General features: G+C 37.1%; 53 protein-coding genes and 1 pseudogene. 31 read left to right on the top strand and 23 right to left on the bottom strand.

The annotated features are described in order from the left end of the window. Nucleotides 1-162 precede the first annotated feature (162 nt). A complete protein-coding gene (locus V7164_RS21025; protein WP_335345573.1) occupies nt 163-1,551 on the top strand; it encodes an L-cystine transporter in 1,389 nt (462 codons plus the stop codon). A 17-nt stretch (nt 1,552-1,568) separates the two neighbouring features. Here the strand turns inward: V7164_RS21025 and V7164_RS21020 are convergent, their stop codons facing one another. Next, the gene (locus tag V7164_RS21020) at nt 1,569-3,458 is read right to left on the bottom strand and encodes a dihydroorotate dehydrogenase (RefSeq protein ID WP_335355145.1); all 1,890 of its coding nucleotides are present in this window, start codon (nt 3,456-3,458) and stop codon (nt 1,569-1,571) included. A gap of 192 nt (nt 3,459-3,650) precedes the next feature. Between V7164_RS21020 and V7164_RS21015 the strand changes: the two genes are divergently transcribed. The 3 genes from V7164_RS21015 to V7164_RS21005 all read left to right on the top strand — a co-directional run bounded on the left by V7164_RS21015 (nt 3,651) and on the right by V7164_RS21005 (nt 7,537). After that, entirely contained in the window at nt 3,651-4,361 is a 711-nt protein-coding gene (locus V7164_RS21015; protein WP_335345571.1) for a response regulator transcription factor, read from the top strand. Beyond that, nucleotides 4,358-5,737 (top strand): sensor histidine kinase, encoded by a 1,380-nt coding sequence (locus V7164_RS21010; RefSeq protein ID WP_335355144.1) that lies wholly within the window; start codon nt 4,358-4,360, stop codon nt 5,735-5,737. The genes V7164_RS21015 and V7164_RS21010 overlap by 4 nt, the downstream gene beginning before the upstream one ends. Nucleotides 5,738-5,845: 108 nt before the next feature. Beyond that, on the top strand, nt 5,846-7,537 hold the full coding sequence (locus V7164_RS21005) for a DL-endopeptidase inhibitor IseA family protein (protein ID WP_335355143.1): 1,692 nt from the start codon (nt 5,846-5,848) through the stop codon (nt 7,535-7,537). Nucleotides 7,538-7,654: 117 nt separating this feature from the next. On the opposite strand, the gene V7164_RS21000 is transcribed toward V7164_RS21005, so the two are convergent. Beyond that, nucleotides 7,655-8,653 (bottom strand): inorganic phosphate transporter, encoded by a 999-nt coding sequence (locus tag V7164_RS21000; RefSeq protein ID WP_335345568.1) that lies wholly within the window; start codon nt 8,651-8,653, stop codon nt 7,655-7,657. Nucleotides 8,654-8,666: 13 nt separating this feature from the next. Continuing rightward, nucleotides 8,667-9,284, bottom strand: coding sequence for a DUF47 domain-containing protein (locus V7164_RS20995; protein WP_315668054.1), 618 nt, complete (start codon nt 9,282-9,284; stop codon nt 8,667-8,669). Nucleotides 9,285-9,699: 415 nt separating this feature from the next. Here V7164_RS20995 and V7164_RS20990 point away from each other — a divergent pair, with 415 nt between their 5' ends. Beyond that, on the top strand, nt 9,700-9,960 hold the full coding sequence (locus V7164_RS20990; protein ID WP_335345567.1) for a GlsB/YeaQ/YmgE family stress response membrane protein: 261 nt from the start codon (nt 9,700-9,702) through the stop codon (nt 9,958-9,960). 99 nt (nt 9,961-10,059) lie between these two features. Here the strand turns inward: V7164_RS20990 and V7164_RS20985 are convergent, their stop codons facing one another. Next, entirely contained in the window at nt 10,060-11,004 is a 945-nt protein-coding gene (locus V7164_RS20985; RefSeq protein ID WP_335355142.1) for an RluA family pseudouridine synthase, read from the bottom strand. A 132-nt stretch (nt 11,005-11,136) separates the two neighbouring features. On the opposite strand from V7164_RS20985, the gene V7164_RS20980 reads away from it, so the two are divergent. Continuing rightward, nucleotides 11,137-11,535, top strand: a complete 399-nt coding sequence (locus V7164_RS20980) for a YhcU family protein (protein WP_335355141.1) — start codon at nt 11,137-11,139, stop codon at nt 11,533-11,535. A 51-nt stretch (nt 11,536-11,586) separates the two neighbouring features. Here the strand turns inward: V7164_RS20980 and V7164_RS20975 are convergent, their stop codons facing one another. Next, nucleotides 11,587-12,057: a thioredoxin family protein gene (locus tag V7164_RS20975; protein WP_335355140.1), complete on the bottom strand. Its 471-nt coding sequence runs from the start codon at nt 12,055-12,057 to the stop codon at nt 11,587-11,589. A 1-nt stretch (nt 12,058) separates the two neighbouring features. Then, nucleotides 12,059-12,493 carry a disulfide formation protein C gene (locus tag V7164_RS20970; RefSeq protein ID WP_335355139.1) on the bottom strand — a complete coding sequence of 145 codons (435 nt, stop codon included), beginning with the start codon at nt 12,491-12,493 and terminating at the stop codon, nt 12,059-12,061. A 476-nt stretch (nt 12,494-12,969) separates the two neighbouring features. Between V7164_RS20970 and V7164_RS20965 the strand changes: the two genes are divergently transcribed. The 4 genes from V7164_RS20965 (at nt 12,970) to V7164_RS20950 (ending at nt 17,328) form a co-directional block, all read left to right on the top strand. Beyond that, nucleotides 12,970-14,706, top strand: coding sequence for a phospho-sugar mutase (locus V7164_RS20965; RefSeq protein ID WP_335355138.1), 1,737 nt, complete (start codon nt 12,970-12,972; stop codon nt 14,704-14,706). Nucleotides 14,707-14,876: 170 nt separating this feature from the next. Next, nucleotides 14,877-15,992: a GAF domain-containing sensor histidine kinase gene (locus tag V7164_RS20960; RefSeq protein WP_438824734.1), complete on the top strand. Its 1,116-nt coding sequence runs from the start codon at nt 14,877-14,879 to the stop codon at nt 15,990-15,992. A gap of 11 nt (nt 15,993-16,003) precedes the next feature. Beyond that, nucleotides 16,004-16,645, top strand: a complete 642-nt coding sequence (locus tag V7164_RS20955) for a response regulator transcription factor (RefSeq protein ID WP_335355136.1) — start codon at nt 16,004-16,006, stop codon at nt 16,643-16,645. Between the two features lie 155 nt (nt 16,646-16,800). Next, nucleotides 16,801-17,328, top strand: coding sequence for an NADPH-dependent FMN reductase (locus V7164_RS20950; RefSeq protein WP_335355149.1), 528 nt, complete (start codon nt 16,801-16,803; stop codon nt 17,326-17,328). An 81-nt stretch (nt 17,329-17,409) separates the two neighbouring features. On the opposite strand, the gene V7164_RS20945 is transcribed toward V7164_RS20950, so the two are convergent. Beyond that, on the bottom strand, nt 17,410-17,661 hold the full coding sequence (locus V7164_RS20945) for a YhdB family protein (RefSeq protein WP_335345829.1): 252 nt from the start codon (nt 17,659-17,661) through the stop codon (nt 17,410-17,412). A gap of 231 nt (nt 17,662-17,892) precedes the next feature. On the opposite strand from V7164_RS20945, the gene V7164_RS20940 reads away from it, so the two are divergent. The 6 genes from V7164_RS20940 (at nt 17,893) to V7164_RS20915 (ending at nt 23,384) form a co-directional block, all read left to right on the top strand. After that, the gene (locus V7164_RS20940) at nt 17,893-18,195 is read left to right on the top strand and encodes a DUF3889 domain-containing protein (RefSeq protein ID WP_335355135.1); all 303 of its coding nucleotides are present in this window, start codon (nt 17,893-17,895) and stop codon (nt 18,193-18,195) included. A 128-nt stretch (nt 18,196-18,323) separates the two neighbouring features. Then, complete coding sequence (locus V7164_RS20935; RefSeq protein ID WP_335355134.1) at nt 18,324-19,016, top strand: response regulator transcription factor; 693 nt, start codon at nt 18,324-18,326, stop codon at nt 19,014-19,016. Beyond that, nucleotides 19,013-20,365, top strand: coding sequence for a sensor histidine kinase (locus V7164_RS20930; protein WP_335355133.1), 1,353 nt, complete (start codon nt 19,013-19,015; stop codon nt 20,363-20,365). The genes V7164_RS20935 and V7164_RS20930 overlap by 4 nt, the downstream gene beginning before the upstream one ends. A 76-nt stretch (nt 20,366-20,441) precedes the next feature. Next, a complete protein-coding gene (locus V7164_RS20925) occupies nt 20,442-21,167 on the top strand; it encodes a PepSY domain-containing protein (RefSeq protein WP_335355132.1) in 726 nt (241 codons plus the stop codon). Between the two features lie 103 nt (nt 21,168-21,270). Then, nucleotides 21,271-21,858, top strand: a complete 588-nt coding sequence (locus V7164_RS20920; protein ID WP_335355131.1) for a PepSY domain-containing protein — start codon at nt 21,271-21,273, stop codon at nt 21,856-21,858. A 110-nt stretch (nt 21,859-21,968) separates the two neighbouring features. Then, on the top strand, nt 21,969-23,384 hold the full coding sequence (locus V7164_RS20915; protein ID WP_335355130.1) for a SpoVR family protein: 1,416 nt from the start codon (nt 21,969-21,971) through the stop codon (nt 23,382-23,384). A gap of 212 nt (nt 23,385-23,596) precedes the next feature. On the opposite strand, the pseudogene V7164_RS20910 reads toward V7164_RS20915, so the two are convergent. Together V7164_RS20910 and V7164_RS20905 are read right to left on the bottom strand one after the other, a co-directional pair. Continuing rightward, nucleotides 23,597-23,843 (bottom strand): annotated as a pseudogene (locus tag V7164_RS20910) (GMC family oxidoreductase); the annotation flags it as partial. Nucleotides 23,844-24,044: 201 nt separating this feature from the next. After that, a complete protein-coding gene (locus V7164_RS20905) occupies nt 24,045-24,353 on the bottom strand; it encodes a hypothetical protein (RefSeq protein WP_335355129.1) in 309 nt (102 codons plus the stop codon). Nucleotides 24,354-25,205: 852 nt separating this feature from the next. On the opposite strand from V7164_RS20905, the gene V7164_RS20900 reads away from it, so the two are divergent. Beyond that, nucleotides 25,206-25,421: a hypothetical protein gene (locus V7164_RS20900; RefSeq protein WP_335355128.1), complete on the top strand. Its 216-nt coding sequence runs from the start codon at nt 25,206-25,208 to the stop codon at nt 25,419-25,421. 234 nt (nt 25,422-25,655) lie between these two features. Here the strand turns inward: V7164_RS20900 and V7164_RS20895 are convergent, their stop codons facing one another. Beyond that, on the bottom strand, nt 25,656-26,549 hold the full coding sequence (locus tag V7164_RS20895) for a YitT family protein (RefSeq protein ID WP_335345836.1): 894 nt from the start codon (nt 26,547-26,549) through the stop codon (nt 25,656-25,658). Nucleotides 26,550-26,777: 228 nt separating this feature from the next. Between V7164_RS20895 and V7164_RS20890 the strand changes: the two genes are divergently transcribed. Then, on the top strand, nt 26,778-27,173 hold the full coding sequence (locus tag V7164_RS20890; protein ID WP_335345837.1) for a response regulator transcription factor: 396 nt from the start codon (nt 26,778-26,780) through the stop codon (nt 27,171-27,173). Continuing rightward, entirely contained in the window at nt 27,166-28,098 is a 933-nt protein-coding gene (locus tag V7164_RS20885; RefSeq protein WP_335345838.1) for a hypothetical protein, read from the top strand. Before V7164_RS20890 ends, V7164_RS20885 begins: the two co-directional genes overlap by 8 nt. A gap of 128 nt (nt 28,099-28,226) precedes the next feature. On the opposite strand, the gene V7164_RS20880 is transcribed toward V7164_RS20885, so the two are convergent. Further along, complete coding sequence (locus V7164_RS20880) at nt 28,227-28,865, bottom strand: hypothetical protein (RefSeq protein ID WP_335345839.1); 639 nt, start codon at nt 28,863-28,865, stop codon at nt 28,227-28,229. 180 nt (nt 28,866-29,045) lie between these two features. Here V7164_RS20880 and V7164_RS20875 point away from each other — a divergent pair, with 180 nt between their 5' ends. Both V7164_RS20875 and V7164_RS20870 read left to right on the top strand, forming a co-directional pair. Beyond that, nucleotides 29,046-29,747 (top strand): response regulator transcription factor, encoded by a 702-nt coding sequence (locus V7164_RS20875; RefSeq protein WP_335355127.1) that lies wholly within the window; start codon nt 29,046-29,048, stop codon nt 29,745-29,747. Beyond that, nucleotides 29,737-31,143, top strand: coding sequence for a HAMP domain-containing sensor histidine kinase (locus V7164_RS20870; protein WP_335355126.1), 1,407 nt, complete (start codon nt 29,737-29,739; stop codon nt 31,141-31,143). Before V7164_RS20875 ends, V7164_RS20870 begins: the two co-directional genes overlap by 11 nt. 115 nt (nt 31,144-31,258) lie before the next feature. Here V7164_RS20870 and V7164_RS20865 read toward each other — a convergent pair whose 3' ends face one another. The 5 genes from V7164_RS20865 to V7164_RS20845 all read right to left on the bottom strand — a co-directional run bounded on the left by V7164_RS20865 (nt 31,259) and on the right by V7164_RS20845 (nt 37,150). Then, the gene (locus tag V7164_RS20865; protein WP_335345842.1) at nt 31,259-32,602 is read right to left on the bottom strand and encodes a hemolysin family protein; all 1,344 of its coding nucleotides are present in this window, start codon (nt 32,600-32,602) and stop codon (nt 31,259-31,261) included. Nucleotides 32,603-32,665: 63 nt separating this feature from the next. Further along, the gene (locus V7164_RS20860; RefSeq protein ID WP_335345847.1) at nt 32,666-33,067 is read right to left on the bottom strand and encodes a MerR family transcriptional regulator; all 402 of its coding nucleotides are present in this window, start codon (nt 33,065-33,067) and stop codon (nt 32,666-32,668) included. A 261-nt stretch (nt 33,068-33,328) separates the two neighbouring features. Continuing rightward, nucleotides 33,329-34,630: a hemolysin family protein gene (locus tag V7164_RS20855; protein WP_335345843.1), complete on the bottom strand. Its 1,302-nt coding sequence runs from the start codon at nt 34,628-34,630 to the stop codon at nt 33,329-33,331. 708 nt (nt 34,631-35,338) lie between these two features. Further along, nucleotides 35,339-35,878 carry a GNAT family N-acetyltransferase gene (locus tag V7164_RS20850; RefSeq protein ID WP_335355125.1) on the bottom strand — a complete coding sequence of 180 codons (540 nt, stop codon included), beginning with the start codon at nt 35,876-35,878 and terminating at the stop codon, nt 35,339-35,341. Nucleotides 35,879-36,016: 138 nt separating this feature from the next. Further along, nucleotides 36,017-37,150: a histidine kinase N-terminal domain-containing protein gene (locus tag V7164_RS20845; RefSeq protein WP_335355124.1), complete on the bottom strand. Its 1,134-nt coding sequence runs from the start codon at nt 37,148-37,150 to the stop codon at nt 36,017-36,019. A 265-nt stretch (nt 37,151-37,415) separates the two neighbouring features. Here V7164_RS20845 and V7164_RS20840 point away from each other — a divergent pair, with 265 nt between their 5' ends. The 8 genes from V7164_RS20840 to fumC all read left to right on the top strand — a co-directional run bounded on the left by V7164_RS20840 (nt 37,416) and on the right by fumC (nt 43,517). After that, entirely contained in the window at nt 37,416-37,880 is a 465-nt protein-coding gene (locus tag V7164_RS20840) for a helix-turn-helix transcriptional regulator (protein ID WP_335355123.1), read from the top strand. A gap of 83 nt (nt 37,881-37,963) precedes the next feature. Then, complete coding sequence (locus V7164_RS20835; protein WP_335355122.1) at nt 37,964-40,009, top strand: transglycosylase domain-containing protein; 2,046 nt, start codon at nt 37,964-37,966, stop codon at nt 40,007-40,009. 173 nt (nt 40,010-40,182) lie between these two features. Continuing rightward, a complete protein-coding gene (gene sigY / locus V7164_RS20830; protein ID WP_335355121.1) occupies nt 40,183-40,743 on the top strand; it encodes an RNA polymerase sigma factor SigY in 561 nt (186 codons plus the stop codon). Continuing rightward, on the top strand, nt 40,718-41,047 hold the full coding sequence (locus V7164_RS20825; protein ID WP_335355120.1) for a YxlC family protein: 330 nt from the start codon (nt 40,718-40,720) through the stop codon (nt 41,045-41,047). Before sigY ends, V7164_RS20825 begins: the two co-directional genes overlap by 26 nt. Continuing rightward, a complete protein-coding gene (locus V7164_RS20820; RefSeq protein WP_335355119.1) occupies nt 41,044-41,259 on the top strand; it encodes a sigma-Y antisigma factor component in 216 nt (71 codons plus the stop codon). Before V7164_RS20825 ends, V7164_RS20820 begins: the two co-directional genes overlap by 4 nt. A 6-nt stretch (nt 41,260-41,265) precedes the next feature. Further along, a complete protein-coding gene (locus V7164_RS20815) occupies nt 41,266-41,469 on the top strand; it encodes a hypothetical protein (RefSeq protein ID WP_335345332.1) in 204 nt (67 codons plus the stop codon). Then, complete coding sequence (locus V7164_RS20810; protein WP_335345331.1) at nt 41,450-41,764, top strand: YbjQ family protein; 315 nt, start codon at nt 41,450-41,452, stop codon at nt 41,762-41,764. Before V7164_RS20815 ends, V7164_RS20810 begins: the two co-directional genes overlap by 20 nt. Before the next feature lie 370 nt (nt 41,765-42,134). Next, nucleotides 42,135-43,517: a class II fumarate hydratase gene (gene fumC / locus V7164_RS20805; protein ID WP_335355118.1), complete on the top strand. Its 1,383-nt coding sequence runs from the start codon at nt 42,135-42,137 to the stop codon at nt 43,515-43,517. A gap of 73 nt (nt 43,518-43,590) precedes the next feature. On the opposite strand, the gene V7164_RS20800 is transcribed toward fumC, so the two are convergent. After that, complete coding sequence (locus tag V7164_RS20800; RefSeq protein ID WP_335345329.1) at nt 43,591-43,803, bottom strand: alpha/beta-type small acid-soluble spore protein; 213 nt, start codon at nt 43,801-43,803, stop codon at nt 43,591-43,593. 285 nt (nt 43,804-44,088) lie between these two features. Here V7164_RS20800 and V7164_RS20795 point away from each other — a divergent pair, with 285 nt between their 5' ends. Then, nucleotides 44,089-44,331, top strand: coding sequence for a hypothetical protein (locus tag V7164_RS20795; protein WP_335345328.1), 243 nt, complete (start codon nt 44,089-44,091; stop codon nt 44,329-44,331). Nucleotides 44,332-44,389: 58 nt separating this feature from the next. On the opposite strand, the gene V7164_RS20790 is transcribed toward V7164_RS20795, so the two are convergent. Then, nucleotides 44,390-44,575 (bottom strand): hypothetical protein, encoded by a 186-nt coding sequence (locus V7164_RS20790; RefSeq protein WP_335345327.1) that lies wholly within the window; start codon nt 44,573-44,575, stop codon nt 44,390-44,392. Nucleotides 44,576-44,640: 65 nt separating this feature from the next. Then, the gene (locus V7164_RS20785) at nt 44,641-44,853 is read right to left on the bottom strand and encodes a YheE family protein (RefSeq protein ID WP_335355117.1); all 213 of its coding nucleotides are present in this window, start codon (nt 44,851-44,853) and stop codon (nt 44,641-44,643) included. Nucleotides 44,854-45,000: 147 nt separating this feature from the next. Here V7164_RS20785 and V7164_RS20780 point away from each other — a divergent pair, with 147 nt between their 5' ends. Beyond that, complete coding sequence (locus tag V7164_RS20780; protein WP_335345325.1) at nt 45,001-45,129, top strand: hypothetical protein; 129 nt, start codon at nt 45,001-45,003, stop codon at nt 45,127-45,129. A 45-nt stretch (nt 45,130-45,174) separates the two neighbouring features. Here the strand turns inward: V7164_RS20780 and V7164_RS20775 are convergent, their stop codons facing one another. The 4 genes from V7164_RS20775 to V7164_RS20760 are packed head-to-tail and all read right to left on the bottom strand — an operon-like array spanning nt 45,175 to nt 50,202. Beyond that, complete coding sequence (locus V7164_RS20775) at nt 45,175-46,344, bottom strand: YheC/YheD family endospore coat-associated protein (RefSeq protein ID WP_335345324.1); 1,170 nt, start codon at nt 46,342-46,344, stop codon at nt 45,175-45,177. Then, complete coding sequence (locus tag V7164_RS20770) at nt 46,341-47,708, bottom strand: YheC/YheD family endospore coat-associated protein (RefSeq protein WP_335355116.1); 1,368 nt, start codon at nt 47,706-47,708, stop codon at nt 46,341-46,343. The genes V7164_RS20775 and V7164_RS20770 overlap by 4 nt, the downstream gene beginning before the upstream one ends. Further along, nucleotides 47,674-48,777, bottom strand: a complete 1,104-nt coding sequence (locus V7164_RS20765) for a YheC/YheD family endospore coat-associated protein (RefSeq protein WP_335355115.1) — start codon at nt 48,775-48,777, stop codon at nt 47,674-47,676. The genes V7164_RS20770 and V7164_RS20765 overlap by 35 nt, the downstream gene beginning before the upstream one ends. Before the next feature lie 60 nt (nt 48,778-48,837). Further along, nucleotides 48,838-50,202, bottom strand: a complete 1,365-nt coding sequence (locus V7164_RS20760; protein ID WP_335355114.1) for a YheC/YheD family endospore coat-associated protein — start codon at nt 50,200-50,202, stop codon at nt 48,838-48,840. Between the last annotated feature and the right edge of the window lie 160 nt (nt 50,203-50,362).

Raw genomic sequence — 50,362 nt, 5'->3', positions numbered from 1 at the left:
GTAAAATAAACCTTCAAATAAAAAAAGTATTATGCATTTAAAAAATAGTCAAGGGTAAATTAATAAAAATAAATAAGATTCTTTAATTCCTACTTGACTCATAGGATTACATGAGATATAGTTTTATCATTATTAAAGATTATTATTTTAGGAGGAAATAAAATGACAACAGGGCTTGTTATCATAAATATTGCTATTATGTTATTAATTATTATTGGCCTGTTCTATATGCAGAAAAAACATATATCATTTTCTAAACGTGTCTTTACCGCATTAGGATTAGGGATTGTGTTTGGATTTGCTTTACAGTTTATTTATGGACCGACTTCAGAGGTTGTTGCTGAATCATCATCGTGGATCAACATTGTTGGCGGAGGCTATGTAAAGTTTCTGCAAATGATTGTTATGCCACTTGTATTCATTTCGATATTAACTGCTTTTACGAAGCTGAAATTGAGCAATAATATAGGAAAGATTAGTACTCTTATTATTGGCTTGCTAGTTGCAACAACAGCTGTAGCAGCCGCTGTAGGTATTGCTACAACTTTAGGCTTTAATTTGGAGTCTGTTCAAATTACTCAAGGTGATGCTGAAATAGCCCGCGGTGAAGTGATGGAGCAAAGAAATCTTGAATTAGAAGGAAAAAATCTCCCACAGCAAATTTTGGAATTACTGCCAGCTAACCCATTCTTGGATTTAACTGGTGCACGTCCAACTTCAACGATTTCTGTTGTTATCTTTGCAGCATTTCTTGGGTTTGCCTATTTAGGGGTTAGAAGAAAGGCATCTGAACAAGCTGAATTATTCTCGAAAATTGTAGATGCATTTTACGCTATAATCATGCGTGTTGTGACGATTATTTTACGCTTAACTCCATATGGTGTCCTTGCTATTATGACAAAGACCGTAGCATTGAGTGATTTTGATGCCATACTAAAGCTCGGTAAGTTTGTGCTCGCGTCCTACGTTGCATTGCTCGTTATGTTCCTAATTCATTTATTATTGCTGACATTTGCTGGACTTAATCCGGTAACGTATGTGAAAAAGGCATTCCCTGTACTAACCTTTGCCTTTACATCTCGTTCAAGTGCTGGCGCCCTGCCATTAAATATTCAAACACAGAAGTCTCTTGGAGTCCCTGATGGGATTGCCAACTTCTCTGGATCGTTTGGTCTTTCGATTGGGCAAAATGGATGTGCTGGAATTTATCCAGCTATGCTTGCAATTATGATTGCGCCAACAGTTGGAATTAATCCATTATCACCATCATTCATTGCAACGGTTATTGCCGTTGTAGCGATTAGCTCTTTCGGTGTTGCTGGAGTTGGCGGCGGTGCAACCTTTGCAGCTATCTTAGTTTTATCCGCTTTGAATTTACCAGTTGCCTTAGCCGGTCTCTTAATCTCAGTCGAGCCGCTAATCGACATGGGGCGTACTGCACTTAATGTTAGTGGTTCTATGACATCAGGGATTCTAACGAGTCGAATGACTGGTGAAATCGATTCAACTGTTTATAATAATATGGAAGAGAAAATTGAAGCAGAAGCATAAAAAAAATCGGCAGGTGCCTACGAAGGCATTTGCCGATTTTTTTCATTTTGCAGATTTTCACTATCAAATAAAAACCCTTTTGATAAAATAAGCCCAGCAATATAAAGAAGTAAGGCAAAGTATGCTGGAAGAAGGTGAATAAAGGTCGTATAACCAATAAAAAAATGAGTTAAGATACCGGCTGAAAAGGCTGGCAGGCCCCCAAATAGAAAGGAGTACCATACCCATTTAGCCCCTTCATGAAAGCCCCAAAGCGCCATCATGAGTACAAGCAGCCCGACACTAAATAAGGCACTCCCAAACCCGGCCCGATCATGGGCAATAACTGGAATTAGCCGGTTATTAATTTCATTAAGAATCTCAGGCGGGATACAAATAAACCCAGTATCTGTCGGTACAAAAATACTTGTAGTCCCGATAGTCGAGATGACGACTCCCCCAATGACAAATGAAAATCCCAAAATGACGAAGCAAAGCTGGCCCCATAGTGATTTTTTCCAATTCGAGGTATTTCTGCGGTTTTTTGAAACGGGAGAATGAATGGCTCCTTTTGTTTGACGAACACCCCATATGAAAAATGGAAGCAGGATAAGCCAAAATAAACCATGCAGCCAATCAAAGTATCCATACCCGATAAATAGAAGTATTCCTAAAAATCCTGAAATGGCAGCAATATTAATGGCTTTCCTTGCCCAATGCAACCCAAATTGCACTCCGTTTTTTGCTAGCTGCATATAAAGAATCGACCCAGAAATCATCGTTCCAGCAAGGGTCATCCTATCATGAGCCATAAATTTAAGGATGTTCGGATTTAAGGCCAATAATTCCTCTCTTGTCATTTGGATAAATGCTTCATCATACGGAAGAATGACTCGTGTCATACTAAAAATAAGTGCAAGAAGTCCTCCGCAGAAAATAATCATCCCAAACAGCCAATACCATTTCCAGCCTTGTATAACATCCATTCCGTCATCTATTCCTTTAGAATCAGCAAGAGCTTCATTAATTCTTTTTGGAAGACCAGGGCCAGAAGAGACATAGCCCTCTGTCAGCATGATAAGGTCTGCTCCTAAATCATGAAGCAGAACGGCGTCTTCAGGCTCATATATCCCTCCTGAAATAATAATAGGAATCCCCGCCATTTGCTTACCTTGAAGAAGCTTTAAGGCACCGGCTATCTCCATAGTTTGCCTGCCCGAAGGCTGATCTTCATTCGCTTCCTCAATTAATAATCCATTTATGAAATTTGAGCTGATTAGTGATTGAATGTGAGGCAGGAACCTACCTATTTTATTGTGAGCAATGGCCAGAATAATTGGTTTCTTGCTTTCTTTTGCAAGAAGTCCTAAATGCTGACTGGCGTTTAGTAATGAAAGAAAGTCAATCACAAATGCATCTGCAAATGGTGTCAACGGCTTTGAAAGCTTTATTAATTCATCCATACTTTCACTGGAGCATAAATTTAATCGAATAAATAGTGGGATAGTAGCCTTCTGTTTCTTTAACCTTTGCACGGTTTGATCGATCCCTATTGATTCGAGGGGCTTTGGATAAAGAATGGTCCCTGTTTGATTATCAAATCTTGCTGTCTCTTTGGAGTCATTAGGATCCAAACTGACAGGACCTACTTCAATGAAACCGAAGCCGAGATAAGAAAATGCCTTTGTTCCGGACAATAGCGGGTCAATTTTCCCGCTTAAGCCGAGTGGGCTTGAAAATGTGCAATTAAATAACCTTTTGCCTATTGTGGGAGAAGGTTTCATATGGCCTAGAAATTCAATTCCTTGTTTTCCGCCTGGTACACTCGCAATCATACACATTCCCCGGTGAATGAATTCTCTTCCAGCCGAACCGGATAGCCGGGAAAGCCATGGCTTAAACAAAGGGTGATAGGACCAATCAGGCATAAAGCTGTCCCCCCTATATAAGAACTATATCTCTATTCTACAGGAAGAATTTTCAAATAAAAGAGGAAATGGAAAGGTTTTTAGGGAATTTTTATAAGAAGGAAAATATAATGGTAAGATGTGACAGTTCGCCAATTCTAACGTCTAATTTAGATGGGAAAATGAAAATTATTCATATAGGGTGAAAAAAAGATGACGACAAATGGAAAAATATTAATTATTGAAGATGAGCAGTCCATACGCAAATTAATCGCATTTAATTTACAAAGATCTAATTTTGAAGTAATGGAAGCTGGTGAAGGGAAGCTTGCCTTAAAGCTAGTTGAAGAGTATAACCCATCTTTAGTTATTCTTGATCTCATGCTTCCTGACATGGATGGCTTTGAGATTTGCACTACGATAAGGGAAAAGAATCCTCAGCTGCCAATCATTATCCTTTCGGCACGAGGGCAGGATATGGATAAGATAATGGGTCTTGAGCTTGGGGCAGATGATTATATTGTGAAGCCTTTTAATCCGCTGGAGCTTGTAGCTAGAATTAGGACTGTATTAAGAAGAACAGAAATCATACAACAGCCGGCAAAAACTTCAAAATTAGAGGCAGGACCATACGTAATTGATATTAAAACACAAAGAGTCTATAAATCGGGACAGCTTTTAAAGTTAACTCCCCGTGAATTTCAACTAATGAAATATTTCTTTGAAAAGTTGAATGAAACCATTTCAAGAGATGAATTCCTTGATGAGATATGGGGATTAAATTATTTTGGAGACCCTAAAACAGTTGATGTGCATATTAGAAGATTAAGAGAAAAAATTGAAGATGACCCTTCAAATCCATTATATTTAAAAACGATCTGGGGATTTGGGTATTGCTTTGAGGAAGGCGAAAAGCTGGGATGAAGAAAGGGATTAAGAAGCGTCTAGTATGGAGTTATCTTTTATTAATCATCTTTACAGTAGTTCTATATGAGACTATTATTCTATCTGCCCTTTACACTTATTACATGGGGGGAGTCAAACAGGCTCTTAGAGATCAGGGATCCATGTTTTCAACTTTTTATGAGCCATACATTGAGTCCGGAAAATTATCCCATCAAGCGGAACAGCTTCTTAGTCAATATCATTTTAACATCGGTGCACAGGTGCAAATTATTGATTCTGATGGGACTGTGCTTGCCAATACTCATGATCAGGGGAAATTAAATCTTGCGGCTCTTGAGGATGTTAAATCTGCTTTAAATGGTACTACAGGCTATTGGATGGGTGATAACGGTGATGAAAAACTGTTAGCAGTAACACAGCCAATTTTAGTGGGAAATGAGCCAATTGGAGCGGTCAGGTTTATTTCATCTATAGACAACCTATATTCTGTTTTTATTCAAAATTCAGTAATGTTAGCTGGAATCGGAATCATTGTTATTTTGCTTGTAGCATGTATTAGCTATTTCCTGGCAGTCTCCATTACAAAACCAATAAGCACCATTACATTGGCGGCAGAGCAAATGGCTGCTGGTTTTTTTGCGACAAGAATACCGAAGAAAAAAGATGATGAAATCGGCAAGCTGGCTGACACATTAAACTTTATGGCTAGAGAGGTTGAAAAGCATGAAAAGCTGAAGAATGAATTTATTGCATCTGTTTCACATGAATTAAGAACGCCGTTAACCTCTGTAAAAGGATGGGCAGTTACTTTACATTCGTTGTCTGATGATCCGATGTTTAAAGAAGGGCTGGAAATCATTTCAAATGAAAGTGACCGGTTAAATTTGATGCTAGGGGATTTGCTTGATTTATCGAGTATATCAACTGGCAAAGTAGAATATCTTTTTGCTAGTGCCGATTTATCAAAATTAATAAGGGAAGTGGCTGGACAGCTGCATCCGCGTGCAGAGAGGCAGATGGTAAATTTAAAGGTATTAACAATGCCTGAAGGCTTAATGGTTAAACTTGATCGAAACCGGATGAAGCAAGTATTGATTAACATCTTGGATAATGCTCTTAAATTTACACCCCAAAATGGCAGCATTACCATTCATATTGAACGGAAAGAAGGAATGACAATCATTGAAATAGCTGACACAGGAAAAGGAATACCACCTGATGACCTGCCTGCCATAACGAAGAAATTTTATAAAGGCAAATTTCGTGGGTCTGGTACAGGACTGGGACTTGCTATTTGCCACGAAATTATTCATGCCCATGGAGGAAGTCTTGAGATTAATAGTGAGGTCGGTAAAGGAACAACCGCCATCATATCCTTCCCTAATGTCGATTAGCGATCTAATCTTCTTAATGTATATGCAATGATTAGTTAACCTATTTGAAACGAATTCCATTACTTATTGTAGTATTCTTTTTGTAGGGAGGAAATATAGGGGGAAATTATGAGGAAATATTACTTGCGGTTTTGTGCTTTGCTTTTAGCCAGTACATTTTTTCTTGGGGGATGCAACTTCCTTCCAGAGCCAGTGACATTAATACAAGCACCTCAATACACGGAGGCGGCTAGTGAAATAGAAAAAACACTGTTATTAAAATCTAAAGAATTCTTACCTGCCGGAACAATGTTTACAACGGCTGGTCAGCCAGTAGGCAATGAATCTACTATACAAGCGGATTTAGATGGAGACGGAGATAATGAGGTCGTTTTTCTTTACCAGTCCATTGGAAAACAAGAACAATCAGGGGCATTAATATTACGGAAAGAAAAAGGTGAATGGATAAAGGAAACGGAGGTTAAAGGGACTGGGTATGAAGTCAGCTGGGCTAGCAGTGCAGACATTACAGGTGACGGAAGACCAGAACTATTATTAGGCTGGAAAATAGGTGTATCGGCCGGGAATATCCTGGACATTTTCACATGGGAACCGGGCCAACAAGGTGGATTAGTAAAATTAGCACAGTTAAACTACCACGAAATGGAAGTTCTGATTCCAGAGGATAAAAAGGACTCACAGGCAAGATTAGCTATTTGGAATAGAGAAATGGCCGATGTGTATAGAACAGATCTTGTTAAGTGGAATAACAATTCATTTCAATCTGACTTAAGCTTCTATCCTGCCTATTTCGTAAAGGTAGCTGATTATTATGATGCAAGGGCAATGAATGTCCCTAATGCTCCTTATTATTGGTATTATCTTGCGGACGCAAGGTTAAAAGAAGGGCATCCTGAGCTTGCGTTTCAAGCAATTGAAAAGGGAATGAATTTGAAAATGACTTTTCCTTCAAGAGATGAATTTGAAAATCTGAAAATGGAGATAGAAGAAAAGCTAGCACACCGAAACAGTGATACGGTTCCCTTTTATTTACGGGAGGCAGATATCACGATGAATATCCCGAAAGCTTTGGCTTCAAATCTTTTCATAAAAGGTAAAGAAGGAAATAATAGTGAATATATGATTAATGTAAATAAAGTCCTAGACAATGGGCAAACGGAAATATTATTTACCGTGGAAGCCCATCAAAAAGATTGGATTAGCAGTTTGGAGAACTATGGTTTATCTCCGCTCTTTGAAACAAAAACTCTTACGTATGGCGTTCGAAAGAATAAAGAATTTCTTCATGATCCGGAGGTAGGTCAAATAATTAGCAGTATTAGACCGGGGGCGGACTACAAGAAACTAAAAAGTCAGGAAGAACAAATGTTGCTGGAAATGGTTCAAACGGCAGTAAAGAATTACTGGTATGTGACAAGCGGAGGAAAAATGGAAGAGGGTCTGATTGAAAGCTTTCTATTGAATGAGATGGATTACCGTTATATGGGGAGTGACCTTGATACAAAGGAGAAAATGAACGAATATTTATTAAGCACATACTCGGTGGAAGCTATTCATCAATATATGGAAAGAGCAGGCATAGTCCTGCATAATGGAAAGCTTGCTCAGCCAAATGCAGACGGAGGTTCACGTGCAGATTACGAAAGAGCAACCATTTTTCTCACAAAGGATGCAGGCTCTGAAAAAGAATACAATCTAAAAGTTCCGCTCGGTGATAGTTTAGTTACTGAAACTGTTCATATCGTTTTTCGCCAAACCGATAAGGGCTGGAGAATCGATTCCATCCCCGGCAGCTTTTAAAATGTGGCAGGCTATTATAGCCTGCTAATTTTTTGAAAAGTGAATGGTTTTAAGAAGATAGGAAGTTAGTCTATCCTCTTAAAACCAGCAAAAATCGAAATACCATCTTTCATTCCATTAAAAGATAGCATTTAAAAGAAGGTAAACAAGACCTGCGATCGTTGCAGAAATGGGTAATGTGATAACCCAGGTGATAAGCATTCTTTGTGCTGTTCCCCATTTAACCCCTTTTAGGCGGTGAGCAGAACCGACTCCTAAAATAGAAGACGAGATAACATGTGTTGTACTGACTGGCAAATGAATAAACGTAGCCCCGAAAATAATCATGGCACCTGTTATATCGGCTGCTACGCCATTCACAGGACGTATTTTCATGATTTTCCCGCCGACTGTTTTAATAATCTTCCAGCCGCCGACAGATGTTCCAAGTCCCATTGCAAGCGCACAGGAGAACTGAACCCAGAATGGAATATCTGTAGTTGTCACATAATTATTAGCTATAAGTGCCATTGTAATAATTCCCATCGCTTTTTGTGCATCATTCGTCCCGTGTGTATAGGATTGTAATGCAGCAGTAAAAATTTGAAACAAGCGAAAATTTCGATTGGTCTTTGTTAAATTGTTATTTCTAAATACGACTTTAAAAATGCTGTAAACAATAAATCCGACTACAAACGCGATAATTGGCGAGAAAATAAGCGCCTGTAAAATTTTTAGAAAACCTTGGTAATTAAGAGCAGCAAACCCTGAAGCAGCAATGGCCGCACCGGCAATAGAGCCAATTAGCGCATGTGAGGAGCTGCTTGGAATGCCATAATACCATGTTAATAAATTCCAGAAAATCCCTGCAATCAGTGCAGCCAGAATAACTAATGATCCATTTTGCAATGTAAACGGGTCAACGATATCCTTTGTAATTGTTTTGGCAACACCTGTAAAAGTCATCGCTCCAACAAAGTTCATTACTGATGCTAAAATGATCGCATGCCTCGGTTTAAGGGCTTTCGTTGACACAGATGTAGCAATTGCGTTAGCAGTATCATGAAAACCGTTTATGAAGTCAAAAGCTAAGGCTCCGATGACAATTAAGATTGTTAAAATAAATAATCCATCCATTTGTTACGGCTCCTTATGCATTTTTCATGATGATGGTTTCAAGTGTGTTAGCAACCGCTTGGCAGCTATCGGCTATATCTTCCATATTTTCGTATATCTCTTTGTACTGAATGATTCTGATTGGATCCTTCTCTACGGAGAAAAGATGTTTGATCGACTGGCGAAGAACGCCATCGCATTTTGATTCATGATCTTTAATTATGATTAGATGTTCTCTAATTTGCAGTAATTTTTTTGTTGAAAGAAGTTCTATTGATTTTTCAATTTCAAAAGCAGAGTTTTTAATTGCATCTACGAACTTAAGCATGTAATCATCAGCCTGAGTGATGGAGTACATTTCGAATAGGGCTGCACAATGTTCAATTCCATCGATTACATCATCCAAACTCATTGCAAGGTGCAGGATATCTTCACGCTCAATTGGCGTAATAAAGGCATTATTTAATTCCCTGATCACTTCATGAACATACGTATCCCCTTTTGACTCATAATCCTTCATCGTTTCTGAAAAAACTTTCAAATCACTTACATTGTTCAGTTTATAGTCTGCGAAGTAAATTGCACCCTCTTTTACGTTCAATGCAATATTGCTTAACAACGTATTGAATTTGTCCTTCTTTTTGAAAACCATGTTTATAACCCCCATAGAAAAAATTTCATCCAAACGAAAACAATTTTATACGAAAATGAGTGAATTAGATAGTTTTAAGTNNATATTTCTTATAGGTTCCTTAGTATGTGAAATTTCGGTTACATTATCATCATTTTACAAAAAGCAAAAGTTTTGGACAAATGCTGAGCGGGTAATTTGTTATTAATATCCCGGCATATGCCGTTTATATAGGTTGAGCGATTGCCTTAGAGCAATCGCTTTTGGTTTTTTAGTAAAAAAAAGTGTAATTGTGATGATTTCTGGGTAACTTACATATAAGCTTTTCAAGCTTGTACCAATTTTTTCGTTCACTTATAAAAAGTGGAAATTAGTTTTTTGAATGAAAGAAAAAAAACGGAGAAAAACTATAATCAAAACAGCAAGGAGTGATATTATGTTTAGCTTTTTATGGGCATTAATTATAGGAGGAATTATTGGGTGGGTTGCTGGAATGATTGCCGGCAAAGATATTCCAGGCGGTGTTTTTGGTAATATAATTGCAGGATTTGTAGGAGCATGGTTAGGGTCTGCAATCTTTGGTGATTGGGGTCCAGATATCGCTGGCTTCCCGATTATTCCAGCCTTAATCGGTTCAGTGCTGCTCGTATTCCTTCTAAGCCTTATTATGCGAGCCTTTAGAAGAACGACTGACTAATAAAATTGAGGAAGTAATTAGGCGCTGAAACAAGACAAAGAAAAGTAGAAGGGTCGTCTCAAATGCCAAATAATTGGCATAAGAGGCGGCCCTTTTCATTTAGGTAAGGTCACTGGGCAAAACTTGCAGCAGCTCTGCCGGCATGACTGATTTGTTGTTCTCTTCCTCAGGTAAAGGAGCATTGCAGCTGATTTTTTCCATCGTAAAGGGGTGAGGAAATTCGAGTTTAGCAGCATGTAATGCTTGTCGGTCAAAGATGGGCTTCCCACCGTATAAAACGTCACCAGCTAAAGGATGACCAATATAGCTTAAATGTACACGGATTTGATGTGTACGTCCAGTTTCCAGCTGACATTTAATAAGTGACAGGTTTTGTTTCGGATACGTTTTAATTAACTCAAAATGTGTAATTGCCTGTTGTCCGCTTGAGGATACACGCCTTCTTGTTGCATGGTGGCGATCACGTCCAATGGGCTCCCTAATGATTCCTTTTTTAGTCTTTAACAAGCCATGAACGAGGGCAACATACGTGCGTTTTATGATCCTTTCTTCCAGCATCCTATCCAGAATGCTTCCGACAAGAGGATGTTTGGCAAAGAGCACGGCTCCAGTCGTATCGCGGTCCAGCCTGTGAACATGCTTCACTTTCCGATATTCCCCTTGGGATTGTAAGTGATAGGCAACTGCATTAGAAAGTGTATTTGTCTGTCCATCCTCGTTAGGGTGAGTATCCATATAGGCTGGCTTATTAAGAACAAGTATATGATCATCCTCATAAAGGATTTTCACATCTTTATAAAAAGGAGTCACGCCAAAATCCTCATCAACAAAAATTCGTAATTGCAATTTATCCATATATTTTAATGGAGAATTCCAGTTAACCCATTCACCGTTAACCTTTACCTGGTTTTCCATACGCATAAAATGAATTTGTTTTTTCGGTGCTCTCCAAATATTTCTTAGAATATAATCTATAGTAAATCCGTCCCAATCACGGGGCAAAGTTAATTCATACCATTCTCCAAATCTTATGGCTTTAATCATAGACTTCTCCTTTATATATGCAAAAATGGAAACACTTTGGATTTAATTACCACCCTAAAAAACTTAATGAATATGCTATTCTAATGATATATATTACGAACAGGTTACAATGTTTAAAAGGTGGTCATTTATGTGAAAGTTGTATATGCTTCAACTCATGTACAAGAGCTGAAAATTAAGGAACTTATACAAACTCTATATTCAAATGTTTTTCCTCTTTATTTTCCTGATGAAGAAATAAAGGAATTTGAGCGCATGCAAGTATTACATACGACAACAAGACATTCCGAATACTTTGGAACATTAAAAGAAGCATATCAGGTTATAGCGAGTATGCAAACCATTATATCCATACTAGAACTTCCACAATTAGATGAGAAATATGAGGGCTTATTTGTAAAAAATGTATACACACTACAGGAGTTTGGTTTAACCTTCCCATTTTCCTTCAGCCAATTTTGCAGCAGCAAAATGATAAAGGATGATGTACTTAGTATTTATACAAAAGCTGCAAATGAAATATTAATATAACATGAAAACGCCTGCAATGTGAAAATTGCAGGCGTTTTTTTCGTAGGTTTATTACAAACTATTTTCATTAAACCATTGTTTAAACACATCTTCGTCTTGGTATCCTGTTATCCGATTAACTTCTTTTCCATCTTTATATTGGACGATGGTAGGTGTCTGCGTAATCAGATATTTATCCCAGCCATTTTCAAATTCGAGCAAATTATATTGTACAAGATCTAATTTCATATCCTTTGCTAAAGGAGCAACAACCGGTGTGGTTCTTTGACAATGGGAACATGTTGGGCTAAAAAAGTACACAGTCACATCTTCTTTATTATCAAGTTTCTTTTCTAATTCCTCAGGAAGGATTATATTTTGATAATTAGGGTCATCAAGCTGAGATATTGTTTCAGGATGAAGTTTATTCTTTTCATATGGATTATCACCGGAAACCTTCTCTTCATTTTGCATTTTTGTTAAAAAACCGACAGCTACAAAAAGAACAATGATGACTGCAAGAAATATAACAATTTTTTTCATCTTATTTTACCTCTTTCGTTTTTTTCCATAAAAGATAACTGCATATAAAAATAATGATAAAAGCAGTCAAAGCTAGAAATGGAATTGTAATAAATCCAAGCCAATTAATATATTGGCCAGTACAAGGGACTCTCCCGCATGAAGCGGCATGCTCAGCAAGAAAGGACACTTTTTGTATGGAATAATGATATAGTGAAATACAAGCACCAATACCAGACAGGACCATGGAATAAATGCTGATTCGATAATCCTTTCGAATAACCGCCATTCCTAATATAATAACAAATGGATACATAACTATTCTTTGGTACCAGCACAGTGTACAAGGCTCATATTGACGAATCTCTGAAAAATATAGGCTTCCGAACATCGCAATAACGGAGGCTGCCCAGGAAATAAACAGTAACGATTCACGATTATCTTTCGTTTTATTCATAGTGTACTCCTCATTAATTGATCATACTTTAGAAAAAGTATAGTGCTTCTCAGCATTCGTTGTAAATTACTATTAAGAGAATATCACGGTTTGTTTTGTGTTTCGTCATAATTTTGTCATCAATAAAGTTTGTCCATTGTTTTATCTTAAAGAAAACGGAAAAAATATTCAAATATGTTGGCTGATTTATATGGTTATGTCAAAAAAACAAGAAAAATTTTAAAAGGGAAAAAGGTCTTTTTATCGAAGTGATTTTGTAGATTGGATAGTGTTTTATTATCTAGCTACAGTGCCTAGGGGCCCGCCGACTAAGAACGCCACGGCCTAATGTCTTCGTCGGCACTAGTACGTCCTGTACGTCGGAGGTCATAAGCCAGTCTGTCAAGAAGGTTAAAGTATAACCATCTCGCCAGCCTGTCTTATGCTTGTCGCCCCTGAGCGAGGCAATTTCGCTTTTACTATTGGGAGGGAATAGCGTGAACTGGAAAGAAAAAGCAGACAGATGGATTGGATTTGAAAGTTTAGATCAAAAATTAAAAGAGGACCTGATTCAAAAAGATGAAAAACGACTGGAGGATGCCTTTTATAAAGACTTAGAGTTTGGTACCGGCGGAATGCGAGGAGAAATCGGGGCAGGAACGAATCGGATGAATATATATACAGTCAGGAAAGCCTCTGCTGGCCTGGCAGCTTACATAGAAGAAAATGGGTCAGAAGCAAAAGCGCAAGGGGTTGTTATTGCTTATGATTCCCGTCATATGTCTAAGGAGTTTGCCATGGAGGCAGCTAAAACACTGGCAACAAGAGGGATTCAGACGTACGTATTCAAAGAATTGAGACCTACTCCTGAGTTATCCTTTGCCGTTCGGTATTTGCAGGCATTCTCAGGTATTGTTATTACTGCAAGCCATAATCCGCCTGAATATAATGGCTATAAAGTATATGGGTCTGACGGATCACAGCTGCCTCCTAAATTAGCTGACATCGTCATTTCGAAGGTAAATGAAATTGAAAATGAACTTTTAATCAACATTGGCGATGAAACAGATTTAATGGACAAAGGGCTAATTAAAATAATTGGAGAAGAGGTTGACAGTCAATATATAGAGAGGCTGGTCGCGATTTCTGAAAATCCTTCCTTAGGGAGTGAGACAGATCTTAAGATTGTTTTTACTCCACTGCATGGAACTGGAAATATACCTGTAAGGGCTGCCTTAGCTGCTTTACATTATAAGCAAGTGTATGTAGTAGACGAACAGGAACTTCCAGATCCTGAATTCTCCACAGTGAAAAGTCCTAATCCAGAGGAAAAGTCAGCCTTTGAATTGGCGATAAAGGTTGGAAAAGAGAAGAATGCTGATTTATTAATCGCTACTGACCCTGATGCTGATAGACTTGGGATCGCAGTCAGAAATCAATCTGGTGAGTTTGTTCTTTTAACTGGAAACCAAACTGGCGCTGTACTGCTGCATTATATTTTGTCACAGAAAAAAGAAAAGAACATTCTTCCAGAAAACGGCATAGTCTTAAAAACCATTGTCACATCTGAGCTCGGCAGAAAAATTGCATCCTCTTTTGGCGCTGATACAGTGGATGTATTGACAGGCTTTAAATTTATTGCTGAGAAGATGAAGGAATATGATGCAACGGCGGAATACCAGTTTCTATTTGGATATGAAGAAAGCTATGGTTATTTAATTGGAGACTTTGCACGAGATAAGGATGCCGTTCAAGCTGCTTTATTGGCCTCAGAAGCAGCAGCCTTTTATAAGAAAAAAGGGATGACATTATATGAAGGATTATTATCTCTATTTGAACAGTACGGTTATTTTCTTGAAGGTCTTGAATCGATTACTTTGAAAGGAAAGGAAGGAGCTCAACAAATTCAGGAAATATTAGCTTCTTTCCGTACTAATCCGCTAAATCAAGTAGCTGGAATAAAAGTAGCTGCTGTTGAGGATTACTTAACAGGTGTTCGAACTGAAAGCAATGGGGATCAGTCATCCATCAGCCTTCCTAAATCAAATGTGATTAAATATCATTTTGAGGATGGAACATGGATTTGTTTAAGACCTTCTGGAACAGAACCGAAAATGAAGTTTTATTTCGGAGTAAATGGGGCAAGTTCTGCGGAAAGTGAGCAAAAGCTCGTGGAAATCAAGAGTGATTTCATGGCGATTGTTGATAAGAAGATAAATTCTGCAGAAAAATAATGAAACGGGATGCACCGGGGGTAATAAACTCCTCGGTGCTCTTTAATTTTACCGGCAGGCAAAACTACAACTTTAGTCGTATAAATTTTCATTCTAATTACTAAGGATTAGGCTACATAAAAGTATTATAATAATGGAAGGAACATCCATTGGGAGGAATAAAGGTGACATTGGAGAATCGCCATTCGGAAATTTGGATATTAAAGGAAATTGCTGAATTATTAAACGAAGGGACATCAATAAAAACAATTTTGTCCGAGGTTTTAGCTAAATTACTGCATGTTACGGACTTGGAAACGGGATGGATTTTTCTAATTGAGCCAGATGGAAAATACGAGCTAGCTGCAAAGGAAAAGCTGCCCGAAGCGTTATCATACAATGATAATGAGCGGATGTGCAAGGGAGACTGCTGGTGTATCGATCGTTATATCGATGGAAGATTGCATAAGGCAATTAATATAATTGAGTGCAAAAGAATTGAAGATGCTCGAAATGAAAAAAAAGCGGACACAAATCAATTAACGCATCATGCTACAGTTCCTCTTCGGGCGGGTGATGAGAAAATAGGCATCTTAAATGTCGGTTCACCAAATAAGACCCATTTTACTAAGGAAGAATTGGCTTTGCTCGAATCGATTGCTTTTCAAATAGGCACTGCTTTAAAGCGAATAAAGCTAACAGGGCATGAGCAGGAGAATGCCTTAACAGCGGAAAGAAATCGTCTAGCTAGAGATTTGCATGATTCAGTCAATCAGCTTCTATTCTCTTTAAGTTTAACGGCAAGAGGAGCGGCAGAAATGACAAAGGATTTAGAAACAAAAGAAACTTTTTCCTATATACAAGATTTAGCACAGGAAGCTTTAAGTGAAATGAGAGCATTGATTTGGCAGCTTCGGCCAAGGGGATTGGAAAATGGAATAATAAGTGCCCTTTTAAGTTATGGTGAAATGCTTGATTTAGAAGTGAGCTCTAAAGTAGAGGGTGTAGTTTCGCTGCCAGGAAAGGTTGAAGAGGCCTTATGGAGAATTGGTCAGGAGGCGCTCGCCAATTGTAAAAAGCATTCTGGGCAGCCAAAGGTGGAATTAATCTTATCTGTAGATCAAAAGCATGTAAAAATGGTTATAACCGACGATGGCTGCGGTTTTTATTATGATGGAGATTTAAGGAATATTCCATCTCTTGGATTAAAGAGCATGAGAGATCGTACTGAATCATTGAATGGACAATTTAAGCTGAAAAGCTCTGAAGAAAATGGGACTAGAATTGAAATATTTATACCAATTTAGGGGGAGAGAAAATGACCATACGTGTTCTTATCGCAGATGATCACCATGTTGTTAGGCGTGGTCTTGTCTTTTTTCTTAAAACGCAGCCCGAAATTGAAATTATTGGTGAGGCTAAAAATGGACAAGAGGCAATTGAATTAGCAACAAGAATTCGTCCGGACATTGTATTAATGGATTTAGAGATGCCTGTTATAAACGGGATTGAAGCAACGCGTGAAATAAAAAAACACTGTCCAGAAATCAAGGTCATGATGTTAACAAGCTTTTCTGATCAGGATCATGTCATTCCGGCTATAGAGGCTGGAGCCTCTGGCTATCAATTAAAGGACATTGAACCAGATGAGCTTGTCAAAGCCATTATTCAATTAATGAACGGCGAAAATCAGCTTCATCCGAAGGCAACCACTCATCTATTATCCCACCTATCAGGAAAAAGTCATTCCGAAAGAAGACATGTAGATGAGCTGACAAAAAGAGAAATCGAAGTGCTGCGGGAAATTGCTAAAGGAAAAAGTAATAAGGAAATTGCCGCTGATCTTTTCATTACCGAAAAAACAGTTAAGACCCATGTGTCTAATCTGCTTTCTAAACTTGAACTTGCTGATAGGACGCAAGCTGCCCTCTATGCAGTAAGAAATGGAATAATCAATTAGTTTTACTAAAGAAATGCCTATTCATAGGGTTAGTAATTGTGCCGATAGTGCAGTCAAAAATAAATCTTTACGATGATGAAAAAGTACAATCTCTCCCTTATACTAGAATGAATAAAAACGATAGCGAAATGGTGATAAAAAGGAGAGAGACTATGTTGAAATTAACAATTATAAATGGGAGCCCAAGAAAAAAAGGAAGAACAGGGATTGCCTCAAGATATATCGCGAAGAAATACGGAGCGGAGCTTATTGATTTAAGTAAGGGCGAGCTGCCTTTATATAACGGAGAGGAGTTACAACTTCAAATTCCTGAGGTTAGAGCATTGCGCGAAAAGGTGTTAAAATCGGATGGCATTATTTTGGCTTCACCAGAATACCATAGTGGAATGAGCGGTGCTTTAAAAAATGCGCTTGATTTCCTTGGCAGTGAACAATTTGCTAACAAACCTGTCGCATTACTTGTTGCAGCAGGAGGAGGTAAGGGTGGAATGAATGCCCTCGGTAATATGAGAATTGTTGGGAGAGGGGTCTATGCAAATGTGATCCCGCGCCAGCTAGTATTAGATCCTCACTGCTTTGATTATGAAAACGATTGGCTGCATGAAGAGCCAGCGAAACACGTTGATCAATTAATGAATGAGCTTCAAATGTATACGAATATGTATGTCCAGATGAAGGGCTAATAGGTATCGGAGAAATGTTCGACACATATAGAAGCAATAAAAAACACGGTTAAGAACCGTGTTTTTTTGGTGGTGGAATTCTTATGGTAACTGGTAAATCTCCTCTTGCAACTCATAAGCAGTATAGGCATTAGCATGGTCGATGTATCGGAGTAAGGAATATAGATGTTTCTCGATAACGGAATAGTCTTTTTCAAAGTTGTACGCATGAAGGAAGTACTCGATCTTTTTGGAAAGAAAATGATCTTCTGTTCTTACCATCAATATTAGCAAATTATCCCATTCAGAGCGATGTGTATAATATAACGCTCGGTCATAATCTAATTTATTCATTTGTCCATCTCCTTCACTTAAGGAGTTGACTTTAGCTTATGTTGATGTGAACAAAAATTACACTGTAAATGTTGGACGTCTTGATTATAAAGGGTTTTCAACTTTTTCCTGCATATAAACGAATCATTAAGGAACTGAAAATTAAAACAAATAACCTGTGGACTAACTACATAAAAAAATGAAAAAACACAAACAATAGGGGAAAGTGTTTTTATTACAGGAGGACAAGTTATGAAAAAGCTTTTTTGTATGTTGTTTACCATTAGTTTAATTATGAACGTCCACAATTTAGCGTTTGCTCAAAATGGTTATGAAAAGTATGGACGAATTGCTACTGCAGTTGTCAAAGAGGATTACCCTGGTGAAGCGGTTGTTGATTTTCAATATGCCGGCAGAAAGAAAATTTCTGAAACAGATTTCGTGGATTCCTTTATTTTTGAAGTGAAAGAAAATAATCAGCTCAAAAAAGTAACAGTTAATATTTCACATAGTTTAAAAAACAATAAGCTTCTTCAACTGTCAGTTGAAGAGTAGAAGGGATAAGAGGGCATAAATGCCCCTTATCCCTTCTTTTTTCCTATTTAATCTTATTGATAATGAATTATTTGCTGATTTTTGCTAACCTTGATTCATAAATGGTTATTGAAAAAGGGGAGACTCCATTGAATAAAGAATCAATTTTAGTTGTTGAGGATGAAGAGAAAATAGCAAGGCTGCTTGAATTGGAGCTCGAATATGAAGGCTATAAGGTAACAAAAGCAATGGACGGGATAAAAGGTCTTGAGGAATATCGGTCAAAAAAATGGGATTTAATATTATTGGATGTCATGCTTCCGGGATTAAGCGGAATTGAAATTTTGCGGCGAATTCGAATGAGCGACAGCCATACACCTATTTTGTTGTTAACAGCGAAGGATTCGGTTGAAGATAAAGTCTCAGGGCTGGATTTAGGGGCAAATGATTATATAACGAAACCATTCCAAATAGAAGAATTGCTAGCAAGGGTTCGAGCTGCATTAAGACATAAAGCAGTCGAACAAAAGAAAGAAACTGACTGGCTAGCATTAGCGGATTTAAAATTAAATGAAAAGACACGTGAAGTTATAAGAGGAGAAGATGACATTGAATTAACTCCAAGAGAATTTGATCTTCTAGCTTATTTGTTAAAAAACAAATTGCAGGTATTAAACCGTGACCAAATATTAGAAGCCGTATGGGGATACGACTTTTTTGGCGATACAAATGTAGTAGACGTATATATCCGCTATTTAAGGAAAAAAATTGATACTCCAGAAAAAGAGCCATTAATCCATACAATACGCGGTGTTGGCTACGTTCTTAAGGTAACAAAATGAAGCTGCGTAATAAGATCAACCTTAATACCGGAGTTTTATTTACAATCCTGTTAGTGTTAATGAATATTTCGATTTATTTCTTATTTAATAATTTCCTTATTAACAGTGAACTTGAAACAGCTAAAGAAGAAATGAAAATAACCTCCATGACGTTTAACAAATATCTTGTAACGATTCCAGAAAATGAACTTCTCAGAGCGTACGTTCCGGTAGATGGCATGATTCGAATCGTAAGACCTGACACAAAGAGATCACTAGCTGTTACATCCTTAAATGAACAAGTATTGAGGAAAGAGAAAGCAGAATTTTATACAGGCGAGGTAAGTAAAGAAATGATTATTAATAATCACACCTATGCCTTTCACTCCATGCCCATCATTCTTTCAGATGGAAATATCGCAAATCTGCAAATTACAAAGAGCTTAGAAAAATCCATCGAGAACCTGCATTCACTTAGGCTTGTGTTAATCATAGTTACCATCCTGGCCTTAATTCCAGTGTTTATTTCGAGTAGGCTTCTAAGCAATCTTCTGATTAATCCAGTGACAAGTATGATTAAAACAATGCGAGAAATTAAGGAAAGCGGTCAATTCAAGCGGCTGCCATTAGAGGAAGGATCAAAAGATGAGCTTTATCAAATGGGAGAGACCTTTAATCATATGATTGATTTGCTGGAGGCAAACTTCGAAAAACAGAAGCAGTTCGTATCCAATGCATCACATGAGCTTAAAACGCCTTTAACGGTTATTGAAAGCTACGCAAGTCTTTTAAAGAGAAGAGGCTTAAAGGAGCCTGAGTTGTTTAGTGAATCGATTGAGGCTATCCTGTCAGAATCCATTCGTATGAGGGAAATGACCGAGCAGCTGTTATTGCTCGCTAGGCATAATGAACAGAGGAATCTTAAGCTAACAAACATTAATTTAATCGATGTTTTAAAACAAACGGTAAAAGGGTTTCAAAATGCTTATAATCGTAATGTTATGATTGAAGGGGAGCAATTGACTTCCATCTCTGTCACTACAGATGAGCAAAAGCTTAAGCAGCTATTGTTTATATTTCTCGATAACGCCCGTAAATATAGTGATGACATCATTACCATTGCGGTTGGCATAGAAAAGAACGAAGCCTATATTAAAATAATAGACCGAGGGATCGGTATACCTGAAGAGGCATTGCCAATGGTATTTGATCGTTTCTATCGTGTTGATCAAGCGAGAAGCAGAAAGAGCGGCGGCTCAGGACTTGGACTTTCCCTTGCAAAGGAAATTGCCGATGCCTTAGATGTACGAGTCACGCTTGAAAGTAAAGAAAATGCTGGAACAACAGTAACTTTAACAATTAATAATTAAAAATTTTCCTTTCTCATCTTTTTCTCATGTTCATATAGGAAAATGGAAGGAGTATAGAAGGTGAGGTGCTATCCTTTTGAAAAACAAACGTTCTCTTTTCGTCATGATGGGTATTGCAGCCATTGTTATCTTATTTATTGCTTTTAAAGCTTTGGGCCCTGTTATAAATCCATCTGCTGAAATTCTATCCAAAAGCGAAGTTAAAACCCTCGTAGAGGAAAGATACAATGGACAGATAACAGAAATAATCCTAAAGAATAACCAATATGTCATTGAAATGGATCGAAATGAAATGAACTATGAAATCAAACTGGATGCTGAGAATGGAGAGGTCATTTCTTTTACTAAAAAAAGCAACATCGCATCCAATAAAGCGAATCCAGAACAAGCAGAGCCTAAACCTCTAGCAAAGCCCTTAACTGAAAACGAAATAAAGGAAAAAATTCTATCAGAATTTCCTGGTGAGCTCGTTCAATTTATAAAAATAAATGAGCAGGGAAAAAGCCAGTATAAAGTTATCGTTCAAGGGAAAGGAAAGAAAACCATCTTAAAAGTAGATGCACAAACAGGGGAAATCCTTCTCCAAAAGTCGGAAACTGAAGCAACCGTGATCATTACAGAGGATGAGGCTATTCAAATTGCTTTAAAGGAAGTAAAGGGTCAAATAAATGATGTTGATTTGGAATCGGATGACAATATACATTATTATCTCATTGAAATTGATACTTCATATGATCGGGAAGCAACCGTCCAAATCCATGGAATAACAGGAGAAGTGCTATCCATTACTTGGGATGATTAGAAAAGAGTTACATGATTCTCATCAATTTTTAATCTTCCTATCCTTTTCCTTTAATAATGCAAGTCTATATTGTAGATGTAAGGAAAAAGATTAAGGAGGAAAAATGATGAAGAAAAAAATTATTATTGGAGCCGTTGCGGCAGCAGTTATTTTAGGGGGAGCCGTTGCGGCTGGTGCTGCAAAAAATGATAATCCAAAAGCAGAGATGCAAAACACGAAAGAGAAAATAATTACCCATGAAGAAGCCATAAAGATCGCTTTAACCAAGGCTGAGGGGTATGTAGAAAGTGTTGAATTAGAAAACAAGTCTGGAAAGCGCTATTTTGAAGTGGAAATAGAGAATAAGGATAAGGAATTTGAAATCCGTATTGATGCCATAACAGGTGATGTTCTATCAGTGAAAGAAGATCTTGATGACGATGATGATGATTTTGAAAAGACAGCTAAATCAACTTCAAATAATTTTATATCAATTCAAAAAGCAATAGAAATTGCTGAAAAGGAAGTCAATGGCAAGGTCATAGAAATTAATCGTGATGAGGATGACAATCAACTTATTTATGAAGTTGAACTGAAAACAAGCAAGGGCGAGGCCGAGGTAGAGATTGATGCTGTAACCGGGAAGGTATTAGATGTCGAGATTGATCATGATCGAGACGATAACGATGATGATGATAACAGCGATGATTAAGGTGAAAAAAGCGGGAGACGATGGTCTTCCGCTTTTTTGTTCTAACTCCAATTCATCATTCCGCCTATTTTTTCATAGATTGTGATAAGAACAAAAAGGGGGAATTGTAAATGCTGGAAGAGGACCGTAAGCAGCTATATAACGCCATTGAAGAAATTACTGAAATTGCTAAAGGTTTTGGCTTAGATTATTATCCGATGCGTTATGAAATATGCCCAGCAGATATTATTTATACTTTTGGTGCCTATGGGATGCCAACGCGTTTTTCTCATTGGAGCTTTGGTAAGCAATTTTTTAAAATGAAGCTTCATTATGATCTTGGGCTATCTAAAATTTATGAGCTTGTCATCAATTCAGATCCATGCTACGCCTTTTTGCTCGATTCCAACTCATTAATTCAGAATAAATTAATCGTTGCGCATGTGCTGGCACATTGTGATTTCTTCAAAAACAATATTCGTTTTCAAAACACAAAGCGAGATATGGTCGAAAGCATGGCGGCAACAGCCGAACGAATCAGACAATACGAAATTTTACACGGCAAAAAAGCAGTAGAAACCTTTTTAGATGCTGTTCTAGCCATTGAAGAACATATTGATCCATCGTTAATGAGACCTAAGCTCTCCTGGAATTTAGATGATGTTGAATATGAAGAAGAGGAACCAACGGCATCCTCCCCTTACGATGATTTATGGAAACTTGATGAAAGGAATAATCAAAAACCAGATCCGGTAAAGAAGAAGAAGAAAATTCCGCCACAGCCTGAAAAGGACTTATTGTTATTTATTGAAAGCTATTCCCGTGAGCTTACCGACTGGCAGCGTGATATATTAACGATGATGCGAGAAGAGATGCTCTATTTCTGGCCACAGCTGGAAACAAAAATCATGAATGAGGGCTGGGCATCGTATTGGCATCAGCGCATTCTTAGAGAAATGGATTTAACGAGCTCAGAGGCATTAGAGTTTGCGAAATTAAATGCAGGTGTTGTTCAGCCATCCCGCACAAACATTAACCCATATTATTTAGGATTGAAAATTTTTGAGGATATTGAAGAGAGATATAATAATCCGACAGAAGAAATGAAAAAGCATGGAGTTCAGCCTGGTTCCGGACGGGAGAAAATGTTCGAGGTCCGAGAAATTGAGTCTGATATTTCTTTTTTACGGAACTACTTAACAAAAGATCTTGTTATGCGCGAGGATATGTATTTGTTCCAAAAACAGGGGAAGGACTACAAAGTCGTTGACAAGCAATGGGAGCATGTTCGTGATCAGCTCGTAAGCATGCGTGTTAATGGGGGATTCCCATATTTAACCGTCAATGACGGTGATTATTTAAAGAATGGCGAACTATATTTAAAGCATTGGTTTGAAGGAATAGAGCTAGATCTAAAATATTTAGAAAAAGTCCTGCCATATGTCCATCAGCTTTGGGGCAGAAGTGTCCATATGGAAACAATCGTCGAAGGCAAGAATATGCTGTTTACGTATGATGGGAAAGGGATACATCGGAAATATTTATAAATAACGGGATCATGGGGAAAAAAGTTAAAGTACTTTTGGCAAGAACTTTGAACATCGCTTTAAAGATACCGATTTATTGAGACCATTCCGAACCCCTTTGTCCACAATCTGAGAGGCTGTCCTATTAGGTGCCTGGCTCCACAAGCATAACATCTAGCGTCTGCTCCACTAATTTGACACTAGATATGAATAGTGGTGTCTGGCACCTTTGCTTGTTGAGGTACACCCTCTCTCTGCCAAAAATACTCTGGAAAGAATTGATTCCTCTAGTTCAAGAGCAAATCTAGAATCACTTATAGGTTTGTCATTGTCATTAATTCCTCCTGCTTCCAGGACGAGAACTGAAGTTTTTTTATCATCTGTAAGTATCTTAGATATAACAGCTCCGGCGGGACCAGTGCCGACAATAATAAAATCAACAATGTTTCTTGAATTAACCAATTTGTAATCCCCTTTCATCATTAATTTATTTCATGAAAGCAATGGGGGAGAATTAGTTAAAGAGATAAAGTTTTTACACAGTTTACGAAATGCATCATTCACTTAATAGGATATGGAAATATAAAAAGAGTGGAACAATTTAATCCACCCTTCTTCCATTTCTTTTACAGTTGAAACATCATTTGGGATAATAGTGCAATCCCACCTTTTATTCAAATATTAACGACGACGACGGCGGCGTCTTCTTTCTTCCTCGATATCTATATTTATATCTACATCTTGATCTTGATCATTTTCCTGTTCTTGTTCAGATCTCACTCTAGCGTTACTGCGGCTGTTGAGTCTGATATCAACCTTAGAATTACCTGAGTTAGTAACATTAGAACGTGCAACGTTGGTATTTTTATCGGTATTTCGAACATCCGCTTCTGCTTCTGAATTAGATCTATTTCTTAACTCCGATTCAATATCTGTGTCAAAATCCACATCTACATTAGTATTTTCATTATTTCTTCTTCTACTTAACATTTTTATCGACTCCTTCGTTTTTCATAAAATTACCTTGCATTAAACCTAATCAAAATCTATATCAAAATATTAGTTTTGTATTTTTTCTTGTTCCTGATTTGAATTAATAGGAGCATTAGAACATACAAGAATTATCGGAAGCAGTAATAGTATCTTGTGTGGAAATTGAAGTTTTTGACAGTTTTTCTAACTTCAAAATCAAGTTTTGAAATTATCTCTTTTTCTGTTACCGACTATCAGTTTTAAATTTTCGGTATCAATATTTACCTTGACTATCCATTCCTTCTCCTGTTTCTCTCGCTTAAATATGTCTCCCCTTTCATATTTACGTTTTTCCTTAAGCTACTTAACTCACTTTTTATCTTCCTTAGTATTACTGTATTCCTTTGGTATTAATGATGTATAGACTAATAGACCAAGTCCATATAAATGCATTTGTTTTTTTACCATTTTGTTTAAAGAGTATTAAGTTGAGTTTTTGAATTATCTTCTTGCCTGCTTTGGAAAACTAGAGAGGCTTGGAAAAACATGTAAAGTAGTCGTATTTGAAACGGAGGTGTTGTTGATAAAGGAGCGGTATTTTGTTGAATATACTGAACAAAAGAGCAGGTTAGCTGAAAAACTGATGAATTGTATGGTTGCACAAAGCATTATTGACCTCTAAATTTTTTCTTAGAGTTTGGCATGCTTTGAACTAAGTATTAAAAAAGATGGATATTTTTTCGAGCTTCGGCCATAAATACGATGAGGTTATTGACCACAGTATGAACCTAAATTTTATTGATCTGATGAAATATAGCGTAATTGCCGGTAAACGGGATGTTCTATATTAGAGCATAAATGGGCATTTGAGTGGGGAGTCAACTAGAGAAAAAAGAATCTATTTTTTCCACGGTAACCCTAATGAAGCGTCTATCTTTTTATAAGGATTTGGAAAGTCCAAATATTGCGATTCATTTAGAACAAAGCAATAATGAATGGACAGTTAAGGATACGAAAGTAAAAAGGGTGCTGTTTAATAAAAAAGCTACGGACATTAAATCCGTTATTTTCATTAAATGCCCGTAATTTCTGGACTAAGCGGACACTGAGTACGCTATTTACGAAAAAGCACGAGGAAATCACTGCTTTTTTTATAATATAGCGGAACCTATGTCCGCAAACAGAAGAATCTAATCCATTTTGCCACATATAACGGAACGAGTGTCCGCCAAGGCCAAGCTCAGCTGCCCAAATTAATATACGATTTTGATCAGCTGATTAATATGTTTTCCACAAAAACTGAGCTACATAAACCCTTTTTTAATGTATAGCTTTTTTCTTAAACCGTCCGCCACGAACCTCTGTGATATTGGCGATGGCCAAAAAGGCATGTGGATCAATTTCTTCCACAATCGTTTTTAACTTAGCTTCTTCGAGACGTGTAATGACACAAAAAATAACTTTTTTATCATCTCCGGTGTATGCCCCTTCACCGTTCAAATAAGTGACGCCACGGCCGAGTCTTGCAAGAATAGCATCTCCGACTATCTTGTGGTTTTCTGAGATGATCCAAACAGATTTCGATTCATCTAATCCTTGAATAACGATATCAATCGTTTTATATGCAATAAAATAGGCGAGAACTGAATACATCGCTCGATTCCAGCCAAATACAAACCCTGCTGAAGTGAAAATAAAAAGATTAAAAAACATAACAATTTCTCCTACAGAGAAAGGAAGCTTTTTGTTCACAATAATGGCTAATATCTCGGTCCCATCGAGAGAGCCGCCATAGCGAATAACGATTCCGACTCCTGCTCCTAAAATAATCCCTCCAAATACAGTTGCGAGAAGAGGATCCTTAGTAAATACGGGAACATCGTGGAGAAGAGCGGTTGAAACAGAGAGAACTGTAATTCCCAGTAGAGTGGAAAATGCGAAGGTTTTACCAATCTGTTTATAACCTATATAGAAAAAGGGGAGATTCAGAATGAAGATAAATAATCCTAATTTTATACCGGTAACATGTGAAAGCATGATGGAGATACCAGTTATTCCTCCATCCAAAATTTTGTTCGGAACGAGAAACTCCTCAATCCCTACCCCCATTAATACAGAACCGAGACAAATAAAAAACAAAATTTTTGCTAATTTTGCTTTGGACAATCCCTTATGCAAGGGTGCCGCGACCACATTTTCTGATGAATCGATCATATAGTTTCCCCCAATTTTTACATGATTCCTTTTCAGTTGGATCATGAATATCCATTTTTAAAATTATAACATTTTTTTACTTTATTCAAGTACATGAGCATTGAAAAATGTCGGAAATGTTACACGAATTACAGGAATTAAGTAATGCATTTAGAAAATAAAGAAGGAATATTGTCATATATTGTAGAACTTTTATCCTATATCTTTAAAATCAGGAGTGAATTCAAAATGGAAAATCATTTAAAAGTGTTAATTTGCGATGATTCTGCATTAATTAGAAAGAAACTTAGAAATATATTAGAAGTTTGCCAATGCAAAAATATCGAGGAGGCTCAAAATGGGGTAGAAGCTATAACAAAGGCAAATACCTTTAAGCCTGATCTCATTTTTATGGATATTGTTATGCCTGGTAAAGACGGCATTGAAGCATTAGAAGAAATAAAAAGAGATCATCCTGCAATGAAAGTGATTATGGCATCTTCTGCAGGGACTCAATCTCATTTGAAAAAAGCACTCGACTTTGGCGCAGATGATTTTATTCAAAAGCCTATTACGCTAGAAGCGGTAACTTCCATTATTGAAAAAGCGTTAAAGGAAGAAAGGAAGGACAGTGCTCATGTTTAGTCAATACTTTGGACATTATTTATTAAATAAAGGACTGTTAACAACTGAACAGCTCAAACAGGCGCTTGATCAGCAAAAATCAACCCATGTAAAATTTGGTGTCATAGCAGTTGATAAAGGCTTTCTAACTTCAGCCCAAGTGGAAGAAATTCATGAAAAACAGAAAAAACAGGATAAAAGATTTGGTGAAATTGCAGTTGATCTGGGGCTTTTATCCAATGATCAGGTTGAGCAAATGCTAGCTGCACAGAAAAGCAATCATTTACTATTGGCACAATCAATTGTGGACAACAACTTTATGACGATTGACGAGTTCTCGAATTCTTTAAATGAATATAAAAAGTTATATAGCCTATCAGATGAACGTTTTGAAGCGATTAAAAACGGTGACATTGATGCAATGGTCGAAAGCCTATTACATTCATCTTCAAACGAAATAAAAGAATTTATTGACTATCTTTCATTATTTATAAAGAATATGATTCGGTTTATTGATGATCAAGTTTATATTGAGTTAAGTTCAGTAAGTGGAGAAGTCGAAACAGATTGGCTTGTCTTGCAGGAAATCCAAGGTGAGGCACCACTGTTAACCGCACTTGCTGCTAGTGAAGAAATGTTTTTGCAAATCGCATCCATCTATGCCGAAGAAGAATTGACAGAAGCTTGCGAACTGGCTCAAGCATCTGTCAGTGAGTTTCTGAATCTTCATAACGGAATTTACTTGGTGAATATGTCTAATAGAGGAATAGAATTAGGAATGGCCCCTCAATCTGTTCAGAGTGAAGCAGTTTTCCTATTCGATGAAGACACAAGCTTACATATAACTGTCCATACTTCTAAGGGTGAATTCAAATTAATCATTACGAAGCAGCCTCAGTCCTCTAAAGTTTCTGCTAAGATTCAAGAAACTCCTGCCATTATGTAAGAAAATATGCGCTGGAATAAGGATTTATTCTATCAGAATGAAGGAGAAGCCATCCGCGTTTAAGGGGGCTAGTCTAATTAATTATAGAAGGCTGCTTATCTCATAAGGCAGCCTTCTAAGCAATTTGTTTAATCCTTAATATCCTCTTTTATTTTCATCATCAATGCTTTCTTTTCTTCGCGGACTTTTTTTTGGTCGATTTTGAGGCTATCTTTTATATGCATAAAGGATAGTCCTTCCTGTTTCATCTTAATCACTTCAGATAAATCCTTATTGCTTACCTTTGCAATGGCCGCACCTATTACAATAAACCGTAATGAAATACCTTCGTCTACCCAAGCTTTAATTTCATCTTCTGTTTTTCCAGTATATTCAGCTACGTTTTCTATGACCTCGCCCTTATGATCCTGCAAGTATTTTTCCTTATGCTCATGGTATTGCTCCTTAAGCTTTTTCAAATCAAGCCCATAATGCTCTGCCGTTTTCTCCCATGACGAATCATTTTTCTTATAAACATTTAGGACATCATCAATTTTTTTATTCGAATAATTAGCGATATGAGCGGCTTTAAGAATTTCTTCTTTGGAATAACCTTGATCCAAAAGGCGTTTTAGATCCCCTTCATTTATAAAATGATGGTGATGGTCTCTCTTAAACTCATGATGCCCACCGTTTTCAGCATATGTAATTACAGTTGATTGGGCTAGTATGAATCCAAAAACAAGCATCCCGATCGCCCATTTTTTAAGTAAATTTCTTGTCACCATTTGCATTCTCCTTTTTGTTTTTTTTGGGTCCGTATATAGCATGTCCAAAATTATTAAACAAATGTGGAAAAAATTGGCCCGCCCATTAAATACTTAGGTATAAGTGATATTTATTGTAAAATAGGGGAGGGTTCGATTACATTAAAGAAAAGGTATTTACATGGGAAGGTGCATGTTTTTATGAAAATTCTCGTTGTTGAAGATAATGAAAGTGTTTGTTCCATGCTGGAGATGTTTTTTATGAAGGAAGGGTATGAAGGAGTCTTTGTTCATAATGGACAAGAAGGCTTTGATCGATTTAATAAGGGGAAATGGGATTTAATTATTGTCGATTGGATGCTTCCTATTATGGATGGAGTTACTCTTTGCCGCAAAATCCGCCAACTGAGTCAAGTACCAATTATCATGCTGACGGCAAAGGACAGCGACTCTGATCAAGTGTTAGGTCTTGAAATGGGAGCGGATGATTATGTGACGAAGCCTTTTAGTCCACTCGCACTGATGGCAAGAATAAAGGCTGTAACAAGACGCTATCAATCAGATGTCATAGAGAAAGAGGAAAGCAATGTCATTACAAGCCAATATTTTAAAATTAGTAAGGATTCACGCGAAGTATATTTTAATGGGCAGCCTCTCCTTAATCTAACGCCAAAGGAATTTGATTTGCTTTATTATTTTGTGAAAAACCCAAAGCAGGTTTTTTCACGTGAGCAGCTGTTAGATCGTGTATGGGGCTATCAGTTTTATGGGGATGAACGGACGGTTGACGTTCACATTAAACGGTTAAGGAAGAAAATCGGTACACCTGAGCAGCCATTTATTCAAACGGTATGGGGAATTGGCTATAAATTTGATGAAACGGTGGTCCCGAATGAGGATTAGATTTTTTTATCAGCTTTTAATTAGTCATATTAGCATCCTCATTTTGGCTTTCCTCATTTTGAGTTTATCATTTTCACAGTTTGTTGAAAGGTATATTTTCCAGAATAAAGTGGAGGAGCTAGAGGCATATGGCGATCAAATCCTAACAGATTTAACGTTAAGGCTTGAGGGGAATGAACAATTTTTAGCCGAGTACAGCCAGCTTCTTAATACCAGGCATATAAAATATATTCTGTTTAATTATGAAGGAAAAGTTATCTATCCGAAGTTACAAAGCAGCCCATTAATACAGTTGACTGAAAAAGAGTGGACGGAAATATCAAAGGGAAATAAAGTATCTGTTAAGCATGATATTAAACGATTTGGTCAGGAGGTTTCACTTGTAGCTGTTCCCTTCATGCAAGGAGATCGGTTAGGCGGGGGAATTCTTTTGCTATCGCCCATTACAGGGACGATGAATATGATTACCCAATTAAATAAATTCTTATTATATACGATCGTCATCTCTTTATCAGCTTCCATTCTAGTTAGCCTTATTTTTTCGAAAAGCTTGATAAAACGGATTAAGGAAATCCGCAATGCGACTTCCATGATATCGGCCGGAAATTATGATGTTTACGTTCCAGAATCGTCTATCGATGAGATTGGCCAGCTTGCAAGGGATTTTAATGAAATGGCTGGAAAGATAAAGAAATCTCACGAAGAAATTGACCGGCTGGAAAATAGGCGAAGGAAATTTATAGCAGATGTTTCTCATGAGATGCGGACCCCTTTAACGACGATTAGCGGACTTGCTGAAGGAATAAAGAATCAGTTAATTCCGGAAGAGGATATTGAAAGAGGCATGATATTAATTGACCGTGAGGCGAAAAGACTGATACGGCTTGTGAACGAAAATCTTGACTATGAAAAAATCCGCTCTAACCAACTGAAGCTCGATAGGGTGGAAATAAATTTATCTGAAGTGCTCGAAGTCGTAAAAGAGCAGCTTCATATGCAGGCCCTTGAAAAAAATAATCATATATCGGTCATATGTGATGAGAATATTAAGGTCATTGCCGATTATGACAGGCTCATCCAAATTCTCATTAATATTGTCAAAAATAGTAATCAGTTCACAGAAAGGGGCCAGATTATCCTAAAAGGAATATCGGAAGAGAAGGAAACGATAATTGAAATCGAGGATACCGGCATTGGAATTGATCCCGAAGAAATCGAGTCCATTTGGCATCGGTTTTATAAAGCAGATGTATCAAGAACGGGAGAGTCGTTTGGCGAATTCGGCATAGGTTTATCCATAGTAAAACAGCTCGTACAGCTTCATAATGGTCATATAGAAGTGAGCAGTGAAAAGGGAAAAGGAACTAAATTTACAATCCACCTGCCAAAAAGGTAAATAGTGAGAGCAGTAAACCCTTAGCGCCATAGTTTGTTTAGCTAAGGGTTTTTTAATATAAAAAAAGAAATCGGATCTTTCACCGATTTCTCCTTTCACATCTAACCTCTTACTTCTAGACTACTTGCGTTTCCGTCAATGGAAGGGGTTGAGGCTTTTCATTTTCATTTAGCTTCTGGACTTCAATATACTTAATATGATGATCTTCCATGTCGATAATCTTAAAGGCATAGGAATCTAATTCAATCACATCGCCTTGCTTAGCTTCGTAATTCTCTGTAAGAATCCACCCGCCGATTGTATCTACATCTTCATCATTTATATCAACATTAAGCAAATCGCTTACTTCGCTTACAAGCATTTTGGAATCAATAATATAGTGTTCATCATTGATTTTCCGAACCTCTGGCACTTCATCCATATCAAATTCATCGCGGATATCACCGACAATTTCCTCGATAATATCTTCTACTGTCACAAGTCCAGAAGTTCCGCCATACTCATCCATCAGGATAGCCATATGAATTCTTTCCTTCTGCATTTTAAGGAGAAGATCATGGATCGGAATCGTATCAATCACGCGAATAATGGGACGTGTGTAAGATTCAAGCTTATTGGAAGTGACCTGTCTGTTCTTAATGAGATCCGTCATTACTTCTTTAATATTAACTAATCCGATAATATGATCTTTATCCCCATCGATAATCGGATAACGTGTAAATTTCTCTTCATAAACCGTTTCTAAAAAGTTTTCAAGCGTGTCATCCTTCGAGAATGATACGATTTCTGTTCGTGGAACCATGATTTCTTTCGCAATACGGTCGTCAAAATCAAAGATTTTATTTACATACTTAAACTCAGATTGGTTGATTTCTCCACTTTCATAGCTTTCAGATAAAATAATGCGAAGTTCTTCTTCTGAATGGGCTAATTCGTGTTCGGAAACTGGCTTTAATCCAAATAATCGTGTTAATAATTGAGCAGATCCATTTAAAGCCCAGATTACCGGATACATTAATTTGTAGAATAAAATTAATGGACGTGCGGTTAACAATGAAACCTTTTCAGCTTTTTGAATCGCAAGGGTTTTTGGCGCCAATTCTCCAACAACAACATGTAAGAAGGTAATAATCCCGAAGGCAATTCCTACCGAAAGAATTTGTGATGCAGAACTTGGAATGCTTAGTTTATCAAAAATAGGGTGAAGCATATGTGCAATGGTTGGTTCACCAAGCCACCCAATACCAAGGGCAGTAATCGTTATTCCCAATTGGCATGCTGACAAATACTCATCCAAATTACTAATCACTTTCTTTGCATGTATAGCACTTTTATTTCCTTCTTCAATTAACTGATCGATTCTTGAACTTCTTATCTTAACGATGGCAAATTCCGATGTCACAAAAAATGCCGTCAAAGCAATTAAAATGGCTATAATAACCAAGTTTAATATGTCCAAATAAATTCCCTTAGCCCGATCTTTCGGGTAAGGAGTCACCTCCTGAAATATTAGAAAATAGGGTTAACTTGTCAAGCTTACAAGAGTCTTAATTAATGTTGTGCCTTCTGTATTAAGCTTTTTTGAAAGGTCACCCTTTTGATCTTCGTCCAGGCAATTGATTAATGGCAGCAGGACAGCAATTTCATTATGAAGCTGTTTAATTTGCTGTGTAATCGCATCAATTTGCCTCTCAACATCTCTTGTATGCATGACCGTTTTTGATTTTAATTCTAGTTTTCTCTTAATCTCATCTAGCGGAAAATGCATAGATTTACAATCTTCAATAAAATGAAGGTCGGACAGAACTTCTTCTGAATACATACGATAATTAGACTTAGTACGCTGAGCTTGAATAAGCCCGATGTTTGTATAATAATCTATAGTTCGTTTAGAAATATTTGCAATTTTTGCTAATTCACCAATACGATAAACTGCCCCATCGTATCACCCCATTGCCATTTAATTAAACTAGAGTTTCGAAAAAAAAGTGTAACTCCCTAAATTTATTATATGCTAGATAAAACCATACAGTCAAACGTAACAGTTTAATAATCATTTGTTACATTAATTTATTGGGCATTCTAAAGAAATATGTATTTGAATTTTCAGAGAATAAAAAAACGAACCGAAAGGAACAGACCGGAATTAGGAATGAAAATTGTTGTATTCCTAAAGGTCTATTCATCAGTCAGCGTCAGTCTTTTTAACTTCAATGTACAGAATATGATGGCCTTCTATTTCTTTAATGATAAATAGGTATCCATCATGTTCAATGGCTTCACCCTGTTCGAGATCGAATTTTTGTGTGAGTATCCAGCCGCCAAGAGTATCTACTTCGTCTTCATCAAGATCCGTTCCTAATAAGTCATTCGTTTCTGAAATGAGCAGCTTTGCATCTAATATATAATGATCCTTGTCCAGCTTTTGCACGAAAGGAAGCTCGTCTGCATCAAACTCATCACGAATTTCACCAACGATTTCTTCTAAAATATCCTCTGCCGTTACTAAGCCGGCTGTTCCTCCATATTCATCGAATAAAATGGCCATATGGGTTCGTTCCTTTTGCATTTTCAACAAGAGGTCATGAATGGGGATCGTTTCAATGACTCTAATAACAGGCTTTATATATTGCACAACTGTTTTTTCTTCTTGGCATTTTTTTCGAATGCAATCGGTTAATATTTCTTTCACGTTAATAAGTCCGCGAATGGTGTCTTTGTCTCCGCCTGTAATCGGATATCTTGTATATCTTTCATTCATGATGACATCAAGTACTTCAGATAGAGTAGCATTTTCATCTAAGCTGACAATCTCTGTTCGTGGAACCATAATTTCCTTTGCGATGCGATTGTCAAATTCAAAAATATTATTTACGTATTTATATTCTGACTGGTTTATTTCCCCGCTCTTCAGGCTTTCAGAAAGAATGATCCGCAGTTCTTCTTCAGAGTGGGCAATATCATGCTCAGAAACAGGCTTTAAACCAAACAGGCTAGTTACAAATCTTGCCGAGTGATTTAGAGTCCAAATAAATGGGAATAAAATTTTGTAAAACCAGATTAAAGGCTGTGCAAATGCTAATGTAATGGCTTCAGCTTTTTGAATGGCAAATGTTTTAGGAGCCAGTTCACCTATTACTACATGCAAGAAGGTGACTAACGAAAAAGCGATAATAAACGAAAGAACCTTTGTGATAGAAGGCTGCAAATTTAAATGTTCAAAAATTGGTTCCAAAATTTTTTCAATAGTCGGTTCACCGAGCCACCCGAGTCCTAAAGCAGTTATAGTTATGCCTAGCTGGCAGGCTGATAAATATTCATCTAAATTGGAGGTTACTTTTTTTGCCGTGTGAGCTTTCGGATTTCCCTCTGCAATTAATTGGTCAATTCGGGATGATCGCACTTTAACCATGGCAAATTCAGAAGCAACAAAAAAAGCAGTTAAGGCAATTAATAAAAATAGAAGGAAAATATTTAGTACCATCATTCATATCCTCACAAAATATGTAAGGACCGTTCACCTCCTCTGAAATTTACTTTTCCCGAAATGATCTTTTTTTATTTGAAAAACTATACTGCCATCTGTTAATGATTTTGATTGGGTCTTTCTATTGAATGAATACCTTATAATAGATCAAAATAAACATGGATTGAATTTCTTTGACAAAAAATGAAATGATTGAATTAACTAGTAGGGAACAATCAAAAGAAGGTGGCTTTACGTGGTACAGGCAATGTAGAAAGTGCAGAATAAAACTGTTTATCGTGTTCAAGGCTTTTCTTGAATTAGCTGCACCCAAAAGTTCGAAAAGAACGTAAAGCACCTTGAGAGTGAAGGAAAGTCAAAAATAAATATTGTGGAGAAAAACCAAAAAAAAGTAACGCTTAGATACAAAAATCGCTTTGAGCGTTACTTTTTTGCACTTTTTCAATTAAATGCGGACATTGAATCCATTATTTTCATTAAAATAGCCTTAATTAATGGCTAAGCGGACTCAGGGTACGTTATTAACGTAAAAACACGTAGAAAGTACTGTTTTTACAAAATACCGGAACCAGTGTCCGCAAACATAAGGAATTCTCCCATTTGTCAACAATAATGGAATTGATGTCCGCAAAGCTCAATTTATTATTAGTATGCGATTTGAGCTGCCGGCCAGTATGCTATTGCAATTTTCTCCACAAAAACTAACTTTTATTTCCAATCACGTGCTAGCATTCCATAGATTACTAAATCATGATAATGATTGTATAAAAATTCTGCGTCACGAATAATTCCTTCTTGTATAAATCCTAATCTTTCAGGGATCGCACGGCTCTTCTTATTTCCTACCCCGCAGCGGATTTCCAGCCGATTTAAACTTAAATCTAGAAACGCGTAATTGACTAGAGCCTGAACCGATCTAGTCATAATCCCTTTCCCTTCAAACCCATTTGCAAGGTAATAGCCCATACTCGTTTGTTTATTATTCCAATCAATTTGATGGAAACCGACTGAACCGGCAAGCTGGCCTTTATAACGAATGCCAGCATTAAATCCATTATTATCAGCAAAGGCTTTTAGCCACATTGGAATAATCTCATGATATTGGATTGGTGAAGTCATATTATCAACCCAAGGAAGCCACTCTCTTAAATGCTGTCTATTCGTATCGACTAAATGATACAGTTCTTCTGAATGGTGTAATTGAAAAAGCTGCAGTTCGATATCTTGATCAACCTTTAACACAAACATCGTACACTCTCCTTAAATAAAAAAATTAGAGATAATTACCAATTTTAATCTTAAAAATGAATGAAGTACATAAGAATTTTTCTATAGGATTGATATCACGTATTTGATTATAGAAAAAAGGGCTGACTTCAATAGGAGTCAGCCCAGGTTTATATCGGAAACTGGAAGGATTATGCTAAAAACCGTTAAGTCTCCTTTTGTTTCAAATTCTAATTTCCCTTTATGCTTTTCAATAATTTCTTTGCAGACAAATAATCCTAGCCCTGTGCCAAGAGATTTAGTTGTTACGAATGGTTCAAAGATGGACTTTACAAGATGCGACGGGATCTTTGGCCCATTATTGGCAATTTCTAGCCTTATAAAGGAATCATCTTGAATATGGCTGGTTATTTTAATTAATGGTTCTGAAGTAGATGTATGTAAAACATCAATGGCATTAAAAATAATATTGATCAATACTTGACGGATCTCATCCGCATAACCTAAAAGGGAAATGGAGTCTGGCATGCATTTATCAATTTTCACTTTTCCGTCCAAAATGCTGGGATACAAGAAAACTAATACTTCGTCAATTATTTCATTAAGTGAAAAATTTACTTTCTCTTTTCCAATCAATTCCTTTTTTGATAGTAAGAGAAACTGAGAAATACGAAAATTCAACTGTTCTAATTCAATCGAAATAATATCTAAATATTTCAAATTTGGATTTTCAGCTTTTAATAATTGAATGAAGCCTTGAACAGAGGTAAGTGGATTTCGAAACTCGTGGATGAAGCTAGAAGTCATTTGTCCTAGCAGTGTAAGTCGATCTTTATGACTCGTATCAATAAATTGAGTTTTTTCTTCGATAATCTGATTTTTTGCATCACTATAATAAGTAACAGAAAAATATAAGAATTGATCAAAACAAAATTGAACCTTCTGATTGTATTCGTTCAGTTCGTCTAAATCTAGGTTCATATTCCTGAGATTCTCTTGGAAAATGGAACGCCCAAGATTTACGTTATAGACAAATTGGCCTATATTTATACCGGCTTTTAACCGTTGATCTGCAATCGAAATTGAAAATTTGCGAATCGTTTTTACTAATTCCTCCTCTGGGTATGAAAAGCATTGGATAAGAAGATAAAACATAACCTCGCCATTTTCCTTCATTCGATCTTTAAAAGGATCATCAGAAGAAACAACTATCTTCTTTCCCCACTCATATAACATATTATTCTTTTCCATGTGCAATTGCTCAACAACCTTCTTACTCGATCTTGTTAACATTTGTCTCTCCATTCTTCATGAATAAAAATCTTTTTTCATAGTTATATAAAGTTCTACTTTTTTTGAGAATATCCTTTGTCGAAATTAAGCGAATAAAAAAACAGTTCTTCAAGACTAGTCTTTCTGTGTCAAAATAGGGGGAGATTGGTCAAAAAAAGAGATAAATAAAGTAGGATTTATTAATTATTGTCATTTTATAATTCTATCTTTTATAATTGAAGAAGCAGTGTAATAATACACTAAATTTAAAGGAATGAAGCATACATTGAATCGCGAAGAAGTTATTTTTAAAGTGTCTGAAAAGTTGCGTCTCATCCGAACAGAAGCAGGATATACACAAGATAAAATGGCAGAGATTATTGGTGTTTCCAAAAAAACCCTTGTTCAAATAGAAAAAGGGCGTGTAGAAGCAGGCTGGTCAACAGTTGTTGCTGTTTGTGCCCTATTTAGGGAAACGGAAACAGTCCGCTTTTTATTTGGAAACGAGCCGCTAGAGGTTCTTGAAACGATTGCAAGAGAAGGGATTGACTATCGAAAAGAAAAAACGATGGGCGGAAAGATTTGGTGGAGAGAAATAGAGAACGAAAATGGCATTTTGCTTCAGCAAAATATTATTAGTCAGCATTTTCGCATTATTGATGAAGACCATTTTCGTATTTATAGCAGCTTTGATGAACCCTCCTCCAAAGAACGATTTGCAGAGCTGGTACATGAAAAAAACAGTTTATAACCCCCATATAAAGAAATAATCTGCCGAATTCCTTTATAGTATCATCATAGTTTTAGACATCTTTGACCAACTATGGAGGAAATATGAGGAAAAAACAATCTGTTTATAGTAAGTTCCAGAAATTTTGGAAGCAGAAACATATGACTCAAATTGCTATCCTGTCTGCATCAACCGCAGTATTAGCATTTTTGGGCTTTTTTTATTATTACGCAAACGGGGCAAATATTAGTTCGCTAGAACGCGGTCTTGCACAGTCCACTGTTATATATGATTTGAACGGAGAAGTTGCAAGCAAAATATCTGCTAATAAAGTCGAAGGAATATCGATTAAGGAAATTCCAGAGCATATGAAAAATGCGGTAATCGCCATTGAGGATCACCGTTTCTATGAGCATAATGGTGTTGATTTTACGAGTATTGGCAGAGCATTCTTCCGAAACATGAAGGCTGGAGAAATTGTCGAAGGCGGCAGCACAATTACACAGCAACTGACAAAAAATGCATTGCTATCAGCAGAAAAGACATATAAGCGAAAAATAGAAGAATTTTTTCTTGCAAGGGAAATTGAGAAACAGTTTACAAAAGACGAGATTCTGCAGATGTATTTGAATGAGATTTATTTTGGTGAAGGTGCTTGGGGGCTTAAGCGAGCAGCAATGAAGTATTTCGGTAAGGATGTCAAGGACTTGACGATTAGTGAGGCAGCTTTATTAGCCGGCTTAATCAAAGCTCCTTCTGTGATTAACCCTTACAAAAATGAAAAGGCAGCACTAGATCGCAGAAACATTGTACTTGCACAAATGAAAACCAATGGTTTTATTTCAGAAAACCAATGGAAAGCAGCGAAAAATGAACAATTAGTTTTTGACGATAAAGGGGGAGATCCATTCAAGGGGAAATATCCGTATTATGTTGACTTTGTTCTAGAGGAAGGGATGAAGAAATACGGTCTAACTCTTGATGAATTACTAACCGGCGGTTATCAGATCTATACGGAGCTTGATCCATTCATGCAGTCGGCAGCGGAAGAAACGTATCGTGACGATTCCATGTTTCCAGCAGGGAAAGGGGATCGATTGGTTCAAAGCGGGGCTATTCTTATTGATCCGAAAAGCGGGGGTGTTCGTGCATTGGTTGGAGGCAGGGGGGAGCATACACTCCTTGGTCACAACCGGGCGATTCATCCGGTAGGTCAGCCAGGCTCAACGATGAAGCCACTTGTCCCTTATACGCCAGCACTTGAAAATGGCTGGGATATTTCAGATGTATTAAAGGATGAAAAAATAAAGTTTGGAGATTATGAGCCAAATAATTATAATTTCAAATTCCGCGGTCAGGTTCCGATGTATGAAGCAGTTAAAGATTCCTTAAATATTCCTGCAGTATGGCTCCTCAACGAAATCGGTGTTGATAAAGGAATTGACGCGGCAAAAAGGTTTGGAATTCCGGAAGACGCGATCAACAATAACCTTGCCCTGGCACTTGGCGGAACAAATAAGGGGGTATCCCCATTAAATATGGCTGAAGCTTACACTGTTTTTGCTAACAGCGGGGAAAAGGCTGACGCGCATTCGATCGTAAAAATTGTTGACTCCAATGGTGACACCATTGCTAATTGGGATGATAAGAAAACTAGGGTAACAACGAAAGAGGTTACCGATAAGATCACAACGATGCTGCTTGGTGTTGTAGAGCAAGGTTCTGGAAGAGCGGCACAGATTCCCGGGAGAGAGGTAGCCGGGAAAACGGGTTCAACACAGGTTCCCATTGAAGGGGTAAATGGGATAAAGGATCAATGGTTCGTAGGTTATACTCCTCAGCTTGTTGGCGCTGTATGGGTAGGATATGATCGGACAGACAAGGATCACTATTTAACAACTACAAGCGGAGAGGGAACTGCACCAATTTTCAAGGCCATCATGTCTAAAGCCTTGCAAAATAAAGAAGCAATTTCTTTCGGCGTCCCGCATATTTCCTCTTTAATCGAAAAGAAAAAGCAAGAAGAGAAGTTTAATTCATTTGATAAAGGTTTCATGAAAAATAAAGAAAAGTGGGAAAAGAAAATAGAAAAAGAAAAGAAAAAGTGGGAGAAGAAACGGAAGAAAAATAAAGGGAAAAAACATGATTAGAAGAAACTTGGCATTTTTCGCCAAGTTTTTTTAAATTTTCCATGTTTTTTTATGAAAAAAATTTATAATAGATGTGAACGATTATTTATTATCAAGCGTCTAATTTATAATGCTTCTTAGAAAAATCATATGTTAAGAAGGCGGGACGATACGAAGGAGAGGAACATAGCCAGATGGAGGAGAAAGAGCTCATACATAGCGCGAAATCAGGCAATAAACGCGCTCTAGCCATGCTTTTTCAAAATAATTACCCCTTCTTAGTTAAGTATTTAATTAAAGTTACAATGAATCCAGATACAGCAGAAGAGCTTGCACAGGAGACAATGGCTAAATGTATTGAAAAAATTCATTTATATCAATTTAAATCAAAGTTTTCTTCCTGGCTTATTTCAATTGCTACGAATTTATATATTGATCAGCAGCGGAGAAAGAAAAGAGAAAAAGCATACCAGATGGATGAAGAACAATACAGAAAGCTAAAATGGCATTTGGAAACGAGGAATGAAGAATGGAATGATGCCATGTCCGCCTTAGGAAAATTGGCGGATGATGTAAGGATTCCGATCATATTAAGACATTATTATGGCTATTCCTATGATGAGATTGGGGAGTGGATGAAGCTATCCCCTGGTACGATAAAGTCAAGAGTTCATAACGGAATTATGGCTGTCAGGAAGGAGCTGAGAATAAATGACGAGAGAGAGAGACATGAGAGAAAATCTACATCAAGATGAAGATTTATTATTCGTCATGAAAGAAATTGAGCACGGCCTAGAAAAAATTGATCAAGGTACACCTATTCATACGCCAAGTTTAGAGTGGTTTGAGAATTTGATTGTCGAAGAGAAGAAAAATTTAAAAAAGAAGCTTATTTTCGATGCTTCACTTTTCGCAATCATTGCACTAATTATATTAAGCGGCATTTTATTTGCCCTGTACCGTGTTCCAATTGTCTTTATCACGATACAAGGTCTTACTATAATGTTTATTATTGGATTCGTGTCATTTCAGTACGTTAAACAGGTGAAGGAAACATGAATGAGGAAGTTTCTTTTCCGTTACTTATGGTTGTTGCCGTCATTTTGATCAGTCAAAGTACTTTTCTATTCATAAATGCAAGGAAACATGGACATAACTATTGGCTTTGGGGAATTATCGGCTTAATCCAGGCGCCGCTTCCCACATTAGTTTATTTACTGTTTGTAAGGAAGCTGTGGAAAAAGAAGAAAAAGTCTCATTTAAGGGAATGAAGATTTATGGGGAAACTAAAGCAGCTGTTTCTGCTGTTAACAGTCGTAAGCCAAATAATTGGATTGGTTATGCTGTTTATCAATATTAAAATAGCCATTTTGATTTATGTCATATACGCTGTTCTGTTTTTACTTATTTTTATCATATTAATCATGGAAAGACAGAAAGAAAAAGAGGAGGAAAAACGTAATGATTATCGTAACTATTGATTCTGTTCCGGGGAAGGAAATTAAAGATTTAAAAGGGTTTGTCAGAGGAGGCTGCATTCAATCTAAGCATATCGGCAAGGATATTATGGCTGGCTTACGGACTATTGTAGGCGGAGAAATAAGTGAATACACGGAGATGATGGAAGAAGCAAGACAGAAGGCCATTGGCAGAATGGTAGAGGATGCTAGATCAAAAGGAGCGAATGCGATTATCGGTATGCGTCTACAATCTTCAGCAGTTATGCAGAATGCATCAGAAATTATTGCATATGGAACGGCTGTTTATGTTGAATAAGTTATGCAAAGAGATTGTAAACAGGTGAGCAAAGAGTTCATAAATATGTCACCTTCTTGTCACGAAATGTTCCTATCTATACATAAAATTCACCCTCTTTCTATGCTATTTTTAACGTATAAATAGAATCAGGGGGAATATAAAATGGAACAGCTTTCAATTACATTAGTTATTGCCAGTATTATGGTCCTTGGTTATTTTATCGGATATACAGTTGTGAAACACTAAAAACTGCTTGCTCATGCAAAGCAGTTTTTTTTTATGTCTAGCCCTGACGCCTACCCTTTTCTAAGTTACCGATAAAAGTCTAAAAATAGGGAATAGAATATAAGGGAAGGGAATTATTTAAACATTACCAAGGAGTGGTTTCATGGAAAACTTTCGGATTGAAAGAGATACGCTTGGGGAAATAAAGGTTCAAGCGGATAAATATTGGGGTGCACAAACCCAAAGAAGCAGGGAAAACTTTCGTATTGGCATTGAAAAAATGCCGATGGAGGTTATTTATGCCTTTGCCCAAATTAAAAATGCAGCTGCTATTGTAAACAATAGGCTAGGAAAATTATCGGAAGTAAAAAAGGAGGCCATTGTTCAGGCAACCGTGGAAATTCTTGAAGGGAAATTTGATGATCATTTTCCACTAGTAGTCTGGCAGACAGGAAGCGGTACCCAATCCAATATGAACGTAAACGAAGTCGTGGCAAGAAGAGCAAATGAGTTCCTGCAGGCAAAAGGAGCTTCAAATACGAAGGTGCATCCTAATGACGATGTGAATATGTCCCAGAGTTCGAACGATACGTTCCCAACAGCGATGCATGTAGCAGCATATATCGAAATAGCCGAAAAGCTGATTCCTTCACTTCAAGCATTGAAGAAAACCGTCCATCAAAAGGAAGAGGCTTTTCAAGCGATTGTGAAAATTGGTAGGACTCATTTACAGGATGCTACCCCATTGACATTAGGTCAGGAAATAAGCGGCTGGCGCGCTATGCTTGATAAAAGCGAGCGGATGATTTCGGAAGCAATGGATCATTTACTAGATCTTGCCATTGGGGGAACAGCAGTAGGTACAGGCATAAATGCAGATAAATCTTTTGGGGAAGAGGTTGCAAAAGAAATTTCGAAGCGAACGGGGCATGCTTTCCGATCATCAGACAATAAGTTTCATGCCTTAACAAGCCATGATGAAATTGTTTATGTTCATGGGGCTTTAAAGGCTTTGGCTGCAGATCTCATGAAAATAGCCAATGATGTCAGATGGCTCGCCAGTGGACCTAGGAGCGGTATTGGGGAGCTTTCTATCCCCGCTAATGAACCGGGAAGCTCCATTATGCCAGGAAAGGTAAACCCGACACAAAGTGAAGCACTTACAATGATCGCATGTCAGGTTTTCGGCAATGATGCAACAATCGGTTTTGCCGCAAGCCAAGGGAATTTCGAATTAAATGTCTTTAAGCCAGTCATTATTTTCAACCTTATCCAAAGTTTTCGCCTTTTATCAGATGGAATGGATTCGTTTAATGAAAAATGCTTGCTAGGCCTAGAAGCTAATAAAGAGATTATTGCGGATCATGTAAATAGATCACTAATGCTTGTCACCGCTCTTAACCCTCATATTGGCTATGAAAAGGCAGCTGAGATTGCAAAGCTGGCATTTAAAGAAAATAATACTTTAAAAGAAGCGGCCCTGAAGACTGGGCATGTTACAAGTGAACAATTCGATTTGTGGGTAGATCCTTCAAAGATGGTATAGCTAAACCTATGGAAAAGCCCCCTTTTAGAAGGGGGCTAAAGCCATATCTTATTAAATTGTGTTTAACAAATTATTATTGTTGGTAACCGCCAAGTTGTTGCTCAGCCATTTGAACTAGGCGTTTTGTAATTTCTCCTCCAACAGATCCGTTGGCACGAGATGTAGTGTCAGCACCTAAGTTTACACCAAATTCGTTAGCAATCTCATACTTCATTTGGTCAAGTGCTTGTGCTACTCCTGGTACTAGTAATTGGTTTGAGGAATTGCTTCTTGTGTTGTTGTTCATAATTGGTTCATCTCCTCATTAAATTTTATTAGTATGGTTGGGTTAGCCGGAGTTGCACCGACACAAGATAAACTTGTTACCTCTAACTGGTTTAACCCATCGGTTAGTGGAAAGTTGTTTGTGTGTCTGTGTTTACTCTATATTATGGTGTTTTTCTGATCGCTTATTCTTTTTTTGTAGTGGGAATTGTTTCCTAATGGTTTTGTCATAACTATTAAAGTATTTACGAACGATAAGGTTATGGAAAATGAATGACATAATTAAGTATGGAGTGGGGGCATAGAAATGGCTATTTGTCCAATCTGTAATGGATTTGAGGAAATAAAGACAAAATGCTCATCTTGCGGTAATCGAGTTTACGATCAAGGAAGGGTTATGGATTATTACGATGATTATAGTGCATACATGCCTATTGATCTTATGAAATTGGAAAATGGCTATCCAACTGATTACTTAAACAAAGAATGCCCACATTTATTGAAATGTTTATCATGCGGAAATCAGGAGATCTCCTTGATCAAGGAATAATTTTTACTAAAAAATAGCACCCTCATTTTGAGAAAGTGCTATTTTTTGTCATGCTTAGTTATTCAGCTGTATATGGGGGATCTTCTTCGAAAAGATCTCTAGCTTCCTCAATATTAGTTGTTTCTTCCCTCATATGTACGGAACCGCCCGACATTCCTTCATTGATCATTCGATCAATGTCTAAATATGCCTTGTCTCGTCCTTCATAATGAGAATCATCTTTTACACTTTTTTTATCAGGCATCGCTGTATGCCTCCTTTGGATTTGATATGGCTTATCATTCCAAAGAAGTTATGAAAACATACTAATCACTGATCATAAACATGAAAAAGCATTAATTCATGAATTTGTTCCATTAATATAATCTCATCTTCTCCATTTGGCGTGTTTGAGGTCCAATCGATTTTACCATTTTGATGATAAATCCCATTAAATTTCTGTTTGTTAAAGTAAAAGGAAAATTTCCATCCTGGCAATTGTTTATTTTCGTATAAAGGCTTGTATTGAAAATGCGTTAACATATCACGGCCTCCTTTGCTTTTATCTTACACCTTTTTGTCAAACAACCCAATAATATAAATCACATGACATGAAAAACCAGTGTAATTCATTTAGTTGAAGGGAAGAAGAAGTATGTACACTTATTAAACGAAAAAGGAGTTGCTTAAATGAATAGAAATAAATGGGCTTTAACCACTTTAGCATTAGGAGCAGCGTACTTATTAAGGAATGATAAATCCCGCCAAAAATTAAAGAAACAGTTCCGCTCTTTTGCCGGACCAACTAAGAGAGCATAAATAAAAGCAGTCCACATAGGCTGATACCTTTTGTGGACTGCTGAATTAAAATCCTGCTAACTCAAGAAAAAGACAGGCCAAAGTTTGAAATCTTTTCCTTTCTATTTCCTGTTCATCAAAGCGCATTGGCTTGGAATTGATTTCGTATATCACATACTGGCCGTCTGCAGAGATTCCTGCATCTATTGAAAATTCGCCAAAAAAACCGATTTCCTTTGATAATAGCTTTCCTGCACGATCGGCTACTTCTACTATAAACTGATCATGCTCCTTCGATTGTAATTGTTTATAGGGCAGAATAATTCCGCCATTAGGAACATGAGTTGTTATATTTTGTTCCTTGGATTGCCGGATGCCTATGCCCGTTACGTTAAATTGATTATTTACATAATGGACAAGAATTCGAAAGTCAAACCGCTTTCCATTATATAACAATGGGTCGATCGCATTTTGGGCGATATACGATTTTTTTAAAAAAACCGAGTTCCACTTCATCCAAAAGGTATGAAAATCTTCATACAGATGTAATTCCTCATGCCCCTGCAATTTAATTGTGGAATCCTTATTTAAAGAAGCAAGGTAAATGCCCTTTCCTTTTGAACCTAATGATGGCTTTAAATATAATTGACGATGCATTTCAAAAAAATTCATTAGCGAAGGTTTTTCACAGATTTTTATAGTTTCTGGCATCAGCTTTTGGAAATAAGAATCCTTGGATAATACTTGATATAATTCATGTTTATCAAGGAAACACGTATTAAAAAAGGGAATGTTCTTGCTTTTGAAAAATTGATAAGCTTCATAAAATGAATCTGATTTTTCAATTCTGCGAAAAGGTACCCGATTATAGATAACATGTGGGATAGGGCATTGAACAGCGTACCATTTATCTTTAGTTGGATGATACATATATCCTTTTATTGAATGGTCGTTAATATTTTGGGGAGTAAAAACGATGGATATTCCGCCGTTTTTTATGATTTCTTTCTGAAGCTCTTTAAATAATCTGCCATTCCCAGTTACTTTATTATCCTTTTTTCTACCTGTTAAAATTCCAATTAAGGGAACTTCCTTCTGAGGTGAAATATGAAAGGAGAGGCTCCATGCGGGTGCGGAGCTAACCATTTGAACTGGGTGCTTATTGAAGCCTAATGTTTTCGATTGTTTATTAAGAGTAAACCAATTTTTAAGTTCAAGGTCATAAAAAATGCTCATCTAAAAACTTCCTCAGGACTCAAAATCGCCCTTTCAGCCAAAAATACAGCAAAGGATAAGGAAAGCTTTCTCGTTAGAAAATCAAATTCCTTCAACTCTGGATGTTTGAAAATGGATCTGCCCGGTTTAGAGTTAGCTTCGAATAGCCATACATTTCCTTGTCGATCGAGCCCGAGGTCAAATCCAATTTCACCAATTATACCTTCCATATTTTCTTCCAATGCTTTGCTTAATAACAGGGCAGCATTTGAAAGTTTTGTTTCTGCAAGCCTTTGTTCTTCTAAAGATGGAAAAACCTCGGCCATCGTTTGGATGACCCCACCGCTCTTAACATGCGTTGTCACACTTCCAGCCCCTGCTACTTTAGCTGCAATGGCCGTCACAACCCAATCTCCAAAATTATTTTTATTTGTGTGTATCCTAAAGTCAATTGGCCGTTGATCTTTTCGCAATAAATGAATTCCTTGCTGAACGAGCATTCGATTTAATTTTTTATCTGCAAAAACATGATTCATTAATCCTTCTAAGCTGTTATATTTCAGCAGCTTATTTTCTCCCTCATGGCTTCGGAATCTGCAAAAATAATAACCTTTTGCTTTATCATATAAGATTTGATGGATTCCTAAGCCGAGACTTCCGTTTATCGGCTTCACATACACATGCCCGTATTCGCTCAGCATTCTTTCAATTTCAGAAAATGAAACAAAGGGATGAGTTTCCGGTAAGAATTTTGCAATTGTGTCATCTTGAATTAGCCGGTCAAAAATATCTAATTTATTAAAAAAACCGGGATTATACCATGGGATTAAATATTCAGATTGCAGCCTTTCCTTTATATTTTTCTGCTCCGCTTTTCTTTCGCTTTTTCGGTTAGGCAGCCGATCATAAATAACGTTAGGAAAGGGAACCTCAAATGTCTTCCATCCATTATGGTGGTAAAATAATCCGTTTATTAATCCTTGCTCCCAATTAATATGCTGCTCCCCGAACACAAAGGGCATTGCACCAACAGCCTTTTTTACCGAAAGCAGCTTGGCAAAGAATAGGCTCCGTTCGCCGATTGGCCGCATCGGAAAAGGGGTAAAGCCTGATGTGAAAATGCCAACGAGTGGTCCAATAAAAAGAGTTTCATCATCATTGAAAATATGAAGAGGAACCTTTAAATCCGGAAGCTTTAGTTGCTCGGCGATATCCTTGCTAAGGCTTATCATTTCCTTGCTATTTGGCTGAATGTCTATTCTCGTTTCAATGGACTTTGACCCAAAAGCAATTTTTGATAGGTTTGTTTTCGGAACGGCTTCATTTGGGATATAGACTTGATGGGAGATGTCATGAAGAATTTCTACCTGATATTGTTTTCTCATTAATTTGTCTCCTTTCAAAATCTAATCTTTTGCCGTAAAGAAGGGGGGAAGTATATAATGGATCTTCCAAAGATGGATTAATCGTTATAGCAACCTTGCGTCCTGGCTTGGAGTTGATATCCAGTATCCAGATGGCATGATCTTTACTTATCCCAATATCCACGCCTAATTCAAAAAGCGGAGGAAAATGCTGTTCTAACATTTGTGGCAGGGATCTCAAAACTTCATTTATTTCATTATTTAGGTAATCTCTTTCTGAAGGAGGATATGCTGCCAGCCAATCCTCATAAGCAGAAACCGTTCCTCCCGCACTAATATTCGAAACGATCCCCTTTTCTTTACCTGTTCTTATCCCTTTGGCAATTTCCTTCCATTCTCCATATTCATTTTTTTGGAGCAGTACTCTAATATCAAAGGGCTGATTTCTATTGTTTGCAAGCTCCTTGTATTCCTGGATCAGATATTCTCTTTCTTTAATGAGGTAATCGATCCATGAAATGGCCTTCTCTTCATAAGGGAATTGGCGTGTAATCGTTTTATCTTGTTTGTCTGTTTGAACAATGATTTCATTATTTTTCTTTTCTAAATAGTAAATTCCTCTACCTTGAGAGCCATTTACTGGTTTCATCATGACAGGCTTATTCGGAATAAGGCGCTGAATGACATGTTGACCTGAAGTTACTTGACTCGATTTCAACAAGTAAGGTGATAGTATTGAATTTTCAAGCGCATGATACAATTCCAATTTATTTGGCAGACCGTATCCTAAAAATAATACTTCCTTTTTCGTTTTTAGCCATTTTACAATTGCTTTGCATTGTTTGGAATGAGGATCCTCTTTGTAGAAACAACGGTCATAAAGTATTTTAGGAAGAGGAAATTCACAAGCCTCCCATTCATTAGTGTTGGGATTAAAATAGTCCCCGTTCACATTTTCTGAAATGGGATTAATATTAGAGGGTACAAATCGATAACAGATCATTTCTAGCTGGTGTGCTCTTTTTGCGATTTCATTGAAATAATGTTTTTCATTAAACGTTTGCAACGTCATTAACCCAATTGACAGCATTAGTAATACCTCCTTGAAGTAAGACATAGATGTTGAGTTTAATAATCTTGGGACTCATTGTTACATGGAAAATGTTAATAAGGTGCAGTATTCTAGTAAAGCCTTTGTAGAGGGACGTATTTTATTTTCATTTTCTCCGAGGTTCTTGGAAGGCTTGGCATTTACCTCAATGATCCAAAGCTTTCCGCTTTCATCCACCCCGATATCTATCCCAAGCTCTCCCATCAAGCCATCGGAATGATGGCTTATAATAGACGAGGCTTCTACTGCAAGCTCCTTCATTAGTGCAAGCTGCTGGATGGCTGTCTTCCGATCCGATAATTTTGTTAAAACGTGAACAGGTTTCATGATTTCTCCGCCTCTTGCAATATTTGAAACAAACTGCTCCTCAGCTGATATTCTTGCTACTGCGGAGGTAGCCTTCCAGGAATTTTGTAAATTTCGATGACAAAGGATTCGAAAATCCAACTGGTTATTTTTGTATTTTATTAAAGGGATTCCTTGTTGCACAATATAGGTTCTCTTCTCAAGAAATGGCTGAATCCATTTGAAAAACTCGCTGTACGTATTAAACAAATACGTGTGGTCCCGCCCCTTGGCAGTAGATAATTCTGCTTGGAGCGAATTATTAATTTTTGAAAGCTTTATTATATTTCTGCCTTGGCTTCCATGGATAGGCTTTATAAAAATCGAATCGTATTTCATCTTTAATTCTTCCAAGGATTGCTCTGTTGCTAGTAATGTTTCCGGAAGAAAAGGATGCAAATACTCTTCGGAGATTAATAAATCATTGACCGTGTTTTTAGTGAGAAAATGATCATTAAATATAGGAATATTGTGTAAGAAAACAGCCTTCTTAAATTTTTGGAAAAATAAGCTTGCTTCAAGCCTACGTGAATGTATACGATTATAGATGACATTAGGGAGAGGGACAGGAGAATTATGCCAGCTTTCATCTAGTAGATAATAGCCGTTCATGATCCCATCCGAGTAATCGGTTAATGAAAAAACATAGAAAAAGCCGCCTATTTCCGATACTACATCGTGCATTTCCTTGCAAAAACTATGGATGGAGCGAAAATGAGGTTCCAACTCTTCCGAGAAGCTTATTTCAGTCAATAAGCCAATTACCGGACCAATAGTAAGGGTATTTTCCTTTTTGGAATAATGTGCAATAAATTGTGTTACCTGTATAGGCAGCATCAACTCTCGGAACAAATCTTCACTCATGATGATTTCATCCTTTGTAATAGGAGCACTCTCGATCATGACAGAAATGCGATTGTTTCCCACAGCAACATCAAATGTTTTAGCTTCATCTATTCTCCAATAATGAATGAGGGAATGGCTAATTTTTATTGAGTGGTCCATATATTGAAACGATTTGGCTGGAACAATCGTAATAGGTAATAATGATAAATTCATGATCATTCCTCATTTTTGAATTTTTTGCCGCAGATTAACGGGCTGTAAGACTCCCATTTGAAGGAGTTGCCGAAACATATTATTCTATAATGGGAGATCAAACAGCCCGTAAAGGCCCGATAATAGGAACACTGACTAAGAACGCCACGTCCTGTGGCAA

Source organism: Bacillus sp. JJ1474 (assembly GCF_036965225.1).
Lineage (GTDB): Bacteria > Bacillota > Bacilli > Bacillales > Cytobacillaceae > Cytobacillus.
This window is presented reverse-complemented; position numbering and strand designations above follow the sequence as displayed.

Bases quoted from the DNA above. Each gene is read 5' to 3' on its own strand.
- V7164_RS20985 (WP_335355142.1), bottom strand. From the start codon at position 11,004: ATGATTAAAGCCATAAGATTTGGAGAATGGTATGAATTAACTTTGCCC.
- V7164_RS20885 (WP_335345838.1), top strand. From the start codon at position 27,166: ATGTTTAGTCAATACTTTGGACATTATTTATTAAATAAAGGACTGTTA.
- V7164_RS21025 (WP_335345573.1), top strand. From the start codon at position 163: ATGACAACAGGGCTTGTTATCATAAATATTGCTATTATGTTATTAATT.
- V7164_RS20875 (WP_335355127.1), top strand. From the start codon at position 29,046: ATGAAAATTCTCGTTGTTGAAGATAATGAAAGTGTTTGTTCCATGCTG.
- V7164_RS20975 (WP_335355140.1), bottom strand. From the start codon at position 12,057: ATGAAAAAAATTGTTATATTTCTTGCAGTCATCATTGTTCTTTTTGTA.
- V7164_RS20855 (WP_335345843.1), bottom strand. From the start codon at position 34,630: ATGATGGTACTAAATATTTTCCTTCTATTTTTATTAATTGCCTTAACT.
- V7164_RS20940 (WP_335355135.1), top strand. From the start codon at position 17,893: ATGAAAAAGCTTTTTTGTATGTTGTTTACCATTAGTTTAATTATGAAC.
- sigY (WP_335355121.1), top strand. From the start codon at position 40,183: ATGGAGGAGAAAGAGCTCATACATAGCGCGAAATCAGGCAATAAACGC.
- V7164_RS21015 (WP_335345571.1), top strand. From the start codon at position 3,651: ATGACGACAAATGGAAAAATATTAATTATTGAAGATGAGCAGTCCATA.
- V7164_RS20945 (WP_335345829.1), bottom strand. From the start codon at position 17,661: ATGAATAAATTAGATTATGACCGAGCGTTATATTATACACATCGCTCT.
- V7164_RS20880 (WP_335345839.1), bottom strand. From the start codon at position 28,865: ATGGTGACAAGAAATTTACTTAAAAAATGGGCGATCGGGATGCTTGTT.
- V7164_RS20890 (WP_335345837.1), top strand. From the start codon at position 26,778: ATGGAAAATCATTTAAAAGTGTTAATTTGCGATGATTCTGCATTAATT.
- V7164_RS20995 (WP_315668054.1), bottom strand. From the start codon at position 9,284: ATGGTTTTCAAAAAGAAGGACAAATTCAATACGTTGTTAAGCAATATT.
- V7164_RS20915 (WP_335355130.1), top strand. From the start codon at position 21,969: ATGCTGGAAGAGGACCGTAAGCAGCTATATAACGCCATTGAAGAAATT.
- V7164_RS20870 (WP_335355126.1), top strand. From the start codon at position 29,737: ATGAGGATTAGATTTTTTTATCAGCTTTTAATTAGTCATATTAGCATC.
- V7164_RS20845 (WP_335355124.1), bottom strand. From the start codon at position 37,150: ATGTTAACAAGATCGAGTAAGAAGGTTGTTGAGCAATTGCACATGGAA.
- V7164_RS20770 (WP_335355116.1), bottom strand. From the start codon at position 47,708: ATGAGAAAACAATATCAGGTAGAAATTCTTCATGACATCTCCCATCAA.
- V7164_RS21000 (WP_335345568.1), bottom strand. From the start codon at position 8,653: ATGGATGGATTATTTATTTTAACAATCTTAATTGTCATCGGAGCCTTA.
- V7164_RS20795 (WP_335345328.1), top strand. From the start codon at position 44,089: ATGGCTATTTGTCCAATCTGTAATGGATTTGAGGAAATAAAGACAAAA.
- V7164_RS20820 (WP_335355119.1), top strand. From the start codon at position 41,044: ATGAATGAGGAAGTTTCTTTTCCGTTACTTATGGTTGTTGCCGTCATT.
- V7164_RS20895 (WP_335345836.1), bottom strand. From the start codon at position 26,549: ATGATCGATTCATCAGAAAATGTGGTCGCGGCACCCTTGCATAAGGGA.
- V7164_RS20775 (WP_335345324.1), bottom strand. From the start codon at position 46,344: ATGAGCATTTTTTATGACCTTGAACTTAAAAATTGGTTTACTCTTAAT.
- V7164_RS21005 (WP_335355143.1), top strand. From the start codon at position 5,846: ATGAGGAAATATTACTTGCGGTTTTGTGCTTTGCTTTTAGCCAGTACA.
- V7164_RS20815 (WP_335345332.1), top strand. From the start codon at position 41,266: ATGGGGAAACTAAAGCAGCTGTTTCTGCTGTTAACAGTCGTAAGCCAA.
- V7164_RS20905 (WP_335355129.1), bottom strand. From the start codon at position 24,353: ATGTTAAGTAGAAGAAGAAATAATGAAAATACTAATGTAGATGTGGAT.
- V7164_RS20810 (WP_335345331.1), top strand. From the start codon at position 41,450: ATGATTATCGTAACTATTGATTCTGTTCCGGGGAAGGAAATTAAAGAT.
- V7164_RS20955 (WP_335355136.1), top strand. From the start codon at position 16,004: ATGACCATACGTGTTCTTATCGCAGATGATCACCATGTTGTTAGGCGT.
- V7164_RS20930 (WP_335355133.1), top strand. From the start codon at position 19,013: ATGAAGCTGCGTAATAAGATCAACCTTAATACCGGAGTTTTATTTACA.
- V7164_RS21020 (WP_335355145.1), bottom strand. From the start codon at position 3,458: ATGCCTGATTGGTCCTATCACCCTTTGTTTAAGCCATGGCTTTCCCGG.
- V7164_RS21010 (WP_335355144.1), top strand. From the start codon at position 4,358: ATGAAGAAAGGGATTAAGAAGCGTCTAGTATGGAGTTATCTTTTATTA.
- V7164_RS20800 (WP_335345329.1), bottom strand. From the start codon at position 43,803: ATGAACAACAACACAAGAAGCAATTCCTCAAACCAATTACTAGTACCA.
- V7164_RS20970 (WP_335355139.1), bottom strand. From the start codon at position 12,493: ATGAATAAAACGAAAGATAATCGTGAATCGTTACTGTTTATTTCCTGG.
- V7164_RS20780 (WP_335345325.1), top strand. From the start codon at position 45,001: ATGAATAGAAATAAATGGGCTTTAACCACTTTAGCATTAGGAGCAGCG.
- V7164_RS20765 (WP_335355115.1), bottom strand. From the start codon at position 48,777: ATGCTGTCAATTGGGTTAATGACGTTGCAAACGTTTAATGAAAAACAT.
- V7164_RS20785 (WP_335355117.1), bottom strand. From the start codon at position 44,853: ATGTTAACGCATTTTCAATACAAGCCTTTATACGAAAATAAACAATTG.
- V7164_RS20825 (WP_335355120.1), top strand. From the start codon at position 40,718: ATGAGAGAAAATCTACATCAAGATGAAGATTTATTATTCGTCATGAAA.
- fumC (WP_335355118.1), top strand. From the start codon at position 42,135: ATGGAAAACTTTCGGATTGAAAGAGATACGCTTGGGGAAATAAAGGTT.
- V7164_RS20920 (WP_335355131.1), top strand. From the start codon at position 21,271: ATGATGAAGAAAAAAATTATTATTGGAGCCGTTGCGGCAGCAGTTATT.
- V7164_RS20990 (WP_335345567.1), top strand. From the start codon at position 9,700: ATGTTTAGCTTTTTATGGGCATTAATTATAGGAGGAATTATTGGGTGG.
- V7164_RS20850 (WP_335355125.1), bottom strand. From the start codon at position 35,878: ATGTTTGTGTTAAAGGTTGATCAAGATATCGAACTGCAGCTTTTTCAA.
- V7164_RS20760 (WP_335355114.1), bottom strand. From the start codon at position 50,202: ATGAATTTATCATTATTACCTATTACGATTGTTCCAGCCAAATCGTTT.
- V7164_RS20835 (WP_335355122.1), top strand. From the start codon at position 37,964: ATGAGGAAAAAACAATCTGTTTATAGTAAGTTCCAGAAATTTTGGAAG.
- V7164_RS20790 (WP_335345327.1), bottom strand. From the start codon at position 44,575: ATGCCTGATAAAAAAAGTGTAAAAGATGATTCTCATTATGAAGGACGA.